This is a genomic window from Roseateles sp. T103 (genome assembly GCF_057219915.1).
Genome location: NZ_JBXVVS010000004.1, coordinates 224579 through 279821, shown reverse-complemented (window position 1 = coordinate 279821; position 55243 = coordinate 224579). Strand labels below are relative to the sequence as shown.

50 protein-coding genes (1 of these 50 only partly in view) are annotated in these 55243 nt (G+C 68.8%); 24 read left to right on the top strand and 26 right to left on the bottom strand.

The window, feature by feature from the left end:
* Nucleotides 1-15 precede the first annotated feature (15 nt).
* The 13 genes from AC2EBS_RS13775 to AC2EBS_RS13715 all read right to left on the bottom strand — a co-directional run bounded on the left by AC2EBS_RS13775 (nt 16) and on the right by AC2EBS_RS13715 (nt 11676).
* Nucleotides 16-1110 (bottom strand): zinc-ribbon and DUF3426 domain-containing protein, encoded by a 1095-nt coding sequence (locus tag AC2EBS_RS13775; protein ID WP_484728990.1) that lies wholly within the window; start codon nt 1108-1110, stop codon nt 16-18.
* Nucleotides 1111-1150: 40 nt separating this feature from the next.
* Nucleotides 1151-2059, bottom strand: coding sequence for a 50S ribosomal protein L11 methyltransferase (gene prmA / locus AC2EBS_RS13770; protein WP_484728989.1), 909 nt, complete (start codon nt 2057-2059; stop codon nt 1151-1153).
* The gene (gene accC, locus AC2EBS_RS13765; protein WP_484728988.1) at nt 2056-3405 is read right to left on the bottom strand and encodes an acetyl-CoA carboxylase biotin carboxylase subunit; all 1350 of its coding nucleotides are present in this window, start codon (nt 3403-3405) and stop codon (nt 2056-2058) included. Before accC ends, prmA begins: the two co-directional genes overlap by 4 nt.
* 10 nt (nt 3406-3415) lie before the next feature.
* Entirely contained in the window at nt 3416-3886 is a 471-nt protein-coding gene (gene accB, locus AC2EBS_RS13760; protein WP_484728987.1) for an acetyl-CoA carboxylase biotin carboxyl carrier protein, read from the bottom strand.
* A 74-nt stretch (nt 3887-3960) separates the two neighbouring features.
* Nucleotides 3961-4410, bottom strand: coding sequence for a type II 3-dehydroquinate dehydratase (aroQ, locus tag AC2EBS_RS13755; protein ID WP_484728986.1), 450 nt, complete (start codon nt 4408-4410; stop codon nt 3961-3963).
* Between the two features lie 136 nt (nt 4411-4546).
* Nucleotides 4547-5083: a TlpA family protein disulfide reductase gene (locus AC2EBS_RS13750; RefSeq protein WP_484728985.1), complete on the bottom strand. Its 537-nt coding sequence runs from the start codon at nt 5081-5083 to the stop codon at nt 4547-4549.
* Nucleotides 5080-5682 (bottom strand): hypothetical protein, encoded by a 603-nt coding sequence (locus AC2EBS_RS13745; protein WP_484728984.1) that lies wholly within the window; start codon nt 5680-5682, stop codon nt 5080-5082. Before AC2EBS_RS13745 ends, AC2EBS_RS13750 begins: the two co-directional genes overlap by 4 nt.
* Before the next feature lie 51 nt (nt 5683-5733).
* A complete protein-coding gene (gene mtgA / locus AC2EBS_RS13740; protein ID WP_484728983.1) occupies nt 5734-6483 on the bottom strand; it encodes a monofunctional biosynthetic peptidoglycan transglycosylase in 750 nt (249 codons plus the stop codon).
* Nucleotides 6484-6507: 24 nt separating this feature from the next.
* Entirely contained in the window at nt 6508-7371 is an 864-nt protein-coding gene (aroE, locus tag AC2EBS_RS13735; protein WP_484728982.1) for a shikimate dehydrogenase, read from the bottom strand.
* Nucleotides 7368-8231 (bottom strand): cell envelope integrity TolA family protein, encoded by an 864-nt coding sequence (locus tag AC2EBS_RS13730; protein ID WP_484728981.1) that lies wholly within the window; start codon nt 8229-8231, stop codon nt 7368-7370. The genes aroE and AC2EBS_RS13730 overlap by 4 nt, the downstream gene beginning before the upstream one ends.
* A 4-nt stretch (nt 8232-8235) precedes the next feature.
* Entirely contained in the window at nt 8236-10290 is a 2055-nt protein-coding gene (locus AC2EBS_RS13725) for a ribonuclease catalytic domain-containing protein (protein ID WP_484728980.1), read from the bottom strand.
* 40 nt (nt 10291-10330) lie between these two features.
* On the bottom strand, nt 10331-11077 hold the full coding sequence (gene fabG / locus AC2EBS_RS13720) for a 3-oxoacyl-ACP reductase FabG (RefSeq protein ID WP_484728979.1): 747 nt from the start codon (nt 11075-11077) through the stop codon (nt 10331-10333).
* Nucleotides 11074-11676, bottom strand: coding sequence for a YqiA/YcfP family alpha/beta fold hydrolase (locus AC2EBS_RS13715; RefSeq protein WP_484728978.1), 603 nt, complete (start codon nt 11674-11676; stop codon nt 11074-11076). The genes fabG and AC2EBS_RS13715 overlap by 4 nt, the downstream gene beginning before the upstream one ends.
* Before the next feature lie 262 nt (nt 11677-11938).
* Here AC2EBS_RS13715 and AC2EBS_RS13710 point away from each other — a divergent pair, with 262 nt between their 5' ends.
* The gene (locus AC2EBS_RS13710) at nt 11939-14746 is read left to right on the top strand and encodes a zinc-dependent metalloprotease (protein ID WP_484728977.1); all 2808 of its coding nucleotides are present in this window, start codon (nt 11939-11941) and stop codon (nt 14744-14746) included.
* Between the two features lie 84 nt (nt 14747-14830).
* On the opposite strand, the gene AC2EBS_RS13705 is transcribed toward AC2EBS_RS13710, so the two are convergent.
* The 4 genes from AC2EBS_RS13705 to AC2EBS_RS13690 form a co-directional block, all read right to left on the bottom strand.
* Entirely contained in the window at nt 14831-15934 is a 1104-nt protein-coding gene (locus AC2EBS_RS13705) for an AI-2E family transporter (protein ID WP_484728976.1), read from the bottom strand.
* Nucleotides 15935-16035: 101 nt separating this feature from the next.
* Entirely contained in the window at nt 16036-16800 is a 765-nt protein-coding gene (locus AC2EBS_RS13700; RefSeq protein WP_484728975.1) for an MgtC/SapB family protein, read from the bottom strand.
* A gap of 115 nt (nt 16801-16915) precedes the next feature.
* Nucleotides 16916-17755, bottom strand: a complete 840-nt coding sequence (locus AC2EBS_RS13695; RefSeq protein ID WP_484728974.1) for a class III extradiol dioxygenase family protein — start codon at nt 17753-17755, stop codon at nt 16916-16918.
* 54 nt (nt 17756-17809) lie between these two features.
* Nucleotides 17810-18157: a protocatechuate 4,5-dioxygenase subunit alpha gene (locus AC2EBS_RS13690; protein ID WP_484728973.1), complete on the bottom strand. Its 348-nt coding sequence runs from the start codon at nt 18155-18157 to the stop codon at nt 17810-17812.
* 103 nt (nt 18158-18260) lie between these two features.
* Between AC2EBS_RS13690 and AC2EBS_RS13685 the strand changes: the two genes are divergently transcribed.
* Entirely contained in the window at nt 18261-19172 is a 912-nt protein-coding gene (locus AC2EBS_RS13685) for a LysR family transcriptional regulator (protein ID WP_484728972.1), read from the top strand.
* Here the strand turns inward: AC2EBS_RS13685 and AC2EBS_RS13680 are convergent.
* Entirely contained in the window at nt 19144-20169 is a 1026-nt protein-coding gene (locus tag AC2EBS_RS13680; RefSeq protein WP_484728971.1) for a helix-turn-helix domain-containing protein, read from the bottom strand. The two genes, AC2EBS_RS13685 and AC2EBS_RS13680, sit on opposite strands and share 29 nt — an antisense overlap.
* Nucleotides 20170-20304: 135 nt before the next feature.
* Between AC2EBS_RS13680 and AC2EBS_RS13675 the strand changes: the two genes are divergently transcribed.
* From AC2EBS_RS13675 to AC2EBS_RS13665, 3 genes are all read left to right on the top strand, one after another.
* The gene (locus tag AC2EBS_RS13675) at nt 20305-21486 is read left to right on the top strand and encodes a cytochrome P450 (protein WP_484728970.1); all 1182 of its coding nucleotides are present in this window, start codon (nt 20305-20307) and stop codon (nt 21484-21486) included.
* Nucleotides 21487-21592: 106 nt separating this feature from the next.
* Nucleotides 21593-21916 carry a 2Fe-2S iron-sulfur cluster-binding protein gene (locus AC2EBS_RS13670; protein WP_484728969.1) on the top strand — a complete coding sequence of 108 codons (324 nt, stop codon included), beginning with the start codon at nt 21593-21595 and terminating at the stop codon, nt 21914-21916.
* A gap of 20 nt (nt 21917-21936) precedes the next feature.
* Nucleotides 21937-23193: an NAD(P)/FAD-dependent oxidoreductase gene (locus tag AC2EBS_RS13665; RefSeq protein ID WP_484728968.1), complete on the top strand. Its 1257-nt coding sequence runs from the start codon at nt 21937-21939 to the stop codon at nt 23191-23193.
* 320 nt (nt 23194-23513) lie between these two features.
* On the opposite strand, the gene mpl is transcribed toward AC2EBS_RS13665, so the two are convergent.
* The 3 genes from mpl to thiD form a co-directional block, all read right to left on the bottom strand.
* Nucleotides 23514-24890 carry a UDP-N-acetylmuramate:L-alanyl-gamma-D-glutamyl-meso-diaminopimelate ligase gene (gene mpl / locus AC2EBS_RS13660; protein ID WP_484728967.1) on the bottom strand — a complete coding sequence of 459 codons (1377 nt, stop codon included), beginning with the start codon at nt 24888-24890 and terminating at the stop codon, nt 23514-23516.
* 6 nt (nt 24891-24896) lie between these two features.
* The gene (gene hemL / locus AC2EBS_RS13655) at nt 24897-26183 is read right to left on the bottom strand and encodes a glutamate-1-semialdehyde 2,1-aminomutase (protein ID WP_484728966.1); all 1287 of its coding nucleotides are present in this window, start codon (nt 26181-26183) and stop codon (nt 24897-24899) included.
* Between the two features lie 118 nt (nt 26184-26301).
* The gene (thiD, locus tag AC2EBS_RS13650; protein WP_484728965.1) at nt 26302-27273 is read right to left on the bottom strand and encodes a bifunctional hydroxymethylpyrimidine kinase/phosphomethylpyrimidine kinase; all 972 of its coding nucleotides are present in this window, start codon (nt 27271-27273) and stop codon (nt 26302-26304) included.
* A 213-nt stretch (nt 27274-27486) separates the two neighbouring features.
* Between thiD and AC2EBS_RS13645 the strand changes: the two genes are divergently transcribed.
* The 9 genes from AC2EBS_RS13645 (at nt 27487) to AC2EBS_RS13605 (ending at nt 41120) form a co-directional block, all read left to right on the top strand.
* On the top strand, nt 27487-27639 hold the full coding sequence (locus AC2EBS_RS13645; RefSeq protein ID WP_484729145.1) for a rubredoxin: 153 nt from the start codon (nt 27487-27489) through the stop codon (nt 27637-27639).
* A 49-nt stretch (nt 27640-27688) separates the two neighbouring features.
* Nucleotides 27689-28105, top strand: coding sequence for a response regulator (locus AC2EBS_RS13640; protein ID WP_484728964.1), 417 nt, complete (start codon nt 27689-27691; stop codon nt 28103-28105).
* A gap of 62 nt (nt 28106-28167) precedes the next feature.
* Entirely contained in the window at nt 28168-28533 is a 366-nt protein-coding gene (locus AC2EBS_RS13635) for a response regulator (protein ID WP_484728963.1), read from the top strand.
* Between the two features lie 5 nt (nt 28534-28538).
* Nucleotides 28539-29081, top strand: coding sequence for a chemotaxis protein CheW (locus tag AC2EBS_RS13630; protein WP_484728962.1), 543 nt, complete (start codon nt 28539-28541; stop codon nt 29079-29081).
* Between the two features lie 62 nt (nt 29082-29143).
* Nucleotides 29144-31399 carry a methyl-accepting chemotaxis protein gene (locus AC2EBS_RS13625; RefSeq protein WP_484728961.1) on the top strand — a complete coding sequence of 752 codons (2256 nt, stop codon included), beginning with the start codon at nt 29144-29146 and terminating at the stop codon, nt 31397-31399.
* A 25-nt stretch (nt 31400-31424) separates the two neighbouring features.
* Nucleotides 31425-37385, top strand: a complete 5961-nt coding sequence (locus AC2EBS_RS13620; RefSeq protein WP_484728960.1) for a hybrid sensor histidine kinase/response regulator — start codon at nt 31425-31427, stop codon at nt 37383-37385.
* Between the two features lie 98 nt (nt 37386-37483).
* Nucleotides 37484-38521 (top strand): GGDEF domain-containing protein, encoded by a 1038-nt coding sequence (locus AC2EBS_RS13615; protein WP_484728959.1) that lies wholly within the window; start codon nt 37484-37486, stop codon nt 38519-38521.
* Between the two features lie 88 nt (nt 38522-38609).
* The gene (locus tag AC2EBS_RS13610) at nt 38610-39626 is read left to right on the top strand and encodes an alpha/beta hydrolase family protein (RefSeq protein ID WP_484728958.1); all 1017 of its coding nucleotides are present in this window, start codon (nt 38610-38612) and stop codon (nt 39624-39626) included.
* Nucleotides 39627-39800: 174 nt separating this feature from the next.
* Nucleotides 39801-41120 carry a methyl-accepting chemotaxis protein gene (locus tag AC2EBS_RS13605; protein WP_484728957.1) on the top strand — a complete coding sequence of 440 codons (1320 nt, stop codon included), beginning with the start codon at nt 39801-39803 and terminating at the stop codon, nt 41118-41120.
* 368 nt (nt 41121-41488) lie between these two features.
* Here the strand turns inward: AC2EBS_RS13605 and AC2EBS_RS13600 are convergent, their stop codons facing one another.
* Complete coding sequence (locus AC2EBS_RS13600; protein ID WP_484728956.1) at nt 41489-42943, bottom strand: cryptochrome/photolyase family protein; 1455 nt, start codon at nt 42941-42943, stop codon at nt 41489-41491.
* 33 nt (nt 42944-42976) lie between these two features.
* Between AC2EBS_RS13600 and AC2EBS_RS13595 the strand changes: the two genes are divergently transcribed.
* Genes AC2EBS_RS13595 through AC2EBS_RS13570 form a run of 6 tightly spaced genes read left to right on the top strand, consistent with a single transcriptional unit; the run spans nt 42977 to nt 47535 of the window.
* Complete coding sequence (locus AC2EBS_RS13595) at nt 42977-43555, top strand: YqgE/AlgH family protein (RefSeq protein WP_484728955.1); 579 nt, start codon at nt 42977-42979, stop codon at nt 43553-43555.
* Nucleotides 43552-43983 carry a Holliday junction resolvase RuvX gene (gene ruvX / locus AC2EBS_RS13590; RefSeq protein WP_484728954.1) on the top strand — a complete coding sequence of 144 codons (432 nt, stop codon included), beginning with the start codon at nt 43552-43554 and terminating at the stop codon, nt 43981-43983. Before AC2EBS_RS13595 ends, ruvX begins: the two co-directional genes overlap by 4 nt.
* A gap of 21 nt (nt 43984-44004) precedes the next feature.
* Entirely contained in the window at nt 44005-44505 is a 501-nt protein-coding gene (gene pyrR, locus AC2EBS_RS13585) for a bifunctional pyr operon transcriptional regulator/uracil phosphoribosyltransferase PyrR (protein ID WP_484728953.1), read from the top strand.
* Complete coding sequence (locus AC2EBS_RS13580; protein ID WP_484729144.1) at nt 44502-45473, top strand: aspartate carbamoyltransferase catalytic subunit; 972 nt, start codon at nt 44502-44504, stop codon at nt 45471-45473. Before pyrR ends, AC2EBS_RS13580 begins: the two co-directional genes overlap by 4 nt.
* A complete protein-coding gene (locus AC2EBS_RS13575) occupies nt 45470-46783 on the top strand; it encodes a dihydroorotase (protein WP_484728952.1) in 1314 nt (437 codons plus the stop codon). The genes AC2EBS_RS13580 and AC2EBS_RS13575 overlap by 4 nt, the downstream gene beginning before the upstream one ends.
* Nucleotides 46784-46791: 8 nt before the next feature.
* The gene (locus tag AC2EBS_RS13570; RefSeq protein ID WP_484728951.1) at nt 46792-47535 is read left to right on the top strand and encodes a lysophospholipid acyltransferase family protein; all 744 of its coding nucleotides are present in this window, start codon (nt 46792-46794) and stop codon (nt 47533-47535) included.
* 58 nt (nt 47536-47593) lie between these two features.
* Here AC2EBS_RS13570 and AC2EBS_RS13565 read toward each other — a convergent pair whose 3' ends face one another.
* A complete protein-coding gene (locus AC2EBS_RS13565) occupies nt 47594-48595 on the bottom strand; it encodes a hypothetical protein (RefSeq protein WP_484728950.1) in 1002 nt (333 codons plus the stop codon).
* A 334-nt stretch (nt 48596-48929) separates the two neighbouring features.
* Between AC2EBS_RS13565 and AC2EBS_RS13560 the strand changes: the two genes are divergently transcribed.
* Nucleotides 48930-50525, top strand: coding sequence for a thymidine phosphorylase family protein (locus tag AC2EBS_RS13560; RefSeq protein WP_484728949.1), 1596 nt, complete (start codon nt 48930-48932; stop codon nt 50523-50525).
* Between the two features lie 56 nt (nt 50526-50581).
* Nucleotides 50582-51493: a ribose-phosphate diphosphokinase gene (locus AC2EBS_RS13555; RefSeq protein WP_484728948.1), complete on the top strand. Its 912-nt coding sequence runs from the start codon at nt 50582-50584 to the stop codon at nt 51491-51493.
* 6 nt (nt 51494-51499) lie between these two features.
* Here AC2EBS_RS13555 and otnI read toward each other — a convergent pair whose 3' ends face one another.
* Both otnI and AC2EBS_RS13545 read right to left on the bottom strand, forming a co-directional pair.
* Nucleotides 51500-52300: a 2-oxo-tetronate isomerase gene (gene otnI, locus AC2EBS_RS13550; RefSeq protein ID WP_484728947.1), complete on the bottom strand. Its 801-nt coding sequence runs from the start codon at nt 52298-52300 to the stop codon at nt 51500-51502.
* Between the two features lie 7 nt (nt 52301-52307).
* The gene (locus tag AC2EBS_RS13545) at nt 52308-52967 is read right to left on the bottom strand and encodes a DUF4254 domain-containing protein (RefSeq protein ID WP_484728946.1); all 660 of its coding nucleotides are present in this window, start codon (nt 52965-52967) and stop codon (nt 52308-52310) included.
* Nucleotides 52968-53060: 93 nt separating this feature from the next.
* Between AC2EBS_RS13545 and AC2EBS_RS13540 the strand changes: the two genes are divergently transcribed.
* The gene (locus tag AC2EBS_RS13540; RefSeq protein WP_484728945.1) at nt 53061-54077 is read left to right on the top strand and encodes a glycosyltransferase family 9 protein; all 1017 of its coding nucleotides are present in this window, start codon (nt 53061-53063) and stop codon (nt 54075-54077) included.
* 51 nt (nt 54078-54128) lie between these two features.
* Here AC2EBS_RS13540 and gpmA read toward each other — a convergent pair whose 3' ends face one another.
* Nucleotides 54129-54878, bottom strand: a complete 750-nt coding sequence (gene gpmA / locus AC2EBS_RS13535; RefSeq protein ID WP_484728944.1) for a 2,3-diphosphoglycerate-dependent phosphoglycerate mutase — start codon at nt 54876-54878, stop codon at nt 54129-54131.
* Nucleotides 54879-55104: 226 nt separating this feature from the next.
* Between gpmA and AC2EBS_RS13530 the strand changes: the two genes are divergently transcribed.
* On the top strand, nt 55105-55243 hold the 5' end (the start) of the coding sequence (locus AC2EBS_RS13530) for a porin (RefSeq protein ID WP_484728943.1). Its footprint extends 1076 nt past the window's final position; 139 of the gene's 1215 nt are visible here — the first part of the coding sequence; the start codon lies at nt 55105-55107; the stop codon falls past the right edge of the window.

Genomic DNA, 55243 nt, shown 5'->3' with positions numbered 1-55243 from the left:
CGATCGGCGCCCTGCTCAGGGGTGGAAGATCTCGATCGTGTAGCCGCTGACTCGCTGGGTGCCGGTGCTGAACATCAGCTGCAGCGTCATCTCGCCCTGGCCGGCAATTCGGTCGGCCCTGGTGTCGAAGTCTGTCGGCTTGAGCATGCGACGAGACACCACTGCACCGTTGCCGTCGGTCAGCGTGAGGTCGACCCATGGCAGTGCTACCGCGTGACCGGCCTTGTTGCGCAGGCTGAGCTTGAGCTTGTAGTTGTTGCCGTTGCCGGCCACGCTCAGGCTGCTGCTGTCCACGGTGAGCGCATCGATGCGCCGCCAGGGCTGCAGCTCGCAGCCAGCTGCCGAACACATGGCCTGCAGCGCAGGCTCGCTGGCCGGGAACACGGCTGCCAGTGCATCGCGGAACTGCCAGGTGGCCTGCGCGGTGAGCAGCAGCACGAGCAGCGACGCCGCGCCTGCCAGGGCGGCGCGGACCTTGGGGCGCTTCCAGCGCGACGCATTCTCTGCATGGCGCAGGAAGCTCGCCTGCGGCGCGGCAGTCGTGTCGGTCGCTGGCGCGACACTCGTTCCCGGGGCGAGCGCCTGATCAGGCCCGTGCGCATCGACGAGGCCTGCCGGCGCCACGGCGGGCTCGAAGGCAGGCGCTGGGCTGGGTTCCAACGCGGGTTCCGTCGCTGCCGGCGTCGGGTCGCCGAAATGACTCGGTTCGCCGAAGTAGGGCTCGCGGCGACTGTCCTGAAAGCCGCTGGCCGCCGGCTCGATCGGCGCGGGTGGCGGCAGGTCGACGTCGATTTCGACGTCGGGCGATTCCGCTTGCCGTCGTTCCTGGACCGGTGGGCTCTCTTCGCGAGGCAGTACCCAGGTGGTCTCGTCCTGAGGTCGAGCGGCAGCAGGCAGATCGCTACCGGGTTCATCCACCAGCGGCTCGGCTGCGGCCGAGGGCTGCGGCCAGGGAGGCGGCGCTTCGCGCTCGATATCGAAGAGCTGCTCGCGCGCATCGAACACCTCGGCGCAGCGACCGCAGCGCACCCAGCCTTCGGACACGCGCAGCTGATCCTCGACCACCCGGAAGATGGTGCCGCAAGCGGTACAACGGGTGGCCAGACTCATGCCAGCATCATGCCATGAGCCAGGGGCAGTTCATCCCGGGTCAGTCCCGGTGCGCCGTCATCAGTATCCATCCGTCTTCTTGGTCAGACACTTCCAGCGCCAGCCAGGGGGCGTAGGCGGCTTTCAGCTCTTCGGCCTGTCGCGCCAGGATGCCGGCCAATACGATGTCGCCGCCCGGCGCGAGGTGTTGGCACAGCAGTGGCGCCAGCAACTTCAGCGGAGAGGCCAGGATGTTGGCCAGCACCAGCGGGTAGCTGCCTGCGGCCATGTCGGGAAGGCCGGAGCGCAGCGTCACGCCGTTGGCTGCTGCATTGGTCTGTGTCGAACTGACCGCGGCCGGATCGATGTCGACCGCGTCGATGCTTCGTGCGCCATGCAGCGCTGCGCCGATGGCCAGGATGCCCGAGCCGCAACCGTAGTCGAGCACGCGCGTCCAGGATGGCGCCTTGTCGGCATGGCGGGCGATCCAGCGCAGGCACATGCGGGTGGTCGGGTGCGTGCCGGTGCCGAAAGCCAGACCAGGGTCCAGGCGCATCACGCGCTTGGCCTGTGCCGGCGCTTCGTGCCAGGAGGGCACGATCCAGAACTCGGGCGTCACCTCCACTGGCGCGAACTGCGACTGCGTCAGCCGCACCCAGTCCTGCTCGGCCACGGCCTGTATGGTCTGCACATGCACATCGCACGCCCAGTCCTGCGCGAGCAGCAGCGTAGCCGCTTCGGTGGCCTCGGCCTCGGTGGCGAACAGCGCCTTGACGACCGAGCGCTCCCAGCCCGGCTTGGGTGCGGGCATGCCGGGCTCACCGAACAGGGCCTTCTCGGCATCGGTGTCCGCGTCCGCATCCTCGACAGAGACGGCCAGCGATTCGACCTCCATCAGTGCGTCGCTGACGGTCTCGACGTCCGCCTCGCGGCAGATCAGCACCAACTCGTGCAGCGCACTCGTGCTCATCGCTTGTGCTCGCTCATCCAGTGCTCGAGGTAATGGATGCTGGTGCCGCCCTCGATGAATTTGGCGTCGGCCATCAGTTCGCGGTGCAGCGGGATGTTGGTCTGGATGCCTTCCACCACCGTCTCTGACAACGCAATGCGCATGCGCGCCAGCGCCTGATCGCGCGTATCGCCGTGCACGATGATCTTGCCGATCATCGAGTCGTAATTGGGCGGCACGAAGTAGTTCGTGTAGGCATGCGAATCGACGCGCACACCGGGGCCGCCGGGTGCATGCCACGTGGTGATGCGGCCCGGCGAGGGCACGAACTTCACCGGGTCCTCGGCGTTGATGCGGCACTCGATCGCGTGGCCGCGCATCGTGATGTTGCGCTGGGCGAAGGGCAGCTTCTCGCCGGCGGCGATGCGGATCTGCATCGCGACGATGTCGATGCCGGTCACCATCTCGGTGACCGGGTGCTCGACCTGCACGCGCGTGTTCATTTCGATGAAATAGAACTCGCCGTTCTCGTAGAGGAACTCGAAGGTGCCGGCGCCACGGTAGCCCATCTTCTTGCACGCGGTGGCGCAGCGGTCGCCGATCCTCTCGATCGTGCGACGGGGGATGCCGGGGGCGGGGGCCTCCTCGATGATCTTCTGGTGGCGGCGCTGCATCGAGCAATCGCGCTCGCCCAGCCAGACGGCGTTCTTGTACCCGTCGGCCAGCACCTGGATCTCCACATGGCGCGGGTTCTCGAGGAACTTCTCCATGTAGACCTCGGGATTGCCGAAGGCTGCGCTTGCCTCGGACTTGGTCATCTGCACCGCATTGACCAGTGCCGCCTCGGTGTGCACGACACGCATGCCGCGCCCGCCACCACCGCCGGCGGCCTTGATGATCACCGGATAGCCGACCGAGCGCGCGATGCGCACGATCTCCTTGGGATCGTCGGGCAGTGCACCCTCGGAGCCGGGCACGCAGGGCACGCCGGCGCGGATCATCGCCTGCTTGGCGGAGACCTTGTCGCCCATCATGCGGATGTTGTCCGGCGTCGGGCCGATGAAGGTGAAGCCGCTGCGCTCCACACGCTCGGCGAAGTCCGCGTTCTCGCTGAGAAAGCCGTAGCCCGGGTGGATGGCCTCTGCATCGGTCACCTCGGCGGTGGCGATGATGGCCGGCATGCTCAGATAGCTCTGTGCCGACGGGGCCGGGCCGATGCACACGGCCTCGTCGGCCAGCTTCACGTACTTGGCGTCGCGGTCGGCTTCGGAATAGACGACCACGGACTTGATGCCCAGTTCCCGGCAGGCGCGCTGGATGCGCAGCGCAATCTCGCCTCGATTGGCGATGAGGATCTTCTTGAACATCGCGGCCGCCTTATTCGATGACGAACAGGGGCTGGCCGAACTCGACCGGCTGGCCGTTCTCGCAGAGGATCTTGGTGATCGTGCCGCTCTTGTCGGCATCGATCTCGTTCATGATCTTCATCGCCTCGATGATGCAGATCGCCTCGCCTTCCTTGACCTGCTGGCCGACCTCGACGAAGGGCTTGGCGTTGGGGCTGGAGGCGCGGTAGAAGGTGCCGACCATCGGCGACTTGACCTTGTGTCCGGTCTCCTCGGCAGGGGTCGGCGCCGCGGGCGCAGCGGCCGGTGCAGCGACTGCTGCCACCGGCACGGCGGCGACGGGAGCAGCGACCGGCGCAGCGGCCGGCGCCATCACCACGCCGGCGGGCGTGCCGTCGGACTTGACGATGCGCACCTTGCCGTCGGCTTCGGTGATCTCGAGTTCAGAGATGTTCGACTCGGAGACCAGGTCGATCAGTGTCTTGAGCTTGCGCAGATCCATGAATGTTCTCCAACGGAAAAGGTGTGTTTGTTGTCAGGAAGGTGGCCGGTCACTGGCGACCAGCCCGGCTGGCCTCAGCGCGGCGCGGCCTGCTGAAGCCGGCCCAGCGCGAACTGCAGCGCCAGTGCGTAGCCTTGAGCGCCCAGCCCACAGATCACGCCTTCGGCCAGCTCTGAGAAATAGCTGTGGTGCCTGAAGGGTTCGCGCTTGTGGATATTCGAGAGATGAACCTCGACGAAGGGGATGCCCACGGCCGCCAGGGCATCGCGCATCGCCACGCTGGTGTGCGTGTACGCGGCCGGATTGATGATGATGAAGCCGGTTCCATCGCGTCCGGCGGCCTGGATACGGTCGACCAGGGCGCCTTCGTGGTTGCTTTGGAAGCTCTCCAGCTGGACACCCGCTTGTGTCGCGATCTTGGCGAGTTCAGCGTCGATCTGCGCCAAAGTCGTCGAGCCATAGACACCTGGCTCCCGGGTACCCAGGAGATTCAGATTGGGGCCATGGAGGACGAGAATCTGCATCGGATGCGCGCCGAGTCGGTCTAGAGCCGGCTCACTAGAAGCGAGAAAGGCTGAACTTTACGCTTTTTGGCCGACGATCTCGGCAAGAGTCCAAAAATTTATCGCTTGACCGTCGATGCGCTTTACGGCTGGCTTTTCAGCGCTGGCTGCTCGCCAGTTGGCGCAGTTCGGCCAGGTTGGTTGCGCCCAGCTTGCGCCAGACCACCTCGCCGGCGGCGTCGAAAGCCACGCTGAAAGGCAGGCCGCCGCTGATATTGCCGAGTGTGCGAGCCAGGTCGGTACCGGTCAAGCCGGCCAGGCCAATCGGGAAACTGACCGGGCGCTGGCGCAGGAATTCGCGCACCGGCGTCGGCGCGTCGACGGCCAGGCCCAGCACTTCCCAGCCGGCCGACTGGTGCTCGCTGCGGAACTGGTCGAGTTCGGGCATCTCCTTGATACAGGGCGCGCACCAGGTTGCCCAGAAATTGAGCAGCAGCGGCTTGCCGCGCAGAGTGGCTGCAGCGAGCGTGCTGCCGCCGGGCTGATCGAAACTGGCGGCCCAGAAGGCCTGGGCCGCCTGTGACAGCTCCTTGGGCGCATGCCTGCGCCAGGACAGGCCCAGGCCGACGGCGGCGGCTGCACCGCCAGCACCCAGGAGCAGCCATTTGCGCCGCTGCGGATTCTTTGTGCTCATGTTTGCGGGTCTTCTTCAATTAGTTTGCGCAAGGCAACGAGGTCGCCGCGTTCGCTTCGGCCCCGAGCATCGGGCTTGAGTGCACCGCGTAAGTCGTCGTGGTCGAGGATGGTCATCGCGATGGTGACGCTCTCGCCCAGTTCGCGGCAGGGAGCGGCGACGCTCAGCACGTCGACCGGCTCGCCGCGCGGCCCGCGCATCTGGCCGACGTCGTAGTCCACGCCGGCATTGAGCAGCGCGATCTCGGCGGCCTTTGAGTCGTCGCAGAACAGCTGCAGATGGATATTGGACAGCCGGGTCGCCGTGCCGCGCCAGACCGCGCCGCTCAGGTGCGGGCGGAACTCGGCCAGCCGCTCCATCCACTGTGCAGCCAGCCGGCGCAGCGCGGCGAGCTCGCCCGGCTGCGTATCGGCGCAGAACAGCGCCAGATACTCGCGCACCTCGTCTTCGAGCAAGTCGTTGTCGGGCAGGGCGCTGCGGCTGGGCAGCCCCAGGGTCTTGATCGCGCGCTGCTTGGCGGGACCGTATTCCAGCCCTTCCTCCACCACGAGGCGGGCGGCGGCAGCGGCGATCTCGCGGGCGAGTTCGGTGTGCGACATGGTGGGGCGCATCCTAGCCGGCCGGCGATGGCCTTGCCGGCGGGCAGCGCTTCAGGGCAGCTCGACCGCCCACATGCGCGCCTCGATGGTGGCGGCGCGCGAGAGCAGATAGGGCGACGCGGGGCGCTTCTCGAAGCGCTTGGGTGCCGGCAGCATCACCGCCAGGCGCGCGGCCTGAGCCGGCGAGAGCTGCGCCGCATCGACGCGGAAGTAGTGCCGCGCCGCCGCCTGGGCACCGAACAGGCCTTCGCCCCACTCGACATTGTTCAGATAGATCTCCAGGATGCGCGGCTTGCTCAGCAGGCCTTCGAGCATCATCGTCAGCGCCAGCTCTTGGCCCTTGCGCAGCAGATTGCGTTCGCCGCTGAGGAAGAGGTTCTTCGCCAGCTGTTGAGTGATGGTCGAGCCGCCGACGATCTTTGCCGTCGTCGCGGGCTTGCCGGCCGGTGCGCGGCTGGCCTGCTTGGCCGCCTGGGCTTCGGCCTTCTGGTTGCGCTCCCAGGCCTTTTCCATCGCGTCCCAGTCGACGCCGGCATGCTCGGCAAAGCTCGCGTCTTCGCTGGCGATCACCGCGCGGGCGAGGTTCTTCGAGATTGCCGCGCCCGGCACCCAGCGTTGGCTCCACTCGACCCGGTGCTTCTCGGTGGCCAGGCGCCAGATCTCGCTGCGCTGGAAGGTGGTCGATTGCGGATCCAGCCAGCTCATCAGCACGATGCGTCCGGCGAAATAGAACTGCAGCGCCAGCACGCCCAGCAGCAGCAGGGCCAGCAGGCGCAGCAGGGCGGTGAGTGGCGATCTCATGGCCGGGAGCTGAAGTCCTGCCACTCAGTGGATCGTGGCGGCATCCACCTCGGCACGCAGCGCGGCCAGCACCGGCGCGGTGTCCGGACGCAGGCCGCGCCAGACTTCGAAGGCCTCGGCGGCCTGCTCGACCAGCATGCCCAGACCATCGCGGCCTTCGGCGCCCTGCGCATGCGCCCAGGCGAGGAAGGGCTGGGCAGCCGGGCCGTACATCATGTCCAGCGCCAGTGCACCCGGGGCCAGCACGCCGGCCGCCACCGGCACGCCGGCGCCGGCGAGGCTGGCGCTGGTGCCGTTGACCAGCACGTCGAAGCCCTGGCCGCAATCGTCCAGCGCGCTGGCGCGCAGCTGCACGCCATGTTGCGCAGCCCAGTCGCGGTGCGACTCGATCAGCGCCTGCGCCTTGTCCACACTGCGGTTGGCCACGGTGATCTGCGCCGGGCGTGCGGCGATCAGGCTGCCCAGCACGCCGGCCGAGGCACCGCCAGCACCGAGCAGCAGCACGCGCTTGCCCGCCAGCGGCCGGCCGGCATTGCGCTCGATATCGCGCACCAGGCCGGCGCCATCGGTGTTGTCGCCGAACCAGCCCTGGTCGTCGAAGCGCAGCGTGTTCACCGCGCCGGCCAGCGCGGCGCGCGGGCTCAGGCGCGCGGCCAGCGCATGGGCTTCGAACTTGAAGGGCACGGTGACATTGCAGCCCTTGGCGCCCGACGCGGCAAAGGCGCGGATCGCGTCGGCAAAGCCGTCCAGCGGGCACAGCAGGCGTTCATACACCAGCGCCTGCCCGGTCTGCTCGGCAAAGCGGGCGTGAATGGCCGGCGAGCGGCTGTGCGCCACCGGGTTGCCGGCGACGGCGTAGAGATCTGGCTTGACTGCGGTCTGGCTCATGGGTTCTGTCCGGACAGGCTGGTCTCCAGCCCGTCCTCGCGGGTGAAGCGGAAGCGCGAGGTGATCACCAACACCTCGGCACCGCGGCGCATCGCTGCCGTGAAAGGGCCGAAAGGCGCGGCAGCGCGCACGATGGCCAGCGCGCGACGGTCCAGCACCGCATTGCCGGAGCTGGCGACGATGTCCGTCTCGATGACGCGGCCGCGCGCGTCCACATGGATGTTCAGCACCAGCTCGCCGTAGAGCTTCTTGCCCTGGAAGGTGGGGAAGTCGCGCGTGCCGCGCTCCTCGATCTTGCGGCGCAGGCCGTCGTAGTACTGTGCATAGACCACCTCGCGCGTGGCCGGGCTGATGTAGCGCTTGCGCGGGCGGGCGTTCTCTTCGTTGACGCGCTTCTCGATCTCGGCGAGCAGCTGGATCAGGCGGCGGCGCTTCTCGGCGCGCTCCTGCGCCTCGGGCGTGCCCTGGTCGCGCTGCGGGTCGGGCGGCGGCAGCAGCGCCAGCTCGCGGCGCACGGTAGCCAGCAACTGCTCCTGCTGCTCCTGCAGCTTGGCGATCTGCGCGCGCTGCACCTCGTTGGCCTCGCCCGCTTCCAGCAGCGGCGAGGGCGGCAGCGGCGATGTGGCGCGGCCGCTGTCGGCCTCGCCGCCGCCAGCCAGATTGGCCTGGGCCAGGGCCTGCGCCTTGACCGGCTTCTCGTTGCCGCGGGTGTTGACCAGCACCACTTCCAGCGGCGTGTCCTCGAAGATGCGGTTGAAGCGCTCGGGGTCGGCAACGCGCAGCGCCAGCAGGCCGCCGTGCAACAGCAGCGACACCGCCAGGGCGCGCTGCAGCAGCGAGAAGCGGGCCAGCACCCCCATGGCTTCAGCTGCCCGCCGCCTCTGCGGGTGGGGCGGCGCTGCCGTCGCCGGCTTCGTCGGCACCGATGTCGATCGCCAGCGTCAGCGCGCCAGCCGGGGCCTCGCCGGCCTCGTCTTCCTCTTCCTCGATCGCGGCTTCGTCGGCGACCTTGTCGTCGAGGCGCGTAATCAGTGAGGCATGCACATCGAGCGTCATCTCGTCGATGCCGGTGATGCGCACCTTCACATGCGTGCCGCGCTCGAGGCTTTCGCAGCCCAGCGCGCGGAAGACCAGCGGCAGCGTGTCGGCTCGCACCAGCCCGTCCTTCATCACCGCGGCGGTGAGCTCGGTGACCTCATGCTGCTGCAGCCAGCGCAGCGTCCAGTAGCGCTCGATGCCGCTCTGGAAGCCGTTGTAGGCGGTGTAGGCCGCGTCGAAGGCCGAGATGATCGAGAACAGCTGCGCATCCTTAGGTCTAAAGGGCGCGGCCAGCGCCGCGGTCTTGCCATGACGCGCGCAGGCGATGATCTGCCACTGGTTGACCAGGTCCACATAGCGGCGCAGCGGCGAGGTCGCCCAGGTGTACTGCGCCACGCCCATGCCGGCATGCGGCAGCGCCTTGGTACCCATGCGCACCTTCATGCCCGGCGCCAGGCTGGCCTGGCTGCGGTAGATGCCCGGCAGGCCCAGCTGCGCCAGCCAGCCGCCCCAGGTCGAGTTGGCGAGGATCATCGCCTCGGCCACGATCAGGTCCAGCGGCGCGCCGCGCTGGCGGGTGCTGATCGTCACCTGCTCGCTGCCGGTCGGCTCGGTCAGCCCGCCGCTGTCGAGGCGGAAGGTGTAGTCCGGCCGGTTGAAGGTCTCGGGCTTGCCGCGCACCACTTCGCGCTTGGCCTTCAGGTCCTTGGCCAGGCGGAAGGCGAAGGCCAGCTCGGCGGCAAAGTCGTAGTCGGCGGCGGCCTCGCCCGTCAACGAGGCCTCGGTGATGATGGCGTCGAGCTTGTCGTGGCGCAGATTGGCGACGATGGGCACGCGCTCCAGCTTGGTCTCGCTGCCCTTGATCTCCAGCGTCGCTTCGTCGAGTGTGAAGTAGATCGACACCGCGGGGCAGTCGCGGCCCTCGATCAGCGTGTAGGTCTGCACCACCTCGTCCGGCAGCATGGTCAGCTTCCAGCCCGGCATGTAGACGGTGGACAGGCGCTCGCGCGCCACCTTGTCCACCGGCGAGTCCGGCTGGATCGCCAGGGCCGGTGCGGCGATGTGCACGCCGAAGACCACCGTGCCAGTCCCCAGCCCCTGGAAGGACAGCGCATCATCGATCTCGGTGGTGTGCGAATCGTCCACCGAGAAGGCGCGCACGGCAGCCAGCGGCAGTTCCTCGGTGATCGCCGGCGCAGCCAGCGCCGGGAAGCCGGTGCCCTTGGGGAAGTTCTCGAACAGGAAGCGCTTCCAGTGGAACTGGTAGGGGCTGGACAGGGCGCCCGCAGCCTTCAGCAGCTCCAGCGGGCCTTGCTGTGCGCGCTTGCTCGCCTCGACGACGGCCTTGTACTCGCTGGCGTTCTTGTCGGGCTTGAAGAGGATCTTGTAGATCTGCTCCTTGATCGGTGCCGGGCACTGGCCCTGCACCAGCTCCTCGGCCCAGGCTTCAACTTGAGCGGCCTGCTGGCGCTTGCGCTCGATGCCCAGCAGCGCGGCCTTGACGATCTCCTCTGGCGCTTTCTTGTAGACGCCCTTGCCGGCACGACGGAAGTAGTGCGGCGCCTCGTGCAGCTTGAGCAGTGCCGCCACCTGGTGCGCGGTGCTCGCCTTGGCATCGAAATAGTCGCGCGCCAGATCGGCGAAGCCGAACTCGCCCTCGGGCGCGAACTCCCAGGCCAGATCGAGGTCGATCTGCTGCGCGAGCTGCTGCGCCTCGGCCAGCAACTCGGCCGGCGCGGGCTTGTCGAACTTGAGCAGCACATTGGCTGCCTTGACCTTGACGCGCTTGCCCGAGTCGAGCTCGATCTGCATCGAACTCTCGGCTTCGGACATCACGCGGCCGGCGAGGAACTTTCCGGCTTCATCGAACAGGGCGAACATATGGGGGCGGATTGTCGCTGAAGCGCTCCACCCGCCCGGCTCAGACCGTCATGCCGCCCGAGACCTCGAGCACCGCACCGTTGACATAGCTGGCCTCGTCGCTGGCCAGGAAGGCGTAGACGTTGGCGATCTCTTCGGGCTTGCCCAGACGCTTCAGCGGCACATGGGCGCGCATCTCGTCCAGCACCTTGTCCGGGATGGTCGACAGGATGGGTGTCTCGATGAAGCCCGGCGCCACCGCGTTGACGCGCACGCCCTTGGGGCCGAGCTCGCGGCTCCAGGTCTTGGTGAAGCCGATCACGCCGAACTTGGTGGCGGCGTAGTTGGTCTGGCCGAAATTGCCGTAGATGCCCACCACCGAGCTGGCGTTGAGGATCACGCCAGAGCCCTGCGCCACCATGGTGTCGGCCACCGCCTGTGCGCAGTGGAAGACACCGCGTAGGTTCACGTCGATCACCGCGTCGAACTGCTCCAGCGTCATCTTCTGCAGGCGCGCGTCCTTGGTGATGCCGGCGTTGTTGACCAGCACGTCGATGCGGCCGTACTTGGCCTTGACCGCGGCGATCACCGCATCGACCTGCTCGCGCGAGGTCACGTCCAGCACCATGCCCTCGGCCTGGGCGCCGGCGGCGCGGCACTGTGCGGCGGCGTCCTCGACCGCCTGCGGCTTGATGTCGCAGACGATGACGATCGCGCCTTCGCGCGCGAACTTCAGCGCGGTGGCCAGGCCTATGCCCTGCGCGCCGCCGGTGATGATGGAAACCTTGTTTTGCAGTCGCTGTGTCATAAGAGGAGGAAGTCGGTCAGTTCGGAAAGGTAGTCGTCGAAATCGGTGAGTCCGTGGTCGCTGTCTTCGAGCAGCTTGATGCGGCAGCCCTGCGCATAGCGCGCGTGCATCTCGCGCCAGTCCAGCACCTCGTCGCCCTTGGCGATCACCGCGAGCAGGCGCCCGGGATGGGCCAGCGCGCCGTTGACCTGCAGCGCGCGCAGCTCGGCGACGAACTCGGGGCGGAAGAAGAAGCGCTCTTCCGGGTTCTGCCAGCAGCTGTGCTCGCCGATGTATTGCGCCAGATCCCGGGCGGGATCGACGGCGGGGTTCAGCAGCACGGCGCGACAGGCATGCTCTTGCGCAAGCACGGTGGCATAGAAGCCGCCCAGCGAGCTGCCCATCAGCGCCATCGTGTCGCGCGGCCAGTCGGCGACGATGGAGCGCGCCAGCGCGATCGCCTCGCGCGGCGAGGGCGGCAGCTGCGGGCAGGCGAAGACCAGATCCGGGCGATGTTCGCCCACCCAGCGCGCCATGCGCTGCGCCTTGGTCGAGCGCGGCGAGGAGCGAAACCCGTGCAGGTAGAGCAGGTGGGTGGTCTTCTGGGCTGTCGTGGACATGGCGCGCCAGTCTAGCCACAGCGGCTGTCCCGGCGCTGTCTGTCGGGTGACTCCGGTCGCATCAGGGTTGTCCTGGGGTGCTGCCCGGCGATGCGACGAAGTGCGGATTCCTAGGCGTCGGTGGGGTCTGCTGGCATTGACGGCCGCGGGGACGGCGGCGAAAGTCTGCGCCTTTGTACAAATCTTCCGGCCGGCGCGGGTATGCCCCAGCAGCGCGCAGCTGCCTGCACAGGCCGGCCAAACCATTGCACCAGGGATACGCATGAGCGCACAACACAAGCATCGTGACCTCCAAGCGGGCCGTCAGGGACTGGCTCTGTCTGCCGTCGCCACGGCCATCGTGCTGCTGAGCGGCTGTGCCGGCCTGCCCGGCGCCGCCCCGACCTCAGCCGAGGCCAAGCCCGCAGCGGCCAGCGGCAAGCCCGCCGCGGAGGCCAAGCCTGCGGCCAACAGCGGCAAGCCGGCCGCCGATGGCAAGACCGCGGCCGCAGCCCCCGCTGCCGGCACTTCGGCGCCCGCTGCCGCCAAGCCGCCTGCCGACCCCACGGCGCCAAAGCCCTTCGCCGAGGTGACCAAGGACGCCAAGCGCATCGACGGCCTGTTCCCGATCTGGCGCAAGGACGACAAGGTGTGGCTGGAGATCCCCAAGGAGATGCTTGGCAAGCCCTTCCTGTTCACCGTCAACATCGCCAACTCGGTCGGCGAGCGCGGCCTTTATGCCAGCCAGATGGCCGGTGACCTGATGGCTGAGTTCCGCCTGGTGGGACGCCAGGTGCAGCTGCTGGCGCCGAATATGAAGTTCCGCGCCATCTCCGAGCAGGGCAGCAAGCTGGCCATCGAGCAGGCCTTCTCGCCCAGCCTGCTGGGCGCCGGCCCGATGGCCGCCGCCGAGCATCCCGAGCGCAAGTCCATCCTCGTCGACGCCTCCTTCCTGCTCAGCGACATCCCCGGCTACTCGACCCGCCTGGAGATGGCCTACCGCCTGCCCTTCGCGCTGGACAAGGCCAATTCCTCCTTCGCGAAGCTGCGCGCCGATGCCAAGCTGACCACGATGAATGCCCGCGTGCACTTCGCCACGCCGCGCATCCCGGCCCCGCCGCTGACGCCCGCGCCGGTGCCCACCCCGACGCCGCCGCAGGCCACGCCCGATCCGCGCAGCCTGTTCGTCGAGTTCGTCTACAACTTCAAGGCCCTGCCCGAGCAGCCGATGGCCCCGCGCCACACCGATCCGCGGCTGGGTCACTTCATGGAGTCCTTCACCGACCTGGGCGGCGACCTCAAGGCCAATCCGCGCGTGCACTATGTGCAGCGCTGGCGCCTGGAGAAGAAGGACCCGAGCGCGGCTCTGTCCGAGCCGGTGACGCCGATCACCTACTGGATGGACAAGAATATCCCGCCCAAGTACCGCGCCGCGGTGGAGGCCGGCATCCTGGAGTGGAACAAGGCCTTCGAGAAGATCGGCTTCAAGAACGCCCTTGTCGCCAAGCAGCAGCCTGACGATGCCGATTGGGACAATATGGACGCCAGCCATGCGTCGATCCGCTGGTTTGTCGGTGCCGACGTGGGCTTCGCCATCGGCCCCAGCCACACCGACCCGCGCACCGGCGAGATCCTCGATGCCGACATCGGCATGAGCGACGTGTTCGCGCGCGGCTCGCGTCGCTTCCTCGTCGAGGACGTGGCCGGCATGAGCTCCGAGCAGCGCCTGGCGCAGCTGAGCCTGGGCTGGAAGGAGGGCAAGACCAGCGCGGCCTACTGCAACTACGCGCGGGAAGCCGTCGCCGAGATGGACTTCGCGCTCGACCTGCTCGAAGCGCGCGGCGACATCGCGCCGGACAGCCCCGAGGCCGAGGCCTTCGTCAACTCGGTGATCAAGGACGTCGTGGCCCACGAGGTCGGCCACACGCTGGGCCTGAAGCACAACTTCAAGGCCTCCACCACCGTGACGCAGGCGCAGCTGAAGGACAAGGCCTTCACCGAGGCCAACGGCCTCTCGGGCTCGGTGATGGACTACAACGCCTACAACATCCCGCTCAAGGGCGAGGCGCCGACCAGCCTGAACAACACCACGCTGGGTGCCTACGACTACTGGGCGATCGAGTATGCGTACAGCCAGTTCCCGGCCGACCAGGAGAAAGCCGAGCTGGCGCGCATCGCCGCCAAGAGCACCGATCCCAAGCTCGCCTATGCGGACGATGCGGACGCTGGCGGCTTCGGCGCCTACGACGGCATGGACCCGCTGGCCAACCGCTTCGACCTGGGCGACGACCCGCTGGCCTACTACAAGAAGCGCCTGAAGCTTTCGCAGGAGCTGTGGTCCCGCGTGCAGGAGCGCAAGCCCCAGGCCGGCGACGATCCGCTGCGCCAGCGCCGCGTGCTGATGTCCGGCTTCAACCAGCTGGGTCGCGCCGCCGAGCTGGTGGGCAAGTATGTCGGCGGCATGCATGCGCTGCGCGACCTGCCTGGCACCACCGGGCGTCCGGCCTTCCGCCCGGTCGAACCGGCCAAGCAGCGCGAGGCCCTGCAGTTCCTCGCTACCGGCCTGTTCAGCGCGGACAGCTTCCGCTTCAAGCCCGAGCTGCTGTCCTCGCTGACGGTGGACTACAACGAGTGGGAGCGCGGCGGCCTGCTGAACATCCCGGCCTCGGTGGCGCGCGTGCAGCTGGTTGCGCTGGACCGTCTGCTCAATGCCAACACCGCCAGCCGCCTGCTGGACCTGCCGGGCTATTTCGAGCCGGCGCAGCGCAAGGGCCTGATCTCGCTGCAGGAGGTCTATGCCACGCTGCAGGGTGCGATCTGGAGCGAGCTCAAGAGCGGCAGCGAGATCGACCGCCTGCGCCGCAATCTGCAGCGCGAGCATCTGAAGCGCCTGCAGACGCTGCTGACCAAGGGCTCGCCGGCGCTGCCGCCGGACGCGCTGAGCCTGCTGCGCTACAACGCCACGCAGCTGCAGGCCGAGCTGCGTGCCGCGGTGGGCAAGGGCGGCCAGTCGGTCGAGACCCGGGCGCATCTGGCCGAGAGCCTGGGTACGCTGAGCGAGGCGCTGCGCGCGACGATGCAGCGCAGCTGATTCCGGTACGGCGCATGGGCTGACACAGCCCAGCCTGCCGGATCGTCATGACAAGGCCCCGCGAAGTCGGGGCCTTTGTCTTTTTCAGTCGCTCGCTTGCTGCTGCTCGTCGCCCTCGGCTCGCGGCCGCTCACTGGCGACGATGTTCCAGGCGGCGACGAACATCGCGGCAATCAACGGGCCGATGACAAAGCCGTTGATGCCGAACACCGCCATGCCGCCCAGCGTCGAGATCAGCACCAGATAGTCCGGCAGCTTGGTGTCCTTGCCGACCAGCAGGGGGCGCACCAGGTTGTCGACCAGGCCGATGACGAAGGTGCCGTAGGCGACCAGGCCTATGGCCGCGCCGGTCTCGCCGGTGGCAAACAGGTAGATCGCCACTGGCACCCAGACCAGGCCGGCGCCGACCGCGGGCAGCAGCGAGAGGAAGGCCATCACGACGGCCCACAGCACCGGCGCATGCACGTCCAGCACCCAGAACGCGAGGCCGCCCAGAGCGCCCTGCAGCGCGGCCACGGCGATATTGCCTTTCACGGTGGCGCGGATCACCGCGCTGAACTTCTCGCCCAGCCGGCTCTTGTACTCGTCGGGCAGCGGCAGCGCGTCGCGCAGCAACTCGGTAATGCGAGGTCCGTCGCGCAGCAGGAAGAACAGCAGGTAGAGCATCACGAAGAAGCCGACCACGAAGTCCAGCGTGTCCTGGCCGAAGCCGTAGGCCTTGCCGGCCAGCGCCTGGCCCAGCTGCGCCAGCAGGCCGCCGGCTTTTTGCTGCAGCACCATTGGGTCGCTGATGCCCATGCGCGAGAGCAGGTTCAGAGCCCACTCAGGCAGCACCGCATAGACCTGGGCCACATAGGCGCTGAAGCTGATCTGCCCGGTCTTGAGCAGTTCGTACAGCGCGGCCGCCTCCTGCACCAGCAGGGCCGACACGACAGCCAGCGGCAGCATCACCAGCAGCAGGATCAGCGTCAGCGTCGCGATGGCCGACAACGTCGCCCCCCAGCGGAAGCGCTGCATCAGCGTCTTGTGCAGCGGCGCGAAGACGATGGCTGTGGCCGTGCCCCACAGCACCGCGCCGTAGAAGGGCAACAGGATCCAGCCGAAGGCCAGGGTCACCAGCGCCAGCAGCAGCAGGAAGCTGCGGTCGCGCAGGGCGGCACTGTGGTGGGGGCGTGGTTTCTGGGACATGGTGTGGCGGCGTCAGGCGCGGATGGCGTCGACGCGGATGGTAGCGGCAGGCGGGGGGAGGGGCGGTCGCCGAGTGCGCAGGCACTCGCCTCGGTCGGACCTCAGTTACGTGCGTGGGTGACGCGGTAGTCTTCGACGCCGTCCAGCGCGAGCAGCTGGCTGGACAGGCGGGTGAGCGTCTCGCCGGCGTAGTTGCGCTTGGCGGTGCAGACGAAGCGCCATTCCTCGCGGTCGGCGGCGAATTCGATGCTCAGCGATCCGGGGGCGAAGCGGTAGCCGTGCTGCTCGGTGAAGGCAGCCAGTTCGTCCTGGCTGAAGCGCCGGCCCGGCTGGCCGCGCAGCATCACCGCGATGGCCGGATGCGAGGGCAGGCGCGCTTCCATCTTCGCGCCCCACATCATCAGGCTGGCGCAGAGCACGGTCAGCATGATGGCCGCGAAGTAGAAACCCATGCCTAGCAAGATGCCCACCGCCGACGAGGCCCACAGCGAGGCCGCCGTCGTCAGGCCGCTGATGTTCATGCCCTCGCGCATGATCACGCCGGCGCAGAGGAAGCCGATGCCGGTGACGATGCCCTGGATCACCCGCGTCGGGTCTATGGCCAGCGGCACCATGGTGCTGCCGGCCAGATGGCCGCCGTACCACTGCTGCGGGTAGCCCAGCAGGATGATCACGCCGGTGGACGCCACGCAGACCAGCGCATAGGTGCGCATGCCGGCGGCGCGGCCATGGTAGGCGCGCTCGTAGCCGAGCAGCAGGCCCAGCAGCGTGGCCGCCAGCAGGTGCATCAGCATCAGCACATTGGCCTGCCACTGCTCGGCGCTCCAGTAGCGCAGCAGGGCTTCGGGGTCGAGCAGGTCATGCATGCGGGGCGCCTCCTCGCCGGCGCAGCAGCCGGACTATGGCGCAGCATGGCATGGCAAAGGCGCCGCGAGCAAGCTTGCCGGCGGCGCCCGGGGCCGAATGTGGCGAGAAGCCCAGTCAGTCCTGCGGCTCGAGCACCATCAGGCCGGCCGCGGTGTTGGAGATGGGGATGTGATAGTTGCGATGCACTTCGCGCGCGCCCTTGCCCAGCGCGGCGCGCGTGGCCAGCCACATCAGCAGCTCGACACCCTGGGTGCCGCTCTTCTCGACCAACTCATGCGTGTTGAACTGCGTGGCCCACTTGGGGTTCTTGGTCAGGCTGTCCATGAACTCGAGGTCGAAGGGCTTGTTGATGAAGCCCGCGCGCTCGCCATCGAGCTGGTGGCTCAGGCCTCCGGTGCCGAGGATCAGCACGCGCTTGTCGGCGTCCCAGGCGCGCACGGCGTTGCCGATCTGCTCGCCGAGCGCATAGCAGCGCTTGGCCGAGGGGATGGGGAACTGCACGGTGTTGATGCACACCGGCACCACGGTCACCGGCCACTTCTGGTCGGGCCACAGCAGCGCCATCGGCAGCGTGAAGGCGTGGTCGACCAGCATCTCCTGGCAGGTGGTGATGTCGAACTCGGCATCGACGAGATGCTCGACCAAATGCCAGGACAGCTCGCGGTTGCCGGTGAAGGGCGGCACCTGCGGGATGCCCCAGCCCTCGTCGGCATTGCGGTACTCGGCCGCCGCACCGATCGAGAAGGTGGGCATCTTGTCGAGGAAGAAGTTCAGTCCGTGGTCGTTGTAGACCACCACCACCACGTCGGGGCGGGCGTCGTTGAGCCATTCGCGCACATTGATGAAGCCGTCGAAGAAGGGCTTCCAGTAGGGATCCGCCTGCAGCTTCTTGGCGATCGCGCCGCCGATGGCGGGCACATGGGAGGTGGTGACGGCGCCGACGATCTTGGCCATGGGTGCTCTCCGGTTCTATCGTTCTGTGTGTATGGGACTGGCTGCGTAGCCTGCTTACTGCTGCTCGGCGGCGGCGCGCAGCTTGGCCTTGAACTCTTCCTTGCTCATGCCGGTCTGCTGGGCGCCGATGTCCTGCATGTCCAGGCCGAAGATGCCGGCGAACTTGGCCAGGTAGTAGGCATTGCCGCCGGCGGCGATCAGCTGCAGCACATTGCGCGCGCGGATCGCGGCGGCCTGCTGCTCATTGAGGCCGTACTTGCGCATATAGCCCTCCTCATCGGCGAGGAAGGCCTTGCGGTTCGCCTCCTCGTTGAAGGAGAAGCACATCTTGTTGAGGGCATAGCCCTTCATGGCCTGCTGGCCGTCGAAGAGCACGGTGCCGGGGATGTTGGGGTTGCACATGGGGGCTGCCTCGCTGCTTGTTTGACTCGGGGTTGATGCAAATCTGCTGCGCAGTATGGGTAGTACCATTGAATAGATAAACTGATGGATACTCATCAAATACATGAGCAATTTCGATCATTTGGATCTGGACGGCCATGCGCTGCAGCTGCTGCTGGCGGTGCATGAGGAGGGGGCTATCACCCGCGCCGCGCAGCGCCTGGGCGTCACGCAGTCGGCGGTGAGCCACGGGCTGGACAAGTTGCGGCGCATCGTCGGCGACCCGCTGTTCGTCAAGTCCGGCCGCGGCATCGTCGCCACACCCAAGGCCGGCGAACTGGCGCAGCGCGCGGCCGGCCTGCTCGACCAGCTGCGTGCCTTCAGCCTGATGGCCGGCTTCGCGCCGCGCCAGCTGGCGGCGGAGTTCACCATCGCGGCCAATGACCTGCAGCGCGATCTGCTGCTGCCCGGGCTGCTGCGCCGCCTGCGCGCAGAGGCGCCGGGCGTGCGCCTGCATGTGATCGCCTCGGGCGCGCCGACGCCGGCGCTGCTGCGCGAGCAGGGCTGCCATCTGGTCATCACGCCGCGGCCGCCCGAGGCCACCGACATCGTGCAGAAGCGGCTCTTCCAGGACCGCTATGCGCTGTTCTTCGACGCGGACCAGCGCCGCGCGCCGGCCAGCCGCACCGAGTACCTTGCGGCCGAGCATGTCACCGTGGTCTACGAGCCGCGCCGCGCGCTGGACATCGACCAGTGGCTGGCCGGGCAGGGCGTGCAGCGCCGCTTCGTCGCCACGGTGCCGGGGCTGGCCGGCCTGGCCGCGATGCTGCGCGGCAGCGACTGGCTGGCCACGGCGCCGTCGTTGATGGCGCGCGGTGCGCTGGCCGGCCTGGGCATGGCGCCGTTGCCGCTGAAGACGCCCGCCATGCCGATGTACATGGCCTGGCACCAGCGCCACCACAACGACCCGGTGCAGCGCTGGCTGCGCGAGCAGCTGGAGGCGACGGTCAGCGCGGTGCTGGGGAGGCAGGGCTGAGCAGCGGCGGCTGTTCGGCGCGCGCTTGCGCGGCGCGTTCGCGGTAGGCGCGCGGCGACAGGCCGGTCTGGCGCTTGAAGAAGCGGCAGAAATAGGCCGGATCCTCGAAGCCCAGCTCGAAGGCCAGCCGCGACACCGGCGCCGCCACATGCACCAGGCGCCGCGAGGCCTCGCGCGCCAGCCGCGCATGCAGCAGGGCTTGGGCGTTCATGCCGGTCTCGGCGCGCACCAGCCGGTTGAGCCGCTCGGCCGACAGGCCCAGGCGCTCGGCATAGCGCGTCACCGGCCAATGCTCGCGGTAATGCGCCTCCATCAAAACCACCCAGCGCGTGTACAGCGACGAGGACGAGCCGGAGCCGGCAGCGCCGCGACGCTGCGGCTGCGCCTGCTGAGCGTCCTCGCGGCGCACCCGCTGCGCCAGCCGCCACAGCAGCGCACGCGCCAGCCAGCGCGGCACCGGGCCGGCGCCAGCGTGCTCGCCCAGGTCGTCGGCGCGGGTCTCGGCCTGCAGCGTGTCGAACAGGGCCTGCAGCCGCGCCGCCTCGCCGGCATCGGCCGCCAGCACCAGGCTGCGCGGCGACTGGAACAGCAGGGCCAGCGCCTCGCCCGCGGCGGCATCGCCCTCGGCCAGCAGGCCGGCGTCGACGGTGAGTACATAGCCCTCGCAGCCCGGTGAGAAGCGGAAGGCATGCGCGACACCGGGCGGGATCACCAGCAGCGCCGGGCCGCGCGCATCGGCGCGGGATTCGTCCAACATCGCCGCGACACTGCCCTCGTGCACCCAGAGGATCTGGTGCAGGCCCTGGTGCACATGGGCCTCGATCTCCCAGTCGTACTGGCGGCTGCGCGAGACGATCGATTCGATATGCAGCAGCTGTCGTGATGGGGCCACCGCTTCGCCGTAGAGCGCAAAGGCCGGCAGGCTGGCACGTGCGCGCTTGGCGCCGCGCCGCGGCGCTTTGGGCAGCTTTGCAGGGCTGACGCGGGCTTGACTCATGTCAGTCAATGTACGTCAAAAGTGCAAGTTTTTGCCATGCATCGTCCACGCCGCTTCGGCGCCGGCCCACCAGAATTCGCCCACTGGCCAGCGCCGCCCGGTGCAGGACCACCCGCCCCGCGAAGGAGACAAACGATGAGCAGCTTCCATTTCGATCCCTACTCGCCGGCCGTCGACGCCGACCCCTTTCCCTACTACAAGCGGCTGCGCGACGAGTTCCCCTGCTTCTGGAGCGAGGAAGCGCAGATGTGGGTGCTGTCCCGCTATGCGGACATCGTCAGCGCCGGCCAGGACTGGCAGACCTACTCGTCGGCCAGTGGCAATCTGATGACCGAGCTGCCGGGCCGCGCCGGCGCCACGCTGGGCAGCTCCGATCCTCCGAAGCACGACCGCCTGCGCGGCCTGATCCAGCACGCCTTCATGAAGCGCAATCTGCTCGCGTTGGAAGAGCCGATCCGCGCCGTCGCGCAGCAGGTCTTCGGCCAGCTGCGTGGCGTCAAGGAATTCGACTTCAAGGACGTTTCCGCGCAGTTCACCGTCAAGGTGCTGATGGCCGCTTTAGGCCTGCCGATGGGCGACGAGGCCATCGTCGACGAGCAGGAGGTGCGCGACAACGCGGTGCTGATGGTGCAGAGCGATGCGCGCACCCGCACCAAGGGCCCGGAGCACATCGCCGCCTACAACTGGATGCAGGCCTATGCCGGCAAGGTCATCGAGATGCGCCGCGCCGAGCCGCGCAATGACTTGATCAGCCACTTCAGCCTGGCCGAGATCGACGGCGACCGCCTCGACGAGCGCGAGGTGCTGCTGACCACCACCACGCTGATCATGGCCGGCGTCGAATCGCTGGGCGGCTTCATGATGATGTTCGCCTACAACCTGGCGAGCTTCGACGCGGCGCGCAAGGCCGTGGTCGCCAATCCGGCGCTGCTGCCCGATGCGATCGAGGAAAGCCTGCGCTTCAACACCTCGGCGCAGCGCTTCCGCCGCCGTCTGATGAAGGACGTCACGCTGCACGGCCAGACCATGAAGGAAGGCGATTTCGTCTGCCTGGCCTATGGCTCGGGCAACCGCGACGAGCGCCAGTACCCGAACCCGGACGTCTACGACATCACGCGCAAGCCGCGCGGCCATCTGGGCTTCGGCGGCGGCGTCCATGCCTGCCTGGGCACGGCGATCGCGCGCTTGGCGGTGAAGATCGCCTTCGAGGAATTCCACAAGGTCGTGCCCGACTACCGCCGCGTCGCCGACCAGCTGCCGTGGATGCCTTCGTCGACCTTCCGCAGCCCCCTGGTGCTGATGCTGGCCGCGCAGTAGCCCCTTTCACACGAGCCACGGCTCCGGCGCCCGCGAGGGCGTGCGGGGCCGCTGCTACATTGACCGCAAGCCCCAACCTGATCCGAACCTTCCAGAGAGTCCCGCCATGCCGCACATCACCTACGTCGAAGCCAACGGAGCCGCCACCACCGTCGACGTGCCCGAGGGCTGGAACCTGATGCAGGCCGCCACCGCCAACGGCGTCGAGGGCATCCTCGGCGAATGCGGCGGCTCCTGCGCCTGCGCCACCTGCCACTGCTATGTGGACGACATGCTCGCCGCCGTGCTGCCCGCGCCCAGCCAGGGCGAGCTGGACATGCTGGCCAACGTCGCCGCCGAGCGCCGCCCGAACAGCCGCCTGGCCTGCCAGATCAAGGCCTCGGCGGCGATGGAAGGCGCGACCTTGAACCTGCCTGAATGCCAGGAATGATGAACGCGGGAGCCAGCGCGATGAGCAGCGACAGCACCAACACGGCCGGCCATATCGTCATCGTCGGCGCCGGCCAGGCCGGCACCTTCACCGCCGAGGCGCTGCGTAGCGGCGGCTTCGCCGGCGAGATCACGCTGCTGGGCGACGAGGCCTACGGACCCTATCACCGCCCGCCGCTGTCCAAGGCCTGGCTGGCCGGCGAGATCGGCGAGGCGCAACTGGCGCTGCGCGCGCCGGAGATGCTGGCGAAGAAGAACATTGCGCTGCGCACCGGCTGCCATGTCGAGGCGATCGATCGCAAGGCGCAGCAGCTGCGTCTGAGCGGCGGCGAGAGCTTGAACTACACCGGCCTGGTGCTGGCCACCGGCTCGCGCCCGCGCATGCTGCCGCTGCCCGGCGCCGAGGCGCCCAATGTGCTGCCGCTGCGCTCGCGCGACGACGCCTCGCGCATCGCCGCCGGCCTGGCGCGCTGCGCGGAAAGCCAGCTGCCGCTGGTGGTGATCGGCGGCGGCTTCATCGGGCTGGAGGTGGCGGCCACCGCGCGCAAGAAGGGCGTGGCGGTGACCGTGCTCGAAGCCGCGCCGCGCCTGCTCGGCCGCGTGCTGCTGCCGCTGTTGTCTGACTGGTTTGCCGCGCTGCATCGCAGCCATGGCGTGGACCTGCGCCTGTCGGCGCGCATCAGCAGCATCGAGCGCGGTGCCGACGGCCAGGCATGCGCCGTGCTGCTGGAAGGCGGTGAGCGCCTGCCCTGCGGCCTGGTGGTGCTGGGCGTGGGTGTGGAGGCCAACGACGGGCTGGCGCGCGAGGCCGGCCTGGCGGTGGATCGTGGCATCGTCGTCGATGCCTGCAGCCGCACCGCCGACCCGCTGATCGTCGCGGCCGGCGATTGCACGGCACGACGCCTAGACGATGGCAGCCTGCTGCGGCTTGAGTCGGTGCAGAACGCCACCGAACAGGCCAAGTCAGCGGCTGCCGCGCTGCTCGGGCAGGAGCGTCCGTTCACCGCGACGCCGTGGTTCTGGTCGGATCAGTACGACAAGAAGCTGCAGATGGCTGGCCTCTCGGCCGGCGCCGACGCCTATGCGCTGCGTGGCGACATGCAGGGCGAGGGCGGTTTCTCGGTGTGGCACTTCCGCGCCGGCAAGCTCATCGGTGTCGACACCATCAATGCCTCAAAGGAGCATCTGCTGGCGAGGAAGCTGATGGATCTGGGGCGTTCGCCGACACTGGATCAGGTGAGCGATGTCGGATTCGATCTGGCGAGTCTGGCGACCTGACGTTCGACTGCCTTGCATGCCCGGGTAGGCGCGGGGCAGCGACGGGCTGGGGCGATTTGCTCCATGTCCTCCGGCGTCGCTGCGCGCCGCCTCCCCCTTTACTTACGCAAATCGCCCCAGCCCATCACTGCCGTACACACACCGCGGCATGCGAAGAGGCGGCATGCCACCGTTGGATCGGGAGCGATGTGACGGGCTTGTTTTGCGCAAGTAAAGGAGGAGCGGCCACGCAGTGGACGCGGGGGACATGGAGCAAAACTAGCCCGTCGCAGCGCTCCCTGCTCTAACCGCCTAAGTGCGGCGGCCAGCAATTCCAGGAGTTAGCGCTTCCCGGCCAACGCCTCCAGCAGCTTCTCGTGAATCCCGCCGAAGCCGCCATTGCTCATGCACAGCACATGGTCACCCGGCTTGGCGGCCTTGAGCACCGCGGCCACCAGCGCGTCCACGCCATCGCAGACCAGGGCCTGTGCGCCCATCGGGGCCAGTGCCTCCTTTGCGTCCCAGCCCAGGCCGGCCTGGTTGCAGAAGGAGAGGTCGGCTTCTTCCAGTGCCCAGGGTAGCTGCGCCTTCATCGTGCCCAGCTTCATCGTGTTCGAGCGCGGCTCGAAGACGGCGAGGATGCGCTCGGCCGGCGCGATGCGGCGGCGCAGACCGTTGACGGTGGTGCGCATCGCCGTCGGATGGTGGGCGAAATCGTCGTAGACCTTCACGCCGGCAGCCTCGCCGCGCAGCTCCAGGCGGCGGCGCACGTTCTGGAAGCTGGCCAGCGCGGCACAGGCCACATCGGGCGCGACGCCCACATGCTCGGCCGCGGCAATCGCAGCCAGCGCGTTGAGCTGGTTGTGCTCGCCGGAGAGACTCCACTCGACGCGGCCCACCTTCAGCGCGCCACGCAGCACGTCGAAAGCCTGCGGCTCGCCGCGGGCACGCAGCGCGCCGGGCTCTTCCTTGCGGGCGCCGAAACGCTGCACCTCGCTCCAGCAGCCGCGCGCCAGCACGCGCTGCAGCGCCTCCTCGCGCGAGTTGACGACGACGCGGCCCTTGGCCGGCACGGTGCGCACCAGGTGATGGAACTGCGTCTCGATGGCCGCCAGGTCCGGAAAGATGTCGGCGTGGTCGTACTCGAGGTTGTTCAGGATCGCGGTGCGCGGCCGGTAGTGGACGAACTTGCTGCGTTTGTCGAAGAAGGCGGTGTCGTACTCGTCCGCTTCGATAACGAAGGGACTGCCTGGCTGTCCGAGCCTTGCCGAGATTCCGAAGTTCAGCGGCACGCCGCCGACCAGGAAGCCCGGCTGTAGGCCGGCCTGATCGAGGATCCAGGCCAGCATCGAGGTGGTGGTGGTCTTGCCATGCGTGCCGGCCACGGCCAGCACATGACGGCCCTGCAGGATGTGCTCGGCCAGCCACTGCGGGCCGCTGGTGTAGGGCAGGCCGGCGTCGAGGATGGCTTCCATCAGCGGGAAGCGGCCTTCGCTGCTGCGCGTCACCACATTGCCGATTACGAAGACATCGGGCTTCAGGTCCAGCTGCTCGGCACCGAAGCCCTGGATCAGTTCGATGCCCAGCGCCTCGAGCTGGTCGGACATCGGCGGATAGACGTTCGCATCGCAGCCGGTGACCTTGTGGCCGGCCTCGCGCGCCAGCGCGGCCAGGCCGCCCATGAAGGTGCCGCAGATGCCGAGGATGTGGATGTGCATGTCAGATCAGCGCAGTGCGGCACGTGCTGCGGCCAGCGTGGCTTCGATGTCGCCGTCGCTGTGCGCAGCGCTGACGAAGCCGGCCTCGTAGAGCGCCGGGGCCAGGTAGACGCCGGCGTCAAGCATGGCGTGGAAGAAGCGGTTGAAGCGCTCCTTGTCGGTCGTCATCACGGTGGCGTAGTTCTGCGGCAGCTCGGGCATCAGGAAGAAGCCGAACATACCGCCCTCGCAGTCGGCGCTGAAGGGCACGCCGTTGTGGGCGGCAACCTGCTTCAGGCCGTCGACGAGCGCGCGCGTCTTGGCCGACAACGCGTCGAAGAAGCCGGGCTTCTGGATCTCGCGCAGCGTGGCCAGGCCGCAGGCGGTGGCCACCGGGTTACCGGACAGCGTGCCGGCCTGGTAGACGCCGCCCAGCGGTGCCAGGTGCTTCATGATCTCGCGGCTGGCACCGAAGGCGGCCAGCGGCATGCCGCCGCCGATGACCTTGCCGAACACGCTGATATCGGGCTTGAAGCCGGGGATCAGCTTCGCGTAGTGGCCCTGTGCGGACTGCAGGCCGACGCGGAAGCCCGTCATCACCTCGTCGAAGATCAGCAGCGCGCCATGCTGCGTGCACAGCTCGCGCAGCTTGCTCATGAAGGGGATGCTGGCGCGCACGAAGTTCATATTGCCGGCGATCGGCTCGACGATCACGCAGGCCAGTTCCTTGCCGTTCAGCGCGAAGGCTTCTTCCAGCTGGGCGACGTTGTTGTACTCCAGCACCAGCGTGTCCTGCGCCGCGCCAGGGGTGACGCCGGCGCTGGTCGGGTGGCCGAAGGTGGCCAGACCCGAGCCTGCCTTGACCAGCAGCGCGTCGGTATGGCCGTGGTAGCAGCCTTCGAACTTGATGAACTTCGGGCGCCCGGTGGCGCCGCGCGCCAGGCGGATCGCGCTCATCGTCGCCTCGGTGCCCGAGCTCACCAGGCGCACCTGCTCGATGCTGGGCACCAGCTTGAGGATCTCCTCGGCCAGCTCGATCTCGCGCTCGGTCGGCGCGCCGAAGGAGAAACCCTCGCGCGCAGCCGACAGCACGGCCTCCAGCACCGCCGGGTGGCCGTGGCCCAGGATCATCGGGCCCCAGGAGCCGATGTAGTCGATATAGCGCTTGCCTTCGGCGTCCCAGATGTACGGGCCTTCGCCGCGGGCGATGAAGCGCGGCGTGCCGCCGACGGCGCGGAAGGCGCGCACCGGCGAATTCACGCCGCCGGGGATGACGCGCTGGGCGCGCTCGAACAGGTCTTGGTTGCTGGTCATGGTGGACTCCTCTCTCTGCAGGACTGCGGCCTGATCTGACAGGGTGCCGCCGATCCGGGTCTCCGGGTCGGCCGGCACCGCCCCTTGGCGGGGCGCGCGCAGCGCGTAGGGGGTGGGCCTAGTGCATGCGCCGCGGCGGCCGCGCCGGCGGCACGGGCTCGGCCGGCGCTTCGTCGCTCTCGGCCTCGGTGCCGCCTTCGGCAAAGGGCAGCGGCTCGCCTTCCTCGCCGGGCGGCAGGGCCCAGAAGAAGCGGTCCGGCACCACATTGCCCATGCCGGGGCGGAAGCCCGCGTCCAGCGACTGGTCCAGGAAGGCCAGCGCCTCGGCCACGGCGTCGTGCACCTCGGCACCGACCGAGAGCAGCGCCGCCAGCGAGGCCGACAGCGTGTCGCCGGCGCCGACGAAACTGGTCTCGAAACGCTCGAACTTCTCGCCGGTGATCGGCCCCTGCGCATTGGCCAGCACGTTGTCGACGAACTGGTTGGGCAGGTTGATGCCGGTCACCAGCACATGGCCGGTGCCATGCTCGGCGGCTGCCACGGCCAGCTCGCGTGGCGAGGCCGGACGGTCGGCATCCCAGTCGGGCAGCAGGAAGTCGGTCAGGGTCTTGTGGTTGCCCACCAGCACATGGGTCTGCGGCAGCACCAGCTCGCGGAAGGCGTCCAGATAGCTCTGCTGCTGCTCCTCGTCCAGCCAGGAGATCGCTGGCATATAGGCCACCAGCGGCGTGTCCGGGTAGTCGCTGAGCACCTCGGCCACTGCGCTGACCCCCTCGGCGCTGCCGAGGAAGCCAACCTTCCAGGCATTGATCGTCACGTCCTCAAGGATGGAGCGAGCCTGCTCGACCACGGTATCGCTGTCCAGCACATGCTGATCGAACACCTCGGCGGTGTCGCGCAGCACGATGGCCGTGACCACCGGCAGTGCATGCGCGCCCATCGCGGCGATCGTCGCCACGTCGCCGGCCAGGCCGCCGGCGCCGGTGGGGTCGCTGGCATTGAAGCTCATCACGCAGGCCGGCGCTTGCGGCTCCTGCGGGTCGCCCAGGGCGTGGTCGGTGCTGCTCGGGATGTCGGCTGTGCTGCTCATGGTGCGGGATTGGCGGGCCGGCAGCACCGCCGGTCGCAGCTTTGGGGACCGCGCTGGAGGAGCCGGGCACCCGCGGATTCAAGCGAGAAACTGGCTGTTGCATCCTAGCCATCTCCAACGCTGGGGCGGCGGAAGTGGCTGGCTACAATCTTCCGACCATTGTAGATAGCAATTGATTGCAGGAGCGCCGTGAGCGAAACGAGTACGACCTGGATGTGCCTGATCTGCGGCTGGATCTATGACGAGGCCGTGGGAGATCCTGAACATGGGATCCCACCGGGCACCCGCTGGGCCGATGTCGACATGAACTGGACCTGTCCGGAATGTGGCGCGCGCAAGGAAGACTTCGAGATGGTGCGCATCTGAGCAGCCGTCCATCCTGCCAACGCAGTCCCGAGACGCCCTGAAGGAGACCGTGGTGGACTCTCAAGCTCCCTCCGCACCGTCGCCGGACTCCAGTCCCACGACCAAGGTGCTGGTCATCGACGACAGCAACACGATACGGCGCAGCGCCGAGATCTTCCTCAAGCAGGGCGGTCATGAGGTGGTGCTGGCCGAGGACGGCTTCGATGCGCTGGCCAAGCTCAGCGACTACAAGCCCGACCTGGTGTTCTGCGACATCCTGATGCCGCGCCTGGACGGCTACCAGACCTGCGCCATCATCAAGCGCAACCCCGCCTTCGCCGCGGTGCCGGTGATCATGCTCTCGTCCAAGGACGGGCTGTTCGACAAGGCGCGCGGCCGCATGGTGGGTTCGCAGGACTACCTGACCAAGCCCTTCACCAAGGACCAGCTGCTGCAGGCGGTCCAACAACACCGACGCGCGGGCTGAGCCGGCCTCGCGTTCCAGCACTCAGGAAAGCCCGACACAAGAGGCAGCGCGAGGAGAACCAGATGCCCATCCAGAAGATTCTGCTGGTCGACGATTCCAAGACCGAGTTGCACCATCTGAGCGAGATCCTGCTCAAGCGGGGTTACGCGGTGCGTACCGCCGAGAACGGCGAGGAGGCTCTGAAGCGCCTGGCTGAGGAGAAGCCGGACCTGATCCTGATGGACGTGGTGATGCCCGGCCAGAACGGCTTCCAGCTCACCCGCACGATCACGCGCGACGAGCGCTTTGCCGATGTGCCGGTGATCATGTGCACCAGCAAGAACCAGGAAACCGATCGCGTCTGGGGCATGCGCCAGGGCGCGCGCGACTATGTGGTCAAGCCCGTCAAGCCTGACGAGCTGCTGGCCAAGATCAAGGCTCTGGGCTGACGCTCATGTCGAACAAGCAAGCCCTGCGCGACCTCCAGCAACGCCTCGCGCAGCGCATGCAGGCGGCGCGCGAGACCTCACAGGCGGCCAGCTGGCTGGCTGTCGAGGCCGCCGGCGTGCCCCTGCTGCTCTCGTTGCGCCAAGCGGCCGAGATCTTCACGCTGGTGCCGATCAAGCCGGTGCCCTATGCGCAGCCCTGGCTGCTGGGCGTGGCCAATCTGCGTGGTGGCCTGCACACCGTTGTCGATCTGGCCGGTTTTCTCGGTCTGCGCGACGCTGCGGCGGCGCCGCGCGCCGAAGCGGGTGGCACCGCGGCCGGCACGCGACTGGTCGCCTTCAATCCAGAGCTGAACATCAACTGCGCCCTGCTGGTCGACCGCCTGCTGGGTCTGCGCGGCGATGAGCAGCTGCAGCCGGAGGAGGGCGAGGTCGCCGGGCGGCCGCGCTTCGCCGGCCCGCGGCTGCGCGATGCCGAGGGGCGCGTCTGGCAGGTGCTCGACTTGGAGGCGCTGGCCCGCCATCCGCAGTTCCTGCGCATCGTTGTTTGATCGAGGACCGGGCGCAGCAAGAGCAGCCCGGCCGACACACTGTCTGTCATCACGAGGGTGAGATGAGCTTCCTGGACAAGATCAAGAAACTGGGCAAGCGTGAGGCCTCCGAGGCTGACGCGCTGGCCGCGTCGACGCAGGCAGCCTCCGACATCATGGCGGGTACGGGGCGTCCCGAGTCGTCCATCATCTCGGAAGCGCGGCCGACCGAGTTCATCAGCGGCCCGTCGACCGAGGCAAGCACGAGCTTCGCCTCGACGACGGCGACCACCGAGGGCGAAGCGGCCGCTGTGCAGCCGCCAGCGGCCGCGCAGCGCCGGCAGGGCGTGCTCACGGCGCTGGTCGCCGTCGGCATGGTCGGTACGGTGGCGATGGTGGGCTGGGCGCTGGTCGATGCCAACCGCAGCGCCGCACAGGCGCGCTCTACCGGCCAGGCACTGATGCAGTCGCAGCGCATGGCCAAGGCGGTGTCCGCAGCGCTGCTGGGCAATACCGCGGCTTTCGGCGAACTGCGCGAGTCGGTCGAGGTGCTCGAGGCGCTGGTGCCGCAACTGCGCGAGGGGGGTGGCGGCGCCGAGGTGCAGCAGGGTCTCGACGCGGTCGAGCCCTTGCTGAAGAAGGCCGATGCCAACGGCCGCGCCGTGCTGGCCCAGCAGAAGGTGCTGATCCAGGTCGGTCAGGCGCTCAAGGCGATCAATGCGCAGAGCGGCGAGCTGCTGGAAAGCGCCGAAGCCGTGGTCGCGCTGGCGCAGACCTATCCCAATGCCGGTGCCGAGATCGCTACGGCCGGCCAACTGCTCATGCTGACGCAGCGCATCGGCAAGAGCGCCAACGAATTCCTCACCCAGGAGGGTGTCAGTCCCGAGGCGGTGTTCCTGCTCGGCAAGGACCTGGGCACCTTCAAGCAGCTGGGCGACGCGATGCTCAAGGGCAATGCAGAGATGCGCTTGCCGCCGGCGCGCGATGCACAGATGCGCGAACGGCTGGCCACGTTGCTCAAGCAGTTCGAGACCACGCGCGAGCAGGCCGACCTGATCCAGAGCAACCTGCAGGGCCTGGTCGCCTCGCGCGACGCGCAGAGCGCCATCCTCAACGACAGCGAGCCGCTGCGCAAAGCCTTGGAAGGTGTGGCCGCCAGCCTGGAGGCTGCGGGCGGTTTGAGCTGGGGCAAGGGCGTGCCGCTGCTCGCCTTCCTGGCCGCACTGGGTTTCGGTGCGGTGGGCTTCTTGCGTCTGTATGTGGCCGATCAGGCTCAGCGCGCCCAGCTGGCCGAGGCCAGCAAGCGCGAGGCCGAGGCGCAGGAGCGCGAGGCCAAGCGCGTCAACGACGCCAACCAGGCGGCGATTCTGCGTCTGATGAACGAGCTGCAGGCGGTGGCCGAGGGCGACCTGACGCAGCAGGCCACGGTGACCGAGGACATCACCGGCGCGATCGCCGACTCGGTGAACTACACGGTGGAAGAGCTGCGCAGCCTGGTCGGCCAGGTGCAAAGCACGGCCACCCGCGTGACCGAGACCACGGTGCAGGTGGACCAGACCTCCACCGAGCTGCTGGCTGCCTCGACCGAGCAGCTGCACGAGATCCGCGCCACCGGCGAGGCGGTGCTGCAGATGGCGGGCCGCATTAACGAAGTGTCGGCGCATGCGCAGCACACGGCCGAGGTCGCGCGCCAGTCGCGTCAGGCCGCGGTGTCGGGCCGCGAGGCGGTGCAGAACAATATCGGCGGCATGGTGCAGATCCGCGAATCGATCCAGGAGACCTCCAAGCGCATCAAGCGACTGGGCGAGAGCTCGCAGGAGATCGGCGAAATCACCGAGCTGATCTCGGACATTACCGAGCAGACCAACGTGCTGGCGCTGAACGCCGCCATCCAGGCCGCGTCTGCTGGCGAAGCCGGCCGCGGCTTCTCGGTGGTGGCGGAAGAGGTGCAGCGGCTGGCCGAACGCTCGGGCGATGCGACGCGACGCATCGCGGCGCTGGTCAAGACGATTCAGACCGACACGCAGGACGCGGTGGCCGCGATGGAGCGCTCCACTGTCGGCGTGGTGCAGGGGACCAAGCTTTCTGATGCGGCCGGTAACGCGCTGGAAGAGATCGACCGCGTGTCTCGCCAGCTCGACCAGCTGATCGCCGAGATCTCCGCACAGGCCCTGCGCGAAGCCCAGGCCGCCAACGAGGTGGCCGCCAACATTCAGCACATCTTCGCGGTGACCGAGCAGACCTCGGAAGGCACGCGCTCCACCGCGCAGATGGTGCACGAGCTGTCGCGCTCCGCCGAGGCCCTGCGCCAGTCGGTCGCGCGGTTCAAGGTCAGCTGAAGAACAAGGAACGAGGACGAGGCCCATGGATCAGCCGCGCGATTCCGAGTTTCCAGCCGACCTCAGTCCGCTGGCCTGGGTGCAGGAGGAGCTGCGTCGCTCTCTCGAGTCGGTGCACAAGACGCTGCGGCGCCAGCTGCGCGACGGCGACAGCCGCGCTGGCGGGCTGAGCACCTTCGGAGCGATGGCCGGTGCCGAGGCGCAGCCGAGCGCGCCGCTGCAGGCTGCCGCTGCGCAGCTGCACCAGGCTGCGGGCGTGGTGCAGTTGGTCGGTCTTGCCGCCGGGGCCACGTTGCTGCGCGCCTCCGAGGCTGCGGTCACGCAGCTGGCGCGCCGACCCATGGCTGTCGATCTGCAGGTGGTGGAGACCATCGAGCGCGCCGACTTCGCGCTGCTGTCCTACATCGCGCGGCTGCTGGCGGGCAGCAAGACGTCCAGCCTGGCGCTGTTCGCGGCCTATCGCGAGCTGCAGACCCTGGTGGGCGCCGAGCGCATCCACCCTGCCGATCTGTGGAGCCACGAGTTCTCCTGGCGCGAGCTGCGCGGCGAGGCGCCGGCGCGCGTGCTCTCTGCCGAGCAGGCGCGCGCGGCCTTCGAGGCCACGCTGCTCAAGCAGATGCGTTCGCCCAAGCCCGAGTACGCGGCTGCGCTGAGCGAGATCTGCGCCGGCATCGCCGCTGGCCTGACGCAGCCGCAGAACCGCACGCTGTGGCAGCTGGCGGCCGCACAGTTCGAGGCCCAGGCCCTGGGCCTGCTGCCGCAGGATGTCTATGTGAAGCGCCTGGGCTCGCGACTGCTCTCGCAGCTGCGAGCCGGCGGCGATGCCGCCGCGTCGCAGCGGCTGGCGCAGGACCTGCTCTTCTTCTGCGCCCAGGCGGGCGCGGCAGCGCAGGCGCCGCGGCTGGCCGCGGTGCGCGAGGCCTACCATCTCGACGAGGAGGCGCCCGGCGATTACGAGGACGAATCGCTGGGACGCATAGACCCGAACTGGGTGGCGCAGGCGCGCCGCCGCGTCGGCATGGCCAAGGACAGCTGGTCGGCGGCGGCCGAGGGCGACACCGCTCGCATGGCCGGCCTGGACGAGCAGTTCGCCGGCATTGCCGAATCGCTGATGCGACTCTTCCCCAGCGGCGAGGTGCTGGGCCAGACGCTGCAGCGCGCCGTCGTCGCGACGCTGCGCTCGGGTCAGGCCCCCAAGCCCGATCTGGCGATGGAGATCGCCACCTGCCTGCTCTACATCGAGGCGGCACTGGACGATGCGGCCTTCGACAAGCCCGAGCAGGCCGAGCGCGTGCGCGAGCTGGCGCGGCGTGTCGATTCGGTGGCGCACGGCGAGCCGCCGCGGCCGCTGGAAGCCTGGATGGAGGAGCTGTACCGCCGCGTGTCCGACCGCCAGACCCTGGGCAGCGTGGTGCATGAGCTGCGGGCCAGCCTCTCGGAGATCGAGCGCGAGGTCGATGTCTATTTCCGCGACCCGAGCAAGCGCGAGTCGCTGATCCCGGTGCCGGGCCAGCTTCAGGCGATGCGCGGCGTGCTTTCGGTGCTGGGCCTGGACCAGGCGGCGCTGGCCTGCCTGCGCATGCGCGACGAGGTCGACACGCTGGCCAATACCGAGGTCGACGCCGAGCGCGAGGGTCCGCGCGAGGCCTTCGAGCGCCTGGCCAACAACCTGGGCGCGATGGGCTTCCTCATCGACATGCTCAGCGTGCAGCCCGCGCTGGCCAAGCGCATGTTCCGTTTCGACAGCCTGAGCGGCCGACTGGACGCGGTGATGGGTCGGCGCAGCGGTGCCGCCAGCGTGCCGGCGCCGAGCAGCCGCTTCGGTGCGCTGGAGGCCTTGCCTGCCGTCGAAGCGCCGGCAGTCTCGGGCACGCTGCTCAGTCAGGTGCAGGCCGCCGCCGAGGCGGCTGCGGGCGGTGCTGCCGATGCGCAGGCGTTGGCGCGCGACCTGGAGCGACTCAGCCACGAGGCGCGCGCAGCCGACGAGCCCGGGCTGGCCCAGGCAGCCTCGTCGGCCAAGGAACTGCTGCAGCAGGCCGAGCCCGAGTCGCTGGCGCAGGCGGCGCAGTCGCTCAACGAATTCATCGAAGCGCGAGCGCCCGAACCGGTCGCGGAGCCCCCGGCGGCAGCCGCACCGGCGGTGCCGGCCGACATCGACGAGGAGATGCTGGAAATCTTCCTCGAGGAGGCCGACGAGGTGCTGGCTGCGGCGCGCGCCGCGCTGGCCGCGCTGGAACAGAACGCGCAGGACGAGGAGCAGATGCGCGCGGTGCGCCGCGCCTTCCATACGCTCAAGGGCAGCTCGCGCATGGTCGGGCTCAGCGAGTTCGGCGAGGGTGCCTGGGCCTGCGAGCAGCTCTACAACGCGCGCCTGGGCGAGCCTGGCGGCGCCGACCCGGCGCTGCTGGCCTTCACTGCCGAGGCGCTGGACTATCTGGCCGACTGGCGCCACATCATCGCGGCGCGCGAGAGCAGCACGCACAAGCCGGATGGCCTGCGCCGCAGCGCCGACGCGCTGCGCCTGGAAGGACGGCTGCTGCCGCTGGACTGGCCCGCGCCGGCCAGCCAGGGCGAGGCCGAGATGGCGATCGAGCAGGCGACGCCCGAGGCCGCCGCGGTGTCGATCGGCGAGTCGGGCTTCTCCGTCACCGAACTGCCCGATCTGGCCATCCAGGGCCTGGACATGCCGTTGGGCGAAGTCGTCGAGCTGGCCACGCCCGCCGAGCCCATGCCTGAGCTGCCGCCGACGCAGCCTGCCGAGTTGCCGTTCGAGCTGCCAGTCGAACTGCCTGTGGAGTTGCCGCCCGAGGAGCTGCCACAGGAGCTGCCGCTCGAGTTGCCGCCGACCGTGCCTGCCGAGCTGCCCTTCGAGCCGCCGCTGCCCGAGGCCGAGCTGCCGGCCTTCATGCTGGACCTGGACTCCGGCGAACTGGTCGAGCCCGCGGCGCAGCCGCAACAGGACGAGGCTGCCGCGATGGCCTCCACGGCGACAGACGAAGAACAGGCCGCGGGCGCCCCGGTGGCGCCGCTGCTCTCGCTGGTCGTCGATCGCAGTGCCGAGGCGGCCCCCGCCGAGCCTGAGGCTGAGCCTGTGGCCGCAGGAAGCGTCGAGGGCGAAGAGGATGTCAAGGTCATCGGGCCGCTGCGCATCGGCATCGGGCTGTTCAACATCTTCCTCAACGAAGCCGACGAGCTTTCGCGCCGCCTGGGCACCACGCTGGCCGAATGGGCGGTCGAGCTGGCCGTGCCACTGCCGTCGAGTTGCGTGGTGCAGGCCCATGCGCTGGCTGGCAATGCGGCCACCGTGGGTTATGACGAGCTGTCGCAGCTGGCGCGCGAGCTGGAACATGCGCTGGAGCGTGCTCAGCTGGCCGGCGCCTACAGCGCCGACGAGGCCGAGTTGTTCGTCGCTGCGGCCGAAGAGATCCGCCGACTGCTGCATCAGTTCGCTGCCGGCTTCCTGAAACCGGCCGATGCCGCGCTGATCGAGCGTCTGCACGCCTACCAGCCGCAGCCTGCCGCCGAGAGCGGCCATGGCGAGTTCCCGGCCGAGGATCACGGCGAGCCCGACCAGATCGATGCCGAGCTCTATCCGATCTTCGAGGAGGAGGCGGGCGATCTGCTGGATCAGCTGCACGCCAGCCTGCGCGACTGGGCAGCCCAGCCGCAGGACCGCAACCGCTCCGCGGCGACGATGCGTGCGCTGCACACCTTCAAGGGCGGCGCGCGCCTGTGCGGTGCGATGCGCCTGGGCGAGCGCGCGCACCGGCTGGAATCGCAGGTCGAGGCGCTGCTGCGCCAGGACGAGATCAGCGCCGACGAGGTGCGCCAGCTGCAGGCCGTGGCCGATGCGCTGGAGCAGGGCTTCGACGAGCTGCGTCTCAGCCTGGGTGCGCCCGCGCCGGCTGCGGTCGCTGTCCCGGAGCCTGCTGTCGAGGCAGCGGCCGAGCTTGCTGCACCTGAGCTGCCCGTCGCCGAAGTCGGCGAGGCCGAGCCAGTTGCATCCGCTGAACCGCTGCGGGCTGCTGTCCCTGAAGCCGAAGCACCGGCTGGCGAAGCCGTCGCCGGCGCGATCGACTGGTCGCGTTTCGCCGGCGAGGTCGAGGCTGCAGGCGACGAGGGCGGGGCCGCCGCGGCGACGCAGGCGCTGGTGCGCGTTCGCGGTGCGCTGATCGAGCGCATGGCGGCACAGGCCGGCGAGGTGGCGATCCGCCGCGCACGGCTGGAGTCCGAGCTCTCGCAGATGAAGAGCGCGTTGCTCGACCTGGACGACAACCTGGAGCGCCTGCGCATCCAGATGCGCGAGCTGGAGCTGCAGGCCGAGGCGCAGATGGGCGCCAGCCAGGAAGCGGCCAAGCTGGCCGGCCGCGATTTCGATCCGCTGGAGTTCGACCGCTACACGCGCTTCCAGGAACTGACGCGCATGCTCGCCGAATCGGTCGGCGACGTGGCCACCGTGCAGCGCGCGCTGCAGCGCAATGTGCAGCTGGGCGAAGACGAGCTGGCCGCGCAGTCGCGCTTGACGCGCGAGCTGCAGGACGATCTGCTGCGCACCCGCATGGTCGAGTTCGACAGCCTGGCCGAGCGTCTGCATCGCGTGGTGCGCCAGGCTGCGCGCGATGCCGGCAAGCAGGTGCAGCTGGAGATCGTCGGCGGCCAGGTGGACATGGACCGCAGCGTGCTCGAGCGCCTCACCGGTGCCTTCGAACATCTGCTGCGCAACAGCGTCAGCCATGGCATCGAGTCGCCGGAAGCGCGTGCCGCGGCCGGCAAGCCGGCGCTGGGAACGATACGGTTGCAGGCGGCCCAGGAAGGCAACGAGGTCGTGCTGGCCTTCGTCGACGACGGTGCGGGCCTGAACTTCACCGCGATCCGCGAGCGGGCCGAAAAGCAGGGCCTGATCGTCCAGGGCGCGGCCCTGTCCGAGCGCGAGCTGGCCGAGCTGATCTTCCAGCCGGGCTTTTCCACCGCCACGCAGCTGACCGAGCTGTCCGGACGCGGCGTGGGCATGGACGTGGTGCGCGCCGAGGTGGACACGCTGGGCGGCTATGTGGACATCCGCAGCACGCCGGGCGTGGGCACGATGTTCGAGCTGCATGTGCCGCTGACCACCGCGCTGACGCAGATCGTTCAGCTGCGCTATGGCGAGTCCTCGGTCGCGGTGCCGGCCAGCCTGATGGAATCGGTGCAGCGACTGCCGGCCGAGCAGGTCGAGCAGGCCTATGCGAGCGGCCGTCTGCAGCTGGGCGAGGAGAGCGTGCCGTTCTACTGGCTGGGCGGCCTGCTGCATCACAGCGGACGCGGCGTGCTGGCGGCGCGGACCGTGCCGGTGATCATCATCCGCAGTGCGCAGCAGCGCCTGGCCCTGCATGTGGACGAGGTGCTGGGCAACCAGGAAGTGGTGGTCAAGAACCTCGGCCCGCAGCTCAGCGGCGTGCCGGGTCTGGCGGGCATCAGCCTGCTGGCCTCGGGCGAGGTGGCGCTGATCTACAACCCGGTGGCGCTGGCACACCGCTACGGCACCGTGGCCCAGGCCCATGCGCAGCAGGGGGCCGAGCAGGCGCGCAGCGCCGAGGAAGCCCCGGAGGTGCTGGCGCCGCTGGTGCTGGTGGTGGACGATTCGCTGACCGTGCGCCGCGTCACCCAGCGTCTGCTGGAACGCGAGGGCTATCGCGTCGAGCTGGCCAAGGACGGCATGGACGCGATGGAAAAGCTCAGCGGCGAGGAGCTGCCGGCGGTGGTGCTCTCGGACATCGAGATGCCGCGCATGGACGGCTTCGATCTGGTGCGCAATATGCGCGCCGACGCGCGTCTGGCCGGCCTGCCGGTGGTGATGATCACCTCGCGCATCGCGCAGAAGCACCGCGACTATGCGCAGGAGCTCGGCGTCGATCACTACCTGGGCAAGCCCTATGACGAAGACCTGCTGCTGAGCCTGATCGCCAAGTACACTGCGCGCGCACTGCCCGAGGAAACGGTCCGCTGAGACCATGAGCCGCGCCGCGGTGGCAGCGGGGAGGCCGTCGAACATCATCAGCCCGTGGCGCCTGGCGCGCCGCGAGCGACAGGCGGGTTATTGGGAGCATGTCCAAAGTCGTTGAGCATCTGGCCGAGCTGACCGGTTTCCGGGATCGGGACGTCATGGACGTCACGCTGGTCACCGCGTTGCGCGAGCTGCTCGAGCCGATGGCGGTGGGCATCTTCCGCCTCGTCGGCGATCCGGGTCAGGAGCGCTGGCTGACGCGCGCCAGGCTGCATGCCGACGACGCTGTGGCGACTGCCGATCCGCTGTGGCAGGAGCCGGAGAAGCTGCCCGCCGCGGCCCAGCATCCCGAGCGCATCGATTGCATGCGTGAGCGCGCGGTGCTCAAGCGCTGCCTGGGCGAGAGCTGGCTCACGCTGTTCCCGCTGGCCAGCGAGCGCGAGGCGATCGGCGTGCTGGAACTGCACACCAATGCCGAGCCGCGCGCCGCGCAGCTGCGCCTGGTGGGCAGTGTGCTGCGCATCTACAACAACTTCCTCGGCCTGCTGGACTACAGCGAGCGCGACACGCTGACCGGCCTGCTCAACCGCAAGACCTTCGACGAGAGCTTTCTCAAGGCGGCCGGCGAAGTACGGCTGTCAGTGAACGATCGGCAGCACGAGCAGGAGCGCCGGCAGTCCTTCGACACATCCGGCTACTGGCTGGGCGTGATCGACATCGATCACTTCAAATCGGTCAACGATCGTTTCGGGCATCTGATCGGAGACGAGGTGCTGCTGCTGCTCTCGCGCCTGATGCGTGGCAGCTTCCGCTTCCATGACAGGCTCTACCGCTTCGGCGGCGAAGAGTTCGTGGTGCTGGTGCGCTGCCCCGACGAGGGCGCGGCGCTGCAGGCCTTCGAGCGCCTGCGTCGCACCACGGCGCAGTACGTCTTTCCTCAGGTCGGTCGCATCACGGTCAGCGTCGGCATGACCCGGGTGCGTCCGGGTGACACGCCGAGCAGTGCCTTCGCGCGTGCCGATCGCGCCGTCTACCACGCCAAGAGCGCCGGCCGCGATCAGGTCTGCAGCCATGCGGCGCTGGTCGAGGCCGGGCTGATCAGCGAGCAGACCGAAGGCAGCGCGGTCGAGCTGTTCTGAGGGGCAGGCGGCGGGCAGGAATCGCCCGTGCGCAGCACAGGCGCCGGCAAGCGGCTAAGCTCACGGCGCTGTCTCATCGGAGTGGGCTGTGTCTGTCTGGCAGATGTCTCGCGGCCGCCTGGCTGCCCTGTTGATCGCGCTGGCCGCGGTGCCGGCCGTTCGCGCGCAAGCGCCTGCCGTGCCCTTGGAGCCGCCACTCACGGCGGCGGCCGAGGCGCCGGCCTTCGAGGCGCTGGACTGGGAGTTGCAGGACCCCAGCCGCGGGCGCGAGGTGCCGGTGCGTCTGTACTGGCCGCGCGCGGCAGCGCCCGAGGCACGGCTGCCGCTGGTGGTGTTCTCGCACGGTCTGGGCGGCTCGCGCCAGGGCTACAGCTATCTGGGCCAGTACTGGGCCAGCCAGGGCATCGCCGCGTTGCATGTGCAGCATGCGGGCAGCGACCGGCGCCTCTGGCGGGGCAATCCGCTGAGCCTGGTCGCGCGCCTGCAGGAGGCCGCGCAGGCCGCTGAGGCCGAGGCCCGCGCGCTGGACGTCCGCTTCGCGCTGGACCAGCTGCTGGCCGGCGAGCGTGGCAGCCGCATCGACCCGGAGCGCATCGCCGTGGCCGGTCACAGCTATGGGGCCAACACCAGCCTGCTGCTGGCCGGCGCGCGCGTGCCGCGCATCGGGCAACCCAGCGGGGAACTGGCGCCGCTGCGCGACCCGCGCATCAAGGCTGCCATCCTGATCTCGGCACCGCCCTTCCACGGTCAGGGGGACGCCTCGGCCATCGTCGGCACGATCCGCATCCCGACGCTGCACATCACCGCCACGGAGGACGTGATCCGCGTGCCGGGCTTCTATTCGGACACGGCCGACCGTCTGGCGCTGTTCGAAGCCACCGGCAGCGTCAGCAAGGAGCTGGTGGTCTTTGAGGGGGGATCGCACAGCATCTTCACCGACCGCGCCGGCACCGGCGGTGTGCTGCTCAATCCACGCATCAAGGCAGCCACCCGCGAGCTCACGCTGGCCTTTCTGGCCAAGGTCTTCGAGGGGCGGGAAGGCGGCCTCCAGCGCTGGCTGGAGCGCCATGCCGAGCTGATCGCGCGTATCCGGCCCGCTTCGTGATCGATGTCGCACGCCAGCTGAGATGACAGGCAAAGCGGGCACAAACGCGGCTTTTCCCGGTTGTCAGCAAGGTTTATCCTGATCTCAGGTCCGGGTGCGCGCCCAACGCTGTTGGCGCGGTGCGTGGCTGCGGGCCTGAGACCAGCACAACAAAGATAAGCGGACGGACGAGACATGGGCCTGCTTCCCTCCTGGCTGCGGCGTGCGCCGCAGGCCGACGCCATGCAGCTTCAACAGGGCCTGGACACGGCTGCGCGCGGCGACCTCTCCCACACCATGCCCGAGGCTGTCGCCGGCACTGGGCTCGCCGGACGCTTCAACGCGATGTGCGCGTCGCTGTCCGGCCGCGTCGCGCAGATCCGCAACAACGCCAGCATCGTCGCGATGGCCGGCAATACGCTGGCCAGCGGCACGCGGCAGCTCGACGAGCGCACCCAGCAGCAGGCCGGCAATCTGGCCCAGGCCGCGACGCTGGTGGCCGATCTCGACTGCCAGGTGCAGGGCAATGCGCGCAAGGCCGAGGCGGCGCACAAGGTCTCGACCGAGGTGCGTGCCGCCGCCGAGTCGGGCGAGGCGCTGATGCAGGACGCGGTGGCGCAGGTGCGCAAGATCGAGGTGAGTTCGCGCCAGATGAGCGAGATCATCGGCGTGATCGACAGCATCGCGTTCCAGACCAATATCCTCGCGCTCAACGCGGCGGTCGAGGCGGCGCGCGCCGGCGAGCAGGGCCGCGGCTTCGCGGTCGTTGCAGCCGAGGTGCGCAGTCTCGCGCAGCGCAGTGCGGCATCGGCTGCCGAGGTGAAGAGCCTGATCGCGCAGTCGGCCGAACAGGTGGACAGCGGCGTCAGGCGTATCGAGCAGCTGGGGCAGACGCTGTCGGGCATCGTCGGCGGCGTGCGCGAGCTCACCGGCCAGGTCGGCGAGATCGCCAGCAGCAGCGCCGCGCAGTGCGAGGGCCTGGCCCACATCGCGCGGGCGGTCAATGCGGCCAATGAGCTGACGCAGCGCAATGCCGAGATGGTGGCCGAGTCGGCACGCAGCGCGCGCGAGCTGGAGCAGCGCACTGCGCAGCTGTCCACCGCTGCGCGTTCGATCCGGCTGCGTCAGGGCAGCGCCGATGAGGCGCGCAGCCTGGTCGAGAAGGCGGTCGCGCTGGTGCAGCGCAGCGGCGTACAGGCGGCGGCGCAGCGTTTCTGCGATCGCAGCAGCGAATTCTTCGACCGCGACATGTACATCTTCGTGTTCAACCGCCAGGGCGTGTTCACCGCCTTCGGCCCCAACCCCTCGTTCAACGGTGGGCATCTGCGCCAGGTGCAGGGCCTGCAGTGGGAGCGGCTGCTGCGCGACGGTTTCGCGCGCATTGACCAGGACCATGGCGGCTGGGTCGAGTACCAGACCGTCAACCCGACGAGCGGTGCGGTGAACGAGAAGATCTCCTACGTGCAGTCGCTGCCGGGGGATCTGCTCATTGGGTGCGGGGTGTACAAGGTCTGAGACCTGGTCTCTCAGGCTAGGCAGTTCTTGCTTCTTGCGGCGCGGGGAGCGCTGCGGCGGGCTGAGTTTGTTTGTGGCTTGCTTGGGGCGGCGCGCAGGCAGCGACGGGCCGGGGCGATTTGCTCCATGTCCCCCGGGGCCACTTCGTAGCCCCTCCTCCTTTACTTACGCAAATCGCCCCGGCCCATCACTGCCTGCACCACGGTGGCATGCGACCAGTGGCATGCCACTCCTGCCTCGGGGAGCGATGTGGTGGGCTTACTTTGCGGAAGTAAAGGAGGAGCCGCCCATTGGGCGGCGGGGGACATGAAGCAAAGCAAGCCCGCCGCAGCGCTCCTCGCGCCACGCGCAGCAAGCCACAAACAAACTCAACCCGCGGCCGCCGCCGCCTTCACCACTGCATAGCGCGCCAGCGTGCGCTCGCGCGCCAGCGCATGCGAGACGATGGGTAGCGGGTAGTCGTGACCGAGGTCCACGCCCGCAGCCGCGAGCACGCTGGCATCCGCCTCCCACGGCGCATGGATGGACTTGGCATCAAGCTTGGCCAGTTGCGGCAGATAGCGCCGGATGAAGCGCCCGTCGGGATCGAACTTCCGGCTCTGCGTCATCGGATTGAAGATGCGGAAATAGGGCTGCGCATCGCAGCCGCTGGACGCGGCCCACTGCCAGCCGCCGTTGTTGGCGGCCAGATCGAAGTCCAGCAGTTGCTCGGCAAAGTAGCGCTCGCCCCAGCGCCAGTCGACGCCCAGGTCCTTGATCAGGAAGCTGGCGGTGACCATGCGCAGGCGGTTGTGCATATAGCCGGTGCTGTTGAGCTGCAGCATCGCCGCATCCACCAGCGGATAGCCGGTACGGCCCTCGCACCAGGCGGCGAACAGCGCCTGCGCGTGCTCGCCATGCTCCCAGAGGATGTTGTCGTACTCGGGCTTGAAGGCTGCGCCCATCGCGTGCGGAAAATGGTGCATCAGCTGGTGATAGAAATCGCGCCAGATCAGCTCGGACAGCCAGACCTCGGCGCCGCGGTCGCCGGCCTGCATGCGCTGCCAGGCCTCGCGCGCCAGGCGGCGGATCGACAGCGTGCCGAAGCGCAGCTGCACGCTCAGGTAGCTGGGGCCCTTCAGCGCCGGGAAGTCGCGCGTGTCGGCATAGCGGTCCATGCGATCGAGGAAATCGTCCAGCATCGCCTCGGCCTGGTCGGCCTGCAGATGCGCGTCCAGCGCCATAGGCTCGAAGCCGATCTCGGCCAGCGAGGGCACGCCGCGCGCGAACTCGTGGATGGACAAGGTGTGCGGCGCATGGCGGCGCACCGGATAGGCCTTCAGGTAGAAGGGCTCGACCTTCTTCAGCCACAGGTTCTTGTAGGGCGTGAAGACCACGAAGGGCTTGCCGGCGCCGGTGAGCAGTTCGCTGCGCTCGAAGACCACATGGTCCTTGTAGCTGTGCCAGCGGCAGCCGAAGGCGGCGAGCTGGCGCTGCACCTCGGCGTCGCGGGCCAGCGCCGCGGGCTCGTCGTCGTGGTTGGCGAACACCGCATCGGCGCCCAGCTCGGCGGCCAGCAGCGGCACCAGCTCACGGGCACGGCCATAGCGCACGATCAGCGCACCGCCCAGGGCACGCAGCTGCTCGTCGAGCCGGTGCAGGGCCTGCAGGATGAAGACGACGCGGCGGTCGCGGCGCGGCAGCTCGTCGAGGATCTCGCTGTCGAAGATGAAGACGCAGTGCACGCGGCTCGCGGCCTTGAGCGCGTGGTACAGGGCGGCGTGGTCGTCCACGCGCAGGTCGCGGCGGAACCAGACCAGGGCCTCGCGGTAGGGCTTGTTCATGGCTGCAGTTTCGCCGACGAATAAAATGCCGGCATGCCCAAGCACCAGATGGCCCTGTCCAACCAGTTCCTCATCGCCATGCCCGGCATGGCGGACGACGCGTTTGCCGGTGCCGTCGTCTATATGTGCGAGCACAACGACAAGGGCGCGCTGGGCCTGGTGATCAACAAGCCGATCTCGCTGACGCTGGGCAATCTGTTCGAGAAGGTCGACCTGGACCTGCCCGACGAGGCGATGGCTGCGCGGCCGGTGTTCTACGGCGGCCCGGTGCAGACCGAGCGCGGTTTCGTGCTGCACGAGCCGCTGGACGAAGAGGGCCAGCACTACAACGCCACGCTGGCCGTGCCTGGCGGGCTGGAGATGACCACCAGCCGCGACGTGCTTGAGGCGCTGTCGCACGGCGCCGGCCCGAAGAAGGTGCTGGTCACGCTGGGCTACAGCGGCTGGGCCGCCGGCCAGCTGGAGGAAGAGATCGGCCGCAACGGCTGGCTCACCGTCGAGGCCGAGCCGGGCATCATCTTCGACACCCCGGTCGAGCAGCGCTACGAGAAGGCGCTGGGCCTGCTGGGCATAGACCCGCGCATGCTCAGCCAGGACGCCGGCCACGCATGAGCCCGCTCCACGCTCCAGCCCCGGCAGCGCAAGCCTCTTCTCTTCAATCCTTTCTTGCTTTCGACTTCGGCACCCGCCGCGTCGGCGTGGCCACCGGCAGCCGCTTCAGCGGCCGGGCCGAGCCGCTGAAGAGCATCACGGTGGAGGGCGAGGCGCGCTTTGCCGCGATCGAGAAGCTGATCCGCGAATGGCAGCCCGAGGCGCTGGTGATCGGGATTCCCTTCCACCCGGACGGCGCCGAACATGAGGTGACGCAGCGCGCGCGCCGCTTCGGCCGCCAGCTGAAAGGACGCTTCCGCCTGCCGGTCTTCGAGGTCGACGAACGCTACACCAGTGTCGAGGCCGAAAGCCAGGGCGCGCGCGATGTCGATGCCGCGGCGGCGGCGCTGATTCTTGAACAGTTCCTGCGCGAGAGCGCGGGCCACTGACTGCAGAAGGACACAAGAACGATGAGCACACTTCTCCTCGATGCCGAGGCGCTCTATGCCGATCTGCTCAAGGGCGTGCAGCGCCTGCTGGGCAAGGACACCGTGCTGGTGGGCATCTGGTCGGGCGGCGCCTGGCTGGTCGAGCGCCTGCAGCGCGACCTCGGCCTGGCCGGCGAGCCCGGCGTGATCTCCAGCTCGCTGCACCGCGACGACTTCGGTTCCAAGGGCATGAGCGCCAGCGCCGACCACACGCGGCTGCCCTTCGAGGTCGAGGGCCGGCACATCCTGCTCGTCGACGACGTGCTCTACACCGGCCGCACCACGCGCGCGGTGATCAACGAGCTGTTCGACTTCGGCCGCCCGGCCAGCGTGCAGCTGGCGGTGCTGGTGGACCGCGGCGGACGCGAGCTGCCGATCGAGCCGGCCTTCTCGGCCGCGCGGGTGACGCTGGCGCCCGCGCAGCGGCTGCGGCTGGCCAAGGACGAGAGCGGCCGTTTCTCCTTCGACGTGAAAGGGGACTGAACAAAATGCTGAGTAAACGAAATCCCCAACTGAACAAGCATGGCGAGCTGATCCATCTGCTCTCCATCGAAGGCCTGCCGCAGGCGGTGATCCACCAGATCCTCGACACCGCGGGCACCTTCCTCTCGGTCAACGACCGCGAGGTGAAGAAGGTGCCGCTGCTGCGGGGGAAAAGCGTGTTCAACCTGTTCTTCGAGAACAGCACGCGCACGCGCACTACCTTCGAGATCGCCGCCAAGCGGCTGTCGGCCGACGTGCTGAACCTGGACATCGCGCGCAGCTCCACCGCCAAGGGCGAGACGCTGCTGGACACGGTGGCCAACCTCAGCGCGATGCATGCCGACATGTTCGTCGTGCGGCACAGCGAGAGCGGCGCGCCCTACCTGATCGCGCAGCACTGCGCGCCGCATGTGCATGTGGTCAACGCCGGCGACGGCCGCCATGCGCATCCGACGCAGGGCCTCTTGGACATGTACACGATCCGCCACTACAAGAAGGACTTCACCAACCTGACCGTGGCCATCGTCGGCGACATCGTGCACTCGCGCGTGGCGCGCTCCGACATCCACGCGCTGAACATCCTCGGCGTGCCGGAGATCCGCGCGGTCGGCCCCAAGACCCTGGTGCCGGGTGACCTGAAGGACATGGGTGTGCGCGTCTGCCACAGCATGGAAGAAGGCATCAAGGACGCCGACGTGATCATCATGCTGCGCCTGCAGAACGAGCGCATGAGCGGCGCGATGCTGCCCAGCGCCGGCGAGTTCTTCAAGAACTTCGGTCTGACCGCCGAGAAGCTGCGGCTGGCCAAGCCCGATGCCATCGTGATGCACCCGGGCCCGATCAACCGCGGCGTGGAGATCGACTCCGCCGTGGCCGACGGCAAGCAGAGCGTGATCCTGCCGCAAGTGACCTTCGGGATCGCGGTTCGCATGGCGGTGATGTCCATCCTCGCTGGAAACGAAGCATGAAGATCCTCATCAAGAACGGACGTTTGGTCGACCCGGCATCGGGCCTGGACCGCATCGGCGATGTGGCCATCGCGGCGGGCCGCATCGTCGGCCTGGGCGAGGTGGCGGCGGACTTCGACGCCAACCGCGTCATCGATGCCAGCGGCCTCGTCGTGGCACCGGGTCTGGTCGACCTGGCGGCGCGCCTGCGCGAGCCGGGGCTGGAGCAGCGCGGCATGCTGGAGAGCGAGCTCGCCGCCGCCGCGGCCGGCGGCGTGACCAGTCTGGTCTGCCCGCCCGACACCGACCCCGCGCTGGACGAGCCGGGCCTGGTGGAGATGCTGAAGTTCCGCGCCCGCAAGCTCAGCCGCTGCCGCCTCTTCCCGCTGGGCGCGCTGACCCGCGGGCTGGACGGCGAGGTGCTGACCGAGATGGCCGAGCTGACCGAGGCCGGCTGCGTGGGCTTCGGCCAGGCCGAGCGGCCGATCCGCAACACGCAGTTCCTCACCCGCGCCTTCCAGTACGCCGCTACCTACGATTACACCGTGTGGCTGCGCCCGATGGATCCCTGGCTGTCCGGCGGCGTGGCCGCCAGCGGCGCGGTGGCCACGCGCCTGGGCCTGGCCGGCGTGCCGGTGACCGCCGAGACGATCGCGCTGCACACCATCTTCGAGCTGGTGCGCAGCATCGGCACGCGCGTGCACCTGTGCCGCATCTCCAGCGCCGCCGGCGTGGCGCTGCTGCGCCAGGCCAAGGCCGAGGGGCTGCCGATCACGGCCGATGTGTCGATCAACTCGCTGCACCTGACCGATGTGGACATCGGCTACTTCAACTCGGCGATGCGCCTGGACCCGCCGCTGCGCCAGGGCCGCGACCGCGATGCGCTGCGCGCCGCGCTGGCCGATGGCACGCTGGACGCGCTGGTCTCCGACCACATGCCGGTGGACGAGGACGAAAAGAACCTGCCCTTCGCCGAGGCCACGCCCGGCGCCACAGGGCTGGAGCTGCTGCTCAGCCTGGCACTGCGCTGGGCCGAGGACGGCAAGCTGCCGCTGGCCAAGGCGCTGGACGTGGTCACCGCCGCGCCGGTGCGCGTGCTGGGCACGGCGATCGGCTCGCTGGCCGCCAGCGCCGGCCGCCTGGTCGACGGCGGTGTGGCCGACGTCTGCGTGTTCGATGAGAAGGCGCGCTGGAGCGTCACGCCGGATCAGCTGCTCAGCCAGGGCAAGCACACGCCCTTTGCGGCCGACCTGACTGGCTTCGAGCTGCCAGGCCGCGTGCGCTACACGCTGGTGGCGGGTACGCTGGCCTACGACGCGAGCAATCGCTGAGCCGGTCGATGCGCAGTCTGATCGCCATCTGGCGCCTGACGCGCCTGCTGCTGCATGTGCTGCACGGCATTCTGGTGATGCGCCTGGAGTTCGGCCGGCTCGATGCCGCTGGCCGCCACGCGCGCATCGCCTGGTGGTCGCGCAAGATGCTGGCAGTGCTGGGTGTGCGTGTCGACTCGCGCGGCCGGGGCCGGCCCGGTGCCAAGCTGGTGGTGGCCAACCATGTCTCGTGGCTGGACATCGGCGCGATCCACGCGGTGCTGCCCGAGGCGCGCTTCGTCTCCAAGGCCGACGTCAAGCACTGGCCCTTGGTCGGCGCGATGGTCGCCGGTGCGGGCACGCTGTTCATCGAACGCGCCAGCAAGCGCGACGCGTTGCGCGTGGTGCACCAGAGCGCCGAGGCGCTGCAGGCCGGCGACACGGTGGCGGTGTTCCCCGAGGGCACCACCGGCGCCGGCCCCGAGCTGCTGCCCTTCCACGCCAATCTGCTGCAGGCGGCGATCTCCACCGAGGTGCCGATCCAGCCGGTGGCGCTGCGCTGGCACGAGCCCGGCGAGCGTTTCAGCAGCTCGGCCCGCTTCATCGGCGAGACCACGCTGCTGCAAAGCGTCTGGGCCATCGTCACCGCGCGCGGCCTGGCGGTGGACGTGCAGATCCTGCCCGCAGAGCAGACCGCTCATGCCGACCGCCGCGCGATGGCCGAGCACATGCGGGAGCAGATCACGGCGGCGCTGGCTGGCGACGCACGCTAGCGGCGCCGGGCGGCGTCGACGTGGCTGCAGCCCCTTGCCTGGGGCTCCTGGCTACGTCTCAGGGTTTCTCGGCGCTGCCGCTGAGCTTGGCGACGAGTGCGTTGATCTGCAGCCAGCGCTGCCGCAGATCCTCATCGCTCAAGGCGGAAGTCCAGCCCTTGAGGATGCGCTCCAATTTGGGGTCCTTGGACGCCAGGGTCAGCAGGGCGTCATCGACCACGCCGGTGCCACGCGGTCGCGCCCAGTCTGCACGCTGTTCCAGCGGGCCGAACATGCGCTGTGCCGGGTAGTCAGCCAGCGACTGCACGCAAGCGCCATAGACACTCTGCGGATAGAGGCAGGCGACATCCAGCAAGGCTTCTTGCTCGCATCGGCCCGCGCGCTGACAGGCCTGGATTTCGATCGCATAGTGCAGCATGGTGGCGTCGCTGGCCTGGATGAACCTGTGGTCGGTCGGAAGGCCGTAGGCATCCAGCAGGGTGGCATCCGTCAGCAGCATGGGCCTGAGACTGCGGAGCAACTCGATCGAACCAGTGCCGCGCACGAAGTCGAGTAGATCGCGACGCGCCTGCGGGCTGGCTTTCTCAAGGGCGTCCGGACGGTTCATCAGTTCGATGAGCAGTGCTGCCAAGGTCGGCAGCACCGAGTCATCTCGGACGCTGAAAGCCTGGCTGCGCACGGTTTCGTAGCCTTCGCAGCTCTGCTCGAAGGCCTGCATCGCCTTGGCGCGGTTCGCGTCCGGTTTGGCGAGTCTGTCGGGCTCCAGACGTAGCGCGTGCCACAACGGGCTCAGTTGGAGGCATCTCCAGGCCATGCGCTTGGCCGCGACGATGTCGGCCAGCTTGCCGCTGACGGCCGCCTGGTGGGCGACGAGCCGGATCGGCTTGTCGGCAGCGGCGGAGAAGGCTTGGTCCCACGGATTGACCGTCGACGGAGGCTCGAATCGATCGGATGGCAGCGGACTGGCGGGCGCAGGTACTCGCTCAAGCCTGGCTTCGCCCCCAAGCGGGCGGCGTGGATCTGCTGTCGATGGCGGCGCGTCGGCGCTGGGCCTCAGCATCGATCCGAAGAGGCCCAGCGCAGCAGCAGCTACCGCAGTCGCTGCCAGGAGCCATGGCTTGCGCGAGCGCACTTGCATCTGTCGATGTCTTTGGTGTGGCGTCGTGACGGAGACGAGGCAGAAGTCGCGTCGTCGGTTAACGGTTTGATGTAGCGTCCTTTCCGCCCATGGTAGCGCTGCACCGGGGTCAGGCCATCACCCCAATGGGCGGAACTCCGGAGTGTCCGCTCGCGAGGCTTCTGGGCGGCTCGACTGTCTTGGCCTGTGACCTTTGTTGTGCCTTGAGAGTGGTGTGCACGGCCGATCCGGCGCGCGCTGGGCTACAGTGCCGTTCATGAGCGAGAGCAGCAGCAGTACCGGCACCAGCCCCGCGAGGAGCGCCTTGCAGATCCGCCGCGTCGGCATCGACACCTGGCGCGAGAACGTGGTCTATATGCACCGCGACTGCCCGGTGGTGCGCGCGGCAGGCTTCCAGGCGTTGTCCAAGGTCGAGGTCCATGCCAACGGCCAGACCATCCTGGCGGTGCTCAACGTCGTCAGCGACGACAAGATCGTCAAGGCCTGCGAGCTAGGCGTCAGCGAGGACGCGTTCGCGCGTCTGGGCGTCAGCGACGGCCACAGCGCCAGCGTCAGCCATGCCGAGCCGCCGCGCTCGATCGCGGCGCTGCACCGCAAGATCGGCGGCGAGCGCCTGTCCAAGGACGAGATTTATTCGATCATCCGCGACGTCGCCGACGCGCGCTATTCGAAGGTGGAGCTGGCGGCCTTCGTCGTCGCCACCAACCAGTTCGAGCTGGACCGCGAGGAGATCGTGCACCTGACCGAGGCGATGATCTCGGTGGGCCGGCGTCTGGACTGGCAGCAGCAGGTCGGCCACGGCGTGGTGGTGGACAAGCACTGCATCGGCGGCATTCCGGGCAACCGCACCTCGATGCTGGTGGTGCCCATCGTCGCGGCACACGGCATGACCTGCCCGAAGACCAGTTCGCGCGCGATCACCTCGCCTTCGGGCACGGCCGACACCATGGAGGTGCTGGCCCGTGTGGAGCTGCCTTTCGAGCGCATGGTCGAGATCGTGCGCGAGACCCATGCCTGCCTGGCCTGGGGCGGCACGGCCGATCTCTCGCCGGCCGACGACATCCTGATCTCGGTGGAGCGTCCGCTGTCCATCGATTCGCCAGGGCAGATGGTGGCGTCCATCCTCTCGAAGAAGATCGCCGCCGGCTCCACCCATCTGGTGCTGGACATCCCGGTGGGGCCGAGCGCCAAGGTGCGTTCCATCGCCGAAGCGCAGCGGCTGAAGAAACTGTTCGAGTACGCGGCCAAGCACCTGCGCCTGCAGCTGGATGTGGTGCTGTCCGACGGCCGCCAGCCGATAGGCCGCGGCATCGGCCCGGTGCTGGAGGCGCGCGACGTGATGCAGGTGCTGCAGGGCGACCCGGCCGCGCCGCAGGATCTGCGCCAGAAGGCGCTGCGTCTGGCCGGCCGGATGATCGAGTTCGATCCCGACGTGCGCGGCGGCGAGGGCTTCCAGATCGCGCGCGACATCCTCGACTCGGGCCGCGCGCTGGCGCAGATGAACGCGATCATCGATGCGCAGGGCCGCCGCGAAGTGCCGCTGCAGCCCGGTGCGCTGCAGGCCGAGGTCTGCGCCAGGGCCGATGGCGTGGTGATTGCGATGAACAACCAGCGCATCGCGCGCATCGCCCGCCTGGCCGGCGCGCCGCAGGTGCCGTCCGCGGGCCTGGACCTGCTGAAGCGGCTGGGCGACAAGGTGGCCAAGGGCGAGCCGCTCTTTCGCATCCATGCGCAGTACGAGGCCGATTTACGCTTCGCCTTGGCTCACGCCGAGAAGGACAGCGGCTATACGCTGGGCGACGCCGACGAACTGCCGCGCGACTTCGGTAGCAGCACGCCCTTCATGTTCTGAACGGGCGCCACATCCAGCGCTGCGCAGCGATGGCAAGAACAACAAGAGCATCAGCAATGACCGAGCAGAAGACTACGAGTACCGCAGCGATGCTGCTGGCTTTCGAAGACGAGGCGCCGCTGGCCCGCGAGCTGGCCGAGGCGCTGGCGCTGCCGCTGGCCTTCATCACGCGGCACCGCTTTCCTGATGGCGAGCTGCGCCTGGTGCTGCCCAAGCCGCTGCCGCCTGCCGTGCTGCTGCTGCGCGGACTGCAGCAACCCAATGACAAACTGGTCGAGCTGCTGATTGCCGCCCCCGCCGCGCGCGAATACGGCGCCCGGCAGCTGACGCTGGTCGCACCCTATCTGGCCTATATGCGCCAGGACATGGAGTTCACGCCCGGCGAGGCGGTCAGCCAGCGCCATATCGCGCGCCTGCTGGCCCAGCACTTCGACCATGTCCTCACCATCGATCCGCATCTGCATCGCATCGCCAGCCTGGACGAGGTGATGCCGGCGGGGACAGGTCTTGCCCTGTCGGCCGCGCCGGTGCTCGGCGCCTGGATCGCCAGGCATGTGCCCGGCGCGCTGCTGATCGGCCCGGACGAGGAATCGGCGCAGTGGGTCAGCGAGGCGGCGCGTGCCGGTGGCCTGGACCATGCGGTGGGCCGCAAGGTGCGCCATGGCGACCATGAGGTGACGCTGGCGCTGCCGGACGTGGACGTCAAAGGCCGCGCCGTGGTGCTGCTCGACGATATGGCCTCGACCGGCCGCACGCTGATCGGCTCGGCCGCCGAGCTGCTCAGGCGCGGCGCCGCGTCGGTAGACGTGGCGGTGACGCATGCGCTGTTCAACGGCGATGCTCTGCCAGCGCTGAAGGCCGCTGGCGTTCGCCATGTCTGGAGCAGCAATGCCGTGCCGCACGAGAGCAATGCGGTCAGCGTGGTGCCGCTGCTGGCGCGCGCGCTCAGGCCGTTGTTGGTGGCCTGATGCCTGTCAGTCCCTTGCCGACGGCTTGAGCCAAGGCTGCGCCCAGCCCAGCCCGGCCGAGGTGCCCGCGCGCGGCCGGTACTCGCAGCCGACGAAGCCTTGGTAGCCCAGCTCGGCCAGCAGATCCAGCAGGTACTCGACGCGCAGCTCGCCCTGGTCGGGCTCGCCGCGGTCGGGCACGGCCGCCACCTGCACATGGGCCAGCCGTCCGGCGGCGAAGCTCTTCTTCAGGCGCGTGCTCAGGTCGCCTTCGACGATCTGGCAGTGGTAGAGATCCATCTGCAGGCCCAGGTTAGGCGCGCCGACCTCGTCGATGATCTGCAGCGCCTGGTCCTGGTGGGTGAGGAAATAGCCCGGCATGTCGCGGCCGTTGATCGGCTCGATGCTCAGCCTGACGCCCTCGGCGGCAGCCTGCTGTGCAGCCCAGCGCAGGTTGTCCACGTAGCAGGCATGCAGCTCGGCCATCGCACAACCGGCAGGCACGAGGCCGGCCAGCACATGCACCAACGGCTTGCCCAACGCCTGCGCCCAGCGCATCGCCTGCGCGATGCCGGCACGGAACTCGTCGCGCCGCTCGGGCAGGCAGGCCAGGCCGCGGTCGCCGGCCGCCCAGTCGCCCGGCGGCGCATTGAACAGCGCCAGCGTCAGCCCCTGCTCGCGCAACAGCGTGCGCAAGGCGTCGAGTGAGTGCAAGAAGGGAAACAGCAGCTCGACGGCCTTGAAGCCGTCGCGCGCCGCGGCGGCGAAGCGCTGCGCCGGCGGCAGCTCGGTATAGAGCCAGTCGAGATTGGCGGCCAACTTCACCATGGGACGCTTACTGATGCCGTTTGGTGGCCTCGGCGACCAGCGCCGGGTTGAAGCGCGCGTCGTTGTACATCTTGAACTGGCGATAGACCTTGAAGTACGCGCGGCCGGCGGCGGCATCGGCGAGCAGCGCGTCGAAGCAGCCGCCCAGGTCATCGCGCTGCTGCAGCAGCTGGGCCAGCTTGGCGCGGCTGGTCTCGCGATGGCTGTCGTCGACGTCCTGGCGCTCGGTCTGCTTGCGCATCGCATGGATCTTCAGCGCCAGGATGGACAAGCGGTCGGCGATGGTGCCGGCGGTCTCGCTGTTCAGCCTGGCGCCGGCCGGGGCCAGCGAACGCGGCGTGTCGCTGCGCGCCGAGTCTGGATCCACCAGGCCCAGGCGCAGCAGCAGCAGCTCGTCGACGCGCTCGGTGGCGTCGTTGCGCGCCTGGTTGTAGCGGTCGATGGCGCGCTTGTTGGCGGCGATCTCGCTGTCGGCCACCTGGGTGCGGCGCGCCAGGTCTTCCTCGGCCCAGAGCTTGCTGTTGTAGAAGTGGTTGCGCGCGATCCACAGGCGCAGTTCGTCGGCGGCCTGATCCGGCACGGCGGCGAGCCAGTCGGTGCGCGCCAGGGCCTGATCGTGAAGCGTGCTCAGTTCGCTGGAGCGGGGCAGGGCGGGGACGGTGGTCATGGTGGGCGGCTCTAGGTCGTCGGTGGCTGACGGCGTGGGTGGCAGAATCCGGCGCCACTGCAGAAACGAGCTGTTCGCCAGCCAGGGATCGCGATGATAGAGGACCGTCCAGCCGCCAAGACCGTGATCGTGAGGCTGCGCAATTTCGTCGGCGACGTGGTGCTGGGTATTCCGGCCCTGCGTCTGCTCGAACAGCATGGCTACCAGCTGCAGCTGGTCGGCAAGGGCTGGGCGCCGGCGCTGCTGGAGGCCGAGGGCTGGCCGGTGCAGGCGCTGGCGAGGAAGACTTTCGATCGCGTCACGCAGCTGCGCGCTTTGCGCCACGCGGCGCGCGCGCGACAAGCGGCCTTCGATGCGGGCCTGAATGCGCTGGTGCTGCCCTGGTCCTTCGGCTCGGCGCTGGAAATGCGCCTGGCGGGCTTGAGGGCCGTGGGGCACCAGCACGAGGCGCGCGCTTGGCTGCTGGCGCAGAGCCATCCCATGCCTGCGCCTGCGCACGCGCTGCTGCACTACTGGGAGCTGGCCTGCCGCTTCCTGGGCATCGAGCTCGCCATGCCGCCGGCCGAAATCGGCATGAAGGTGAGCGCTGCGCAGCGCGAAGCCGCCGATAGGCTGCTGGCGCAGCATGGCGTCAACGAGCCCTATGTGCTGATCTGCCCCTTCGCCGGCGGCACCTTCGAGGTGATGGAGAAAACCTGGCCGCGCTTTGGCGAGTTCGTCGAGCTGGCGGCGGCGCGCGGGCTGCGCCTCGTCGTCTGCCCGGGGCCGGGCGAGGAAGCTCAGGCAACGCAGCTCTACCCCAAGGCGCTGAGCCTGCCCGGCGTGAAGCTGGGCGTCTATGCCGCACTGCTGCAGCGCGCGGCGCTGGTGGTGAGCAACGACACCGGGCCGGCGCACATCGCTGCCGCGGTGGGCGGCCGGGTGCTCAGCGTGCTGGGACCGACCAAGCCCGAGCTATGGGCGCCCTGGGGCGCGAAGGTGGACGTGATGCGCCAGTACCCCGAGTGGCTGGCGCCGCAGCAGGTGCTTGCGCGTGCCGAGGCGCTGCAGGCTGGCGCGACGCCCAGCGGCGGTGCCTGGCCGTTCTGCTTCCCATCCGCTGCAGGCTGAAACAGCGACGCCCGCACGAGGCGGGCGTCGTTCTCATCGCGGCAGCGCCGCTCAGGCCTTCTTGCTGCCCTGTGCGGCCACGGCGGCAGCAGCCTTGGCGGCGGCCTCGGCGTCGCCCAGGTAGTAGCTCTTGATCGGCTTCAGATCGGCGTCCAGCTCATAGACCAGCGGAATGCCGTTGGGGATGTTCAAACCGACGATCTCCTTGTCGCCGATGCCGTCCAGGTACTTCACCAGCGCGCGGATGCTGTTGCCGTGTGCGGCGATCAGCACGCGCTGCCCGCTCTTGATCGCCGGGGCGATGGTCTCGTTCCAGTAGGGCTGCACGCGCGCGACCGTGTCCTTCAGGCACTCGGTCAGCGGGATCTGTTCGGGCGCAAGCTTGGCGTAGCGCACATCGCCGCGCTCGCTGCGCGGGTCTTCGGCGCTCAGCGCGGGCGGCGGTGTGTCGTAGCTGCGGCGCCAGATCAGCACCTGCTCGTCGCCGTACTGCGCGGCGGTCTCGCCCTTGTCCAGGCCTTGCAGCGCGCCGTAGTGGCGCTCGTTGAGCCGCCAGCTGTTGACCACCGGCAGCCAGGTGCGGTCCATCTGGTCCAGGCAGTGCCACAGCGTCCAGATCGCGCGCTTGAGCACCGAGGTGTAGGCGACATCGAAATCCAGCCCGGCCTCCTTGATCAGGCGGCCGGCCTGCTTGGCCTGCTCGACGCCAGTGGCGGTCAGATCCACATCGGTCCAGCCGGTGAAACGGTTCTCGAGATTCCAGGTGGATTCGCCGTGGCGAACGAGGACGAGCTTGTACATGGGGGATTAGGGTTTCGGTTCTAGGGAAATTTGCGACATCCACGCGATTTTAGGCCGGCGCACTGTGAACTATTTGGGGTACTCATATCCATATCTGCGGTAGAGTTTTTATCAGTCTGTGCGATTCGAAGCATCAATATGTGCGGCAAACGTACCGATATCCCCTGTTGGGGGGTGTCCAAATGGGCGCCCAGACTGTCCGCAACCTGATTCATTCAACAAGACCATGACCAAGATCTCCCTCTTCCGTATGAGCCCGGTGGCTGCGCTGCTCGCTGCCATCGCGATGCCTGCCCAGGCCCAGGGTTCCGACATGTTCACCGTGTCGGGCTTCGCCACTGTCGGCGTCGTCGGCACGAGCACTG

What these genes read in the sequence shown, in the direction of transcription:
- AC2EBS_RS13545 (WP_484728946.1), bottom strand. Translation starts at nt 52,967, where the DNA reads ATGACCACCGTCCCCGCCCTGCCCCGCTCCAGCGAACTGAGCACGCTT.
- AC2EBS_RS13750 (WP_484728985.1), bottom strand. Translation starts at nt 5,083, where the DNA reads ATGAGCACAAAGAATCCGCAGCGGCGCAAATGGCTGCTCCTGGGTGCT.
- mpl (WP_484728967.1), bottom strand. Translation starts at nt 24,890, where the DNA reads ATGCACATCCACATCCTCGGCATCTGCGGCACCTTCATGGGCGGCCTG.
- AC2EBS_RS13575 (WP_484728952.1), top strand. Translation starts at nt 45,470, where the DNA reads ATGAAGATCCTCATCAAGAACGGACGTTTGGTCGACCCGGCATCGGGC.
- AC2EBS_RS13775 (WP_484728990.1), bottom strand. Translation starts at nt 1,110, where the DNA reads ATGAGTCTGGCCACCCGTTGTACCGCTTGCGGCACCATCTTCCGGGTG.
- AC2EBS_RS13695 (WP_484728974.1), bottom strand. Translation starts at nt 17,755, where the DNA reads ATGGCCAAGATCGTCGGCGCCGTCACCACCTCCCATGTGCCCGCCATC.
- AC2EBS_RS13560 (WP_484728949.1), top strand. Translation starts at nt 48,930, where the DNA reads ATGAGCGAGAGCAGCAGCAGTACCGGCACCAGCCCCGCGAGGAGCGCC.
- AC2EBS_RS13565 (WP_484728950.1), bottom strand. Translation starts at nt 48,595, where the DNA reads ATGCTGAGGCCCAGCGCCGACGCGCCGCCATCGACAGCAGATCCACGC.
- prmA (WP_484728989.1), bottom strand. Translation starts at nt 2,059, where the DNA reads ATGAGCACGAGTGCGCTGCACGAGTTGGTGCTGATCTGCCGCGAGGCG.
- hemL (WP_484728966.1), bottom strand. Translation starts at nt 26,183, where the DNA reads ATGACCAGCAACCAAGACCTGTTCGAGCGCGCCCAGCGCGTCATCCCC.
- accB (WP_484728987.1), bottom strand. Translation starts at nt 3,886, where the DNA reads ATGGATCTGCGCAAGCTCAAGACACTGATCGACCTGGTCTCCGAGTCG.
- AC2EBS_RS13570 (WP_484728951.1), top strand. Translation starts at nt 46,792, where the DNA reads ATGCGCAGTCTGATCGCCATCTGGCGCCTGACGCGCCTGCTGCTGCAT.
- aroQ (WP_484728986.1), bottom strand. Translation starts at nt 4,410, where the DNA reads ATGCAGATTCTCGTCCTCCATGGCCCCAATCTGAATCTCCTGGGTACC.
- AC2EBS_RS13725 (WP_484728980.1), bottom strand. Translation starts at nt 10,290, where the DNA reads ATGTTCGCCCTGTTCGATGAAGCCGGAAAGTTCCTCGCCGGCCGCGTG.
- AC2EBS_RS13730 (WP_484728981.1), bottom strand. Translation starts at nt 8,231, where the DNA reads ATGGGGGTGCTGGCCCGCTTCTCGCTGCTGCAGCGCGCCCTGGCGGTG.
- AC2EBS_RS13595 (WP_484728955.1), top strand. Translation starts at nt 42,977, where the DNA reads ATGCCCAAGCACCAGATGGCCCTGTCCAACCAGTTCCTCATCGCCATG.
- AC2EBS_RS13685 (WP_484728972.1), top strand. Translation starts at nt 18,261, where the DNA reads ATGAGCAATTTCGATCATTTGGATCTGGACGGCCATGCGCTGCAGCTG.
- AC2EBS_RS13620 (WP_484728960.1), top strand. Translation starts at nt 31,425, where the DNA reads ATGGATCAGCCGCGCGATTCCGAGTTTCCAGCCGACCTCAGTCCGCTG.
- thiD (WP_484728965.1), bottom strand. Translation starts at nt 27,273, where the DNA reads ATGAGCAGCACAGCCGACATCCCGAGCAGCACCGACCACGCCCTGGGC.
- AC2EBS_RS13540 (WP_484728945.1), top strand. Translation starts at nt 53,061, where the DNA reads ATGATAGAGGACCGTCCAGCCGCCAAGACCGTGATCGTGAGGCTGCGC.
- AC2EBS_RS13600 (WP_484728956.1), bottom strand. Translation starts at nt 42,943, where the DNA reads ATGAACAAGCCCTACCGCGAGGCCCTGGTCTGGTTCCGCCGCGACCTG.
- accC (WP_484728988.1), bottom strand. Translation starts at nt 3,405, where the DNA reads ATGTTCAAGAAGATCCTCATCGCCAATCGAGGCGAGATTGCGCTGCGC.
- ruvX (WP_484728954.1), top strand. Translation starts at nt 43,552, where the DNA reads ATGAGCCCGCTCCACGCTCCAGCCCCGGCAGCGCAAGCCTCTTCTCTT.
- AC2EBS_RS13710 (WP_484728977.1), top strand. Translation starts at nt 11,939, where the DNA reads ATGAGCGCACAACACAAGCATCGTGACCTCCAAGCGGGCCGTCAGGGA.
- AC2EBS_RS13705 (WP_484728976.1), bottom strand. Translation starts at nt 15,934, where the DNA reads ATGTCCCAGAAACCACGCCCCCACCACAGTGCCGCCCTGCGCGACCGC.
- pyrR (WP_484728953.1), top strand. Translation starts at nt 44,005, where the DNA reads ATGAGCACACTTCTCCTCGATGCCGAGGCGCTCTATGCCGATCTGCTC.
- AC2EBS_RS13605 (WP_484728957.1), top strand. Translation starts at nt 39,801, where the DNA reads ATGGGCCTGCTTCCCTCCTGGCTGCGGCGTGCGCCGCAGGCCGACGCC.
- fabG (WP_484728979.1), bottom strand. Translation starts at nt 11,077, where the DNA reads ATGACACAGCGACTGCAAAACAAGGTTTCCATCATCACCGGCGGCGCG.
- AC2EBS_RS13690 (WP_484728973.1), bottom strand. Translation starts at nt 18,157, where the DNA reads ATGTGCAACCCCAACATCCCCGGCACCGTGCTCTTCGACGGCCAGCAG.
- AC2EBS_RS13680 (WP_484728971.1), bottom strand. Translation starts at nt 20,169, where the DNA reads ATGAGTCAAGCCCGCGTCAGCCCTGCAAAGCTGCCCAAAGCGCCGCGG.
- AC2EBS_RS13675 (WP_484728970.1), top strand. Translation starts at nt 20,305, where the DNA reads ATGAGCAGCTTCCATTTCGATCCCTACTCGCCGGCCGTCGACGCCGAC.
- AC2EBS_RS13745 (WP_484728984.1), bottom strand. Translation starts at nt 5,682, where the DNA reads ATGTCGCACACCGAACTCGCCCGCGAGATCGCCGCTGCCGCCGCCCGC.
- AC2EBS_RS13555 (WP_484728948.1), top strand. Translation starts at nt 50,582, where the DNA reads ATGACCGAGCAGAAGACTACGAGTACCGCAGCGATGCTGCTGGCTTTC.
- AC2EBS_RS13615 (WP_484728959.1), top strand. Translation starts at nt 37,484, where the DNA reads ATGTCCAAAGTCGTTGAGCATCTGGCCGAGCTGACCGGTTTCCGGGAT.
- aroE (WP_484728982.1), bottom strand. Translation starts at nt 7,371, where the DNA reads ATGAGCCAGACCGCAGTCAAGCCAGATCTCTACGCCGTCGCCGGCAAC.
- AC2EBS_RS13645 (WP_484729145.1), top strand. Translation starts at nt 27,487, where the DNA reads ATGTGCCTGATCTGCGGCTGGATCTATGACGAGGCCGTGGGAGATCCT.
- otnI (WP_484728947.1), bottom strand. Translation starts at nt 52,300, where the DNA reads ATGGTGAAGTTGGCCGCCAATCTCGACTGGCTCTATACCGAGCTGCCG.
- AC2EBS_RS13665 (WP_484728968.1), top strand. Translation starts at nt 21,937, where the DNA reads ATGAGCAGCGACAGCACCAACACGGCCGGCCATATCGTCATCGTCGGC.
- gpmA (WP_484728944.1), bottom strand. Translation starts at nt 54,878, where the DNA reads ATGTACAAGCTCGTCCTCGTTCGCCACGGCGAATCCACCTGGAATCTC.
- AC2EBS_RS13630 (WP_484728962.1), top strand. Translation starts at nt 28,539, where the DNA reads ATGTCGAACAAGCAAGCCCTGCGCGACCTCCAGCAACGCCTCGCGCAG.
- AC2EBS_RS13700 (WP_484728975.1), bottom strand. Translation starts at nt 16,800, where the DNA reads ATGCATGACCTGCTCGACCCCGAAGCCCTGCTGCGCTACTGGAGCGCC.
- mtgA (WP_484728983.1), bottom strand. Translation starts at nt 6,483, where the DNA reads ATGAGATCGCCACTCACCGCCCTGCTGCGCCTGCTGGCCCTGCTGCTG.
- AC2EBS_RS13670 (WP_484728969.1), top strand. Translation starts at nt 21,593, where the DNA reads ATGCCGCACATCACCTACGTCGAAGCCAACGGAGCCGCCACCACCGTC.
- AC2EBS_RS13715 (WP_484728978.1), bottom strand. Translation starts at nt 11,676, where the DNA reads ATGTCCACGACAGCCCAGAAGACCACCCACCTGCTCTACCTGCACGGG.
- AC2EBS_RS13635 (WP_484728963.1), top strand. Translation starts at nt 28,168, where the DNA reads ATGCCCATCCAGAAGATTCTGCTGGTCGACGATTCCAAGACCGAGTTG.
- AC2EBS_RS13625 (WP_484728961.1), top strand. Translation starts at nt 29,144, where the DNA reads ATGAGCTTCCTGGACAAGATCAAGAAACTGGGCAAGCGTGAGGCCTCC.